This is a genomic window from Allobosea sp. (genome assembly GCF_036675845.1).
Taxonomy (GTDB): Bacteria; Pseudomonadota; Alphaproteobacteria; order Rhizobiales; family Beijerinckiaceae; genus Allobosea.
Genome location: NZ_JAKFED010000086.1, coordinates 1 through 55,466, shown reverse-complemented (window position 1 = coordinate 55,466; position 55,466 = coordinate 1). Strand labels below are relative to the sequence as shown.

At 68.2% G+C, this 55,466-nt stretch carries 54 protein-coding genes (1 of these 54 running past the window's edge); 22 read left to right on the top strand and 32 right to left on the bottom strand.

What is annotated here, in order from left to right:
* Both V6M56_RS09650 and V6M56_RS09645 read left to right on the top strand, forming a co-directional pair.
* A protein-coding gene (locus V6M56_RS09650) for a metal ABC transporter permease (RefSeq protein WP_332683205.1) crosses the window boundary here: on the top strand, positions 1-664 show its 3' portion. It extends 206 nt beyond the left edge of the window; 664 of the gene's 870 nt are visible here — the last part of the coding sequence; the start codon falls outside the window, past its left edge; the stop codon is at positions 662-664.
* Between the two features lie 90 nt (positions 665-754).
* The gene (locus V6M56_RS09645) at positions 755-1,018 is read left to right on the top strand and encodes a hypothetical protein (RefSeq protein ID WP_332683204.1); all 264 of its coding nucleotides are present in this window, start codon (positions 755-757) and stop codon (positions 1,016-1,018) included.
* A gap of 55 nt (positions 1,019-1,073) precedes the next feature.
* Here V6M56_RS09645 and V6M56_RS09640 read toward each other — a convergent pair whose 3' ends face one another.
* From V6M56_RS09640 to V6M56_RS09620, 5 genes are all read right to left on the bottom strand, one after another.
* Positions 1,074-1,883: a transglutaminase-like domain-containing protein gene (locus V6M56_RS09640; RefSeq protein ID WP_332683202.1), complete on the bottom strand. Its 810-nt coding sequence runs from the start codon at positions 1,881-1,883 to the stop codon at positions 1,074-1,076.
* Between the two features lie 197 nt (positions 1,884-2,080).
* Positions 2,081-3,286 carry a CaiB/BaiF CoA transferase family protein gene (locus V6M56_RS09635; protein WP_332683200.1) on the bottom strand — a complete coding sequence of 402 codons (1,206 nt, stop codon included), beginning with the start codon at positions 3,284-3,286 and terminating at the stop codon, positions 2,081-2,083.
* A complete protein-coding gene (locus V6M56_RS09630; RefSeq protein ID WP_332683199.1) occupies positions 3,283-4,113 on the bottom strand; it encodes an IclR family transcriptional regulator in 831 nt (276 codons plus the stop codon). Before V6M56_RS09630 ends, V6M56_RS09635 begins: the two co-directional genes overlap by 4 nt.
* Before the next feature lie 4 nt (positions 4,114-4,117).
* A complete protein-coding gene (locus tag V6M56_RS09625) occupies positions 4,118-4,870 on the bottom strand; it encodes an enoyl-CoA hydratase-related protein (RefSeq protein WP_332683197.1) in 753 nt (250 codons plus the stop codon).
* A gap of 35 nt (positions 4,871-4,905) precedes the next feature.
* Positions 4,906-5,856 (bottom strand): NAD(P)H-dependent flavin oxidoreductase, encoded by a 951-nt coding sequence (locus V6M56_RS09620; RefSeq protein WP_332683195.1) that lies wholly within the window; start codon positions 5,854-5,856, stop codon positions 4,906-4,908.
* 228 nt (positions 5,857-6,084) lie between these two features.
* Here V6M56_RS09620 and V6M56_RS09615 point away from each other — a divergent pair, with 228 nt between their 5' ends.
* The 4 genes from V6M56_RS09615 to V6M56_RS09600 all read left to right on the top strand — a co-directional run bounded on the left by V6M56_RS09615 (position 6,085) and on the right by V6M56_RS09600 (position 12,215).
* On the top strand, positions 6,085-8,163 hold the full coding sequence (locus tag V6M56_RS09615; RefSeq protein ID WP_332683194.1) for a 3-hydroxyacyl-CoA dehydrogenase NAD-binding domain-containing protein: 2,079 nt from the start codon (positions 6,085-6,087) through the stop codon (positions 8,161-8,163).
* Between the two features lie 189 nt (positions 8,164-8,352).
* A complete protein-coding gene (locus V6M56_RS09610) occupies positions 8,353-9,540 on the top strand; it encodes an acetyl-CoA C-acyltransferase (RefSeq protein WP_332683193.1) in 1,188 nt (395 codons plus the stop codon).
* A 161-nt stretch (positions 9,541-9,701) separates the two neighbouring features.
* Positions 9,702-10,898 (top strand): acyl-CoA dehydrogenase family protein, encoded by a 1,197-nt coding sequence (locus tag V6M56_RS09605; RefSeq protein ID WP_332683191.1) that lies wholly within the window; start codon positions 9,702-9,704, stop codon positions 10,896-10,898.
* Between the two features lie 168 nt (positions 10,899-11,066).
* Positions 11,067-12,215, top strand: coding sequence for an acyl-CoA dehydrogenase family protein (locus V6M56_RS09600; protein WP_332683189.1), 1,149 nt, complete (start codon positions 11,067-11,069; stop codon positions 12,213-12,215).
* Between the two features lie 19 nt (positions 12,216-12,234).
* On the opposite strand, the gene V6M56_RS09595 is transcribed toward V6M56_RS09600, so the two are convergent.
* Complete coding sequence (locus tag V6M56_RS09595; RefSeq protein ID WP_332683187.1) at positions 12,235-12,714, bottom strand: Lrp/AsnC family transcriptional regulator; 480 nt, start codon at positions 12,712-12,714, stop codon at positions 12,235-12,237.
* A gap of 185 nt (positions 12,715-12,899) precedes the next feature.
* Here V6M56_RS09595 and V6M56_RS09590 point away from each other — a divergent pair, with 185 nt between their 5' ends.
* Complete coding sequence (locus V6M56_RS09590; protein WP_332683185.1) at positions 12,900-13,421, top strand: cysteine dioxygenase; 522 nt, start codon at positions 12,900-12,902, stop codon at positions 13,419-13,421.
* 356 nt (positions 13,422-13,777) lie between these two features.
* Here the strand turns inward: V6M56_RS09590 and V6M56_RS09585 are convergent, their stop codons facing one another.
* Together V6M56_RS09585 and V6M56_RS09580 are read right to left on the bottom strand one after the other, a co-directional pair.
* Complete coding sequence (locus V6M56_RS09585) at positions 13,778-14,467, bottom strand: nitroreductase (RefSeq protein ID WP_332683184.1); 690 nt, start codon at positions 14,465-14,467, stop codon at positions 13,778-13,780.
* Positions 14,464-16,179 carry a lysine--tRNA ligase gene (locus tag V6M56_RS09580; RefSeq protein ID WP_332683182.1) on the bottom strand — a complete coding sequence of 572 codons (1,716 nt, stop codon included), beginning with the start codon at positions 16,177-16,179 and terminating at the stop codon, positions 14,464-14,466. The genes V6M56_RS09585 and V6M56_RS09580 overlap by 4 nt, the downstream gene beginning before the upstream one ends.
* 164 nt (positions 16,180-16,343) lie before the next feature.
* Here V6M56_RS09580 and V6M56_RS09575 point away from each other — a divergent pair, with 164 nt between their 5' ends.
* The gene (locus V6M56_RS09575) at positions 16,344-17,528 is read left to right on the top strand and encodes an amidohydrolase (RefSeq protein WP_332683180.1); all 1,185 of its coding nucleotides are present in this window, start codon (positions 16,344-16,346) and stop codon (positions 17,526-17,528) included.
* Here the strand turns inward: V6M56_RS09575 and V6M56_RS09570 are convergent.
* The 9 genes from V6M56_RS09570 to uxaC all read right to left on the bottom strand — a co-directional run bounded on the left by V6M56_RS09570 (position 17,522) and on the right by uxaC (position 26,692).
* Positions 17,522-18,382 (bottom strand): transporter substrate-binding domain-containing protein, encoded by an 861-nt coding sequence (locus tag V6M56_RS09570; protein ID WP_332683178.1) that lies wholly within the window; start codon positions 18,380-18,382, stop codon positions 17,522-17,524. The two genes, V6M56_RS09575 and V6M56_RS09570, sit on opposite strands and share 7 nt — an antisense overlap.
* Before the next feature lie 163 nt (positions 18,383-18,545).
* Positions 18,546-20,015: a mannitol dehydrogenase family protein gene (locus tag V6M56_RS09565; RefSeq protein ID WP_332683177.1), complete on the bottom strand. Its 1,470-nt coding sequence runs from the start codon at positions 20,013-20,015 to the stop codon at positions 18,546-18,548.
* The gene (locus tag V6M56_RS09560; RefSeq protein WP_332683176.1) at positions 20,012-21,292 is read right to left on the bottom strand and encodes a TRAP transporter large permease; all 1,281 of its coding nucleotides are present in this window, start codon (positions 21,290-21,292) and stop codon (positions 20,012-20,014) included. The genes V6M56_RS09565 and V6M56_RS09560 overlap by 4 nt, the downstream gene beginning before the upstream one ends.
* A gap of 3 nt (positions 21,293-21,295) precedes the next feature.
* A complete protein-coding gene (locus V6M56_RS09555) occupies positions 21,296-21,829 on the bottom strand; it encodes a TRAP transporter small permease (protein ID WP_332683175.1) in 534 nt (177 codons plus the stop codon).
* A gap of 154 nt (positions 21,830-21,983) precedes the next feature.
* On the bottom strand, positions 21,984-22,967 hold the full coding sequence (locus tag V6M56_RS09550) for a TRAP transporter substrate-binding protein (RefSeq protein WP_442881119.1): 984 nt from the start codon (positions 22,965-22,967) through the stop codon (positions 21,984-21,986).
* A 91-nt stretch (positions 22,968-23,058) separates the two neighbouring features.
* Positions 23,059-23,400, bottom strand: a complete 342-nt coding sequence (locus V6M56_RS09545; RefSeq protein WP_332683173.1) for a cupin domain-containing protein — start codon at positions 23,398-23,400, stop codon at positions 23,059-23,061.
* 121 nt (positions 23,401-23,521) lie between these two features.
* Positions 23,522-24,286: a 2-dehydro-3-deoxy-D-gluconate 5-dehydrogenase KduD gene (gene kduD / locus V6M56_RS09540; RefSeq protein ID WP_332683171.1), complete on the bottom strand. Its 765-nt coding sequence runs from the start codon at positions 24,284-24,286 to the stop codon at positions 23,522-23,524.
* Complete coding sequence (gene kduI / locus V6M56_RS09535; protein ID WP_332683170.1) at positions 24,286-25,125, bottom strand: 5-dehydro-4-deoxy-D-glucuronate isomerase; 840 nt, start codon at positions 25,123-25,125, stop codon at positions 24,286-24,288. The genes kduD and kduI overlap by 1 nt, the downstream gene beginning before the upstream one ends.
* Positions 25,126-25,261: 136 nt before the next feature.
* Positions 25,262-26,692 carry a glucuronate isomerase gene (uxaC, locus tag V6M56_RS09530; RefSeq protein WP_332683168.1) on the bottom strand — a complete coding sequence of 477 codons (1,431 nt, stop codon included), beginning with the start codon at positions 26,690-26,692 and terminating at the stop codon, positions 25,262-25,264.
* Positions 26,693-26,816: 124 nt separating this feature from the next.
* Here uxaC and V6M56_RS09525 point away from each other — a divergent pair, with 124 nt between their 5' ends.
* From V6M56_RS09525 to V6M56_RS09515, 3 genes are all read left to right on the top strand, one after another.
* Positions 26,817-27,596 carry a GntR family transcriptional regulator gene (locus V6M56_RS09525; RefSeq protein ID WP_332683167.1) on the top strand — a complete coding sequence of 260 codons (780 nt, stop codon included), beginning with the start codon at positions 26,817-26,819 and terminating at the stop codon, positions 27,594-27,596.
* 314 nt (positions 27,597-27,910) lie between these two features.
* The gene (locus V6M56_RS09520) at positions 27,911-29,401 is read left to right on the top strand and encodes an ABC transporter substrate-binding protein (RefSeq protein WP_442881118.1); all 1,491 of its coding nucleotides are present in this window, start codon (positions 27,911-27,913) and stop codon (positions 29,399-29,401) included.
* A gap of 282 nt (positions 29,402-29,683) precedes the next feature.
* Positions 29,684-30,631, top strand: a complete 948-nt coding sequence (locus tag V6M56_RS09515) for an ABC transporter permease (protein WP_332683165.1) — start codon at positions 29,684-29,686, stop codon at positions 30,629-30,631.
* A gap of 31 nt (positions 30,632-30,662) precedes the next feature.
* Here the strand turns inward: V6M56_RS09515 and V6M56_RS09510 are convergent, their stop codons facing one another.
* A complete protein-coding gene (locus V6M56_RS09510) occupies positions 30,663-30,974 on the bottom strand; it encodes a type II toxin-antitoxin system HicB family antitoxin (protein ID WP_332683162.1) in 312 nt (103 codons plus the stop codon).
* A 110-nt stretch (positions 30,975-31,084) separates the two neighbouring features.
* On the opposite strand from V6M56_RS09510, the gene V6M56_RS09505 reads away from it, so the two are divergent.
* Together V6M56_RS09505 and V6M56_RS09500 are read left to right on the top strand one after the other, a co-directional pair.
* The gene (locus V6M56_RS09505; RefSeq protein ID WP_332683161.1) at positions 31,085-31,948 is read left to right on the top strand and encodes an ABC transporter permease; all 864 of its coding nucleotides are present in this window, start codon (positions 31,085-31,087) and stop codon (positions 31,946-31,948) included.
* 40 nt (positions 31,949-31,988) lie between these two features.
* On the top strand, positions 31,989-33,380 hold the full coding sequence (locus V6M56_RS09500) for an amidase (RefSeq protein ID WP_332683159.1): 1,392 nt from the start codon (positions 31,989-31,991) through the stop codon (positions 33,378-33,380).
* A gap of 184 nt (positions 33,381-33,564) precedes the next feature.
* On the opposite strand, the gene V6M56_RS09495 is transcribed toward V6M56_RS09500, so the two are convergent.
* The 5 genes from V6M56_RS09495 to V6M56_RS09475 form a co-directional block, all read right to left on the bottom strand.
* The gene (locus tag V6M56_RS09495) at positions 33,565-33,795 is read right to left on the bottom strand and encodes a hypothetical protein (protein WP_332683158.1); all 231 of its coding nucleotides are present in this window, start codon (positions 33,793-33,795) and stop codon (positions 33,565-33,567) included.
* 56 nt (positions 33,796-33,851) lie between these two features.
* Entirely contained in the window at positions 33,852-34,283 is a 432-nt protein-coding gene (locus V6M56_RS09490; RefSeq protein WP_332683156.1) for an SRPBCC family protein, read from the bottom strand.
* Positions 34,280-34,603 (bottom strand): ArsR/SmtB family transcription factor, encoded by a 324-nt coding sequence (locus tag V6M56_RS09485; RefSeq protein ID WP_332683154.1) that lies wholly within the window; start codon positions 34,601-34,603, stop codon positions 34,280-34,282. Before V6M56_RS09485 ends, V6M56_RS09490 begins: the two co-directional genes overlap by 4 nt.
* 207 nt (positions 34,604-34,810) lie before the next feature.
* Entirely contained in the window at positions 34,811-35,398 is a 588-nt protein-coding gene (locus V6M56_RS09480; RefSeq protein ID WP_332683153.1) for a DUF4337 domain-containing protein, read from the bottom strand.
* Between the two features lie 83 nt (positions 35,399-35,481).
* On the bottom strand, positions 35,482-36,405 hold the full coding sequence (locus tag V6M56_RS09475; protein ID WP_332683151.1) for a tyrosine recombinase XerC: 924 nt from the start codon (positions 36,403-36,405) through the stop codon (positions 35,482-35,484).
* A gap of 299 nt (positions 36,406-36,704) precedes the next feature.
* Between V6M56_RS09475 and V6M56_RS09470 the strand changes: the two genes are divergently transcribed.
* From V6M56_RS09470 to V6M56_RS09460, 3 genes are all read left to right on the top strand, one after another.
* Entirely contained in the window at positions 36,705-37,760 is a 1,056-nt protein-coding gene (locus V6M56_RS09470; RefSeq protein WP_332683150.1) for an MBL fold metallo-hydrolase, read from the top strand.
* A gap of 116 nt (positions 37,761-37,876) precedes the next feature.
* A complete protein-coding gene (locus tag V6M56_RS09465; protein WP_332683148.1) occupies positions 37,877-38,863 on the top strand; it encodes a UbiA family prenyltransferase in 987 nt (328 codons plus the stop codon).
* A complete protein-coding gene (locus tag V6M56_RS09460) occupies positions 38,860-40,170 on the top strand; it encodes an FAD-binding oxidoreductase (protein ID WP_332683147.1) in 1,311 nt (436 codons plus the stop codon). Before V6M56_RS09465 ends, V6M56_RS09460 begins: the two co-directional genes overlap by 4 nt.
* Before the next feature lie 3 nt (positions 40,171-40,173).
* On the opposite strand, the gene rnk is transcribed toward V6M56_RS09460, so the two are convergent.
* The 5 genes from rnk to V6M56_RS09435 all read right to left on the bottom strand — a co-directional run bounded on the left by rnk (position 40,174) and on the right by V6M56_RS09435 (position 43,921).
* Entirely contained in the window at positions 40,174-40,596 is a 423-nt protein-coding gene (rnk, locus tag V6M56_RS09455) for a nucleoside diphosphate kinase regulator (protein ID WP_332683143.1), read from the bottom strand.
* 332 nt (positions 40,597-40,928) lie between these two features.
* Complete coding sequence (locus V6M56_RS09450; protein ID WP_332683142.1) at positions 40,929-42,380, bottom strand: aspartate aminotransferase family protein; 1,452 nt, start codon at positions 42,378-42,380, stop codon at positions 40,929-40,931.
* Positions 42,377-43,381, bottom strand: coding sequence for an NAD-dependent epimerase/dehydratase family protein (locus tag V6M56_RS09445; protein WP_332683140.1), 1,005 nt, complete (start codon positions 43,379-43,381; stop codon positions 42,377-42,379). The genes V6M56_RS09450 and V6M56_RS09445 overlap by 4 nt, the downstream gene beginning before the upstream one ends.
* 37 nt (positions 43,382-43,418) lie before the next feature.
* Positions 43,419-43,544, bottom strand: a complete 126-nt coding sequence (locus V6M56_RS09440) for a hypothetical protein (RefSeq protein ID WP_332683139.1) — start codon at positions 43,542-43,544, stop codon at positions 43,419-43,421.
* Positions 43,545-43,552: 8 nt separating this feature from the next.
* Positions 43,553-43,921: an EamA family transporter gene (locus V6M56_RS09435; RefSeq protein WP_332683137.1), complete on the bottom strand. Its 369-nt coding sequence runs from the start codon at positions 43,919-43,921 to the stop codon at positions 43,553-43,555.
* Positions 43,922-44,203: 282 nt separating this feature from the next.
* On the opposite strand from V6M56_RS09435, the gene V6M56_RS09430 reads away from it, so the two are divergent.
* Entirely contained in the window at positions 44,204-45,145 is a 942-nt protein-coding gene (locus V6M56_RS09430; RefSeq protein ID WP_332683136.1) for a pentapeptide repeat-containing protein, read from the top strand.
* Between the two features lie 61 nt (positions 45,146-45,206).
* Here the strand turns inward: V6M56_RS09430 and V6M56_RS09425 are convergent, their stop codons facing one another.
* Both V6M56_RS09425 and V6M56_RS09420 read right to left on the bottom strand, forming a co-directional pair.
* Complete coding sequence (locus V6M56_RS09425; RefSeq protein ID WP_332683135.1) at positions 45,207-45,812, bottom strand: glutathione S-transferase family protein; 606 nt, start codon at positions 45,810-45,812, stop codon at positions 45,207-45,209.
* 232 nt (positions 45,813-46,044) lie between these two features.
* Positions 46,045-47,340, bottom strand: coding sequence for a DUF3422 family protein (locus tag V6M56_RS09420; protein ID WP_332683133.1), 1,296 nt, complete (start codon positions 47,338-47,340; stop codon positions 46,045-46,047).
* A 177-nt stretch (positions 47,341-47,517) separates the two neighbouring features.
* Here V6M56_RS09420 and V6M56_RS09415 point away from each other — a divergent pair, with 177 nt between their 5' ends.
* The 4 genes from V6M56_RS09415 (at position 47,518) to V6M56_RS09400 (ending at position 50,754) form a co-directional block, all read left to right on the top strand.
* Positions 47,518-48,012: a hypothetical protein gene (locus V6M56_RS09415; RefSeq protein WP_332683132.1), complete on the top strand. Its 495-nt coding sequence runs from the start codon at positions 47,518-47,520 to the stop codon at positions 48,010-48,012.
* A 62-nt stretch (positions 48,013-48,074) separates the two neighbouring features.
* On the top strand, positions 48,075-48,701 hold the full coding sequence (locus tag V6M56_RS09410; protein WP_332683130.1) for a hypothetical protein: 627 nt from the start codon (positions 48,075-48,077) through the stop codon (positions 48,699-48,701).
* Positions 48,702-49,054: 353 nt separating this feature from the next.
* A complete protein-coding gene (locus V6M56_RS09405; protein WP_332683129.1) occupies positions 49,055-49,981 on the top strand; it encodes an ABC transporter ATP-binding protein in 927 nt (308 codons plus the stop codon).
* 11 nt (positions 49,982-49,992) lie between these two features.
* Positions 49,993-50,754 (top strand): ABC transporter permease, encoded by a 762-nt coding sequence (locus V6M56_RS09400; RefSeq protein WP_332683257.1) that lies wholly within the window; start codon positions 49,993-49,995, stop codon positions 50,752-50,754.
* Positions 50,755-50,935: 181 nt separating this feature from the next.
* Here V6M56_RS09400 and V6M56_RS09395 read toward each other — a convergent pair whose 3' ends face one another.
* Positions 50,936-52,612 (bottom strand): methyl-accepting chemotaxis protein, encoded by a 1,677-nt coding sequence (locus tag V6M56_RS09395; RefSeq protein WP_332683128.1) that lies wholly within the window; start codon positions 52,610-52,612, stop codon positions 50,936-50,938.
* Positions 52,613-52,784: 172 nt separating this feature from the next.
* On the opposite strand from V6M56_RS09395, the gene V6M56_RS09390 reads away from it, so the two are divergent.
* The gene (locus V6M56_RS09390) at positions 52,785-54,410 is read left to right on the top strand and encodes a peptide chain release factor 3 (RefSeq protein ID WP_332683127.1); all 1,626 of its coding nucleotides are present in this window, start codon (positions 52,785-52,787) and stop codon (positions 54,408-54,410) included.
* A gap of 125 nt (positions 54,411-54,535) precedes the next feature.
* Here the strand turns inward: V6M56_RS09390 and V6M56_RS09385 are convergent.
* On the bottom strand, positions 54,536-55,466 hold a 931-nt coding region (locus V6M56_RS09385; RefSeq protein ID WP_332683126.1), incomplete at its 5' end, for a histidine kinase.

The following is a 55,466-nucleotide window of genomic DNA, read 5'->3' as shown; positions in this document are numbered from 1 at the left end:
GCTCGGCGCCTTTGTCGCGGGCCTGGGCTGCGCGCTCGGCATCGGCTACCTCAAGGAGAACAGCCGGGTGAAGGAGGACACGGTGATGGGCATCGTCTTCTCCGGCATGTTCGCGCTCGGCCTCGTGCTCTTCGTCAAGGTCGACAGCGACCAGCATCTCCTGCACGTCCTGTTCGGCAACATGCTCGGCGTGACTTGGGCCGACATCGCCGAGACGGCGCTGATCGCCCTGCCGGTGAGCGCGATCATGCTGCTGAAGCGGCGCGACTTCCTGCTGCACGCCTTCGACCCGGCGCATGCGCGCGCCATCGGCCTGTCGGTCAGGGCGCTGCATTTCGGCCTGCTCGCCTTGCTGGCGCTGACCATCGTCGCGGCGCTGAAGGCGGTCGGCATCATCCTGGTCGTCGCCATGCTGGTGGCGCCGGGCGCGGTCGGCTACCTGACGACGCGCCGCTTCGACCGCATGCTGCTGGTCGCCATCGCCACCGCGACGCTGTCGAGCGTGTTCGGCACGATCCTGAGCTTCCATCTCGACGCCGCCACCGGCCCCTGCATCGTCGTGGTGCAGGCGCTGATCTTCGCGCTGGCGTTGATGGGCAATCTCTACCGCAGCGGCTTGCGCTCCCGAACAACGCCAGCGGAAGGCGGCCTCACGCTTCCGTGAAGCCGCTTCGGGACCAACCGGCGCCGCCCGGCGTTGAGCCTCGACCGGTGCCCGCCTGCCAGCGCGCATCGGCCTTCGAGGAGATGGCTCATGACCGATCCTGATCTCGCGCGCCGCCGCCTGTTGCGTTCCGGCCTTTTCGGCCTGCCCCTGCTCGTGATGGCCGCGGCCCTGGCGGCCGGCCCGGCTGTCGCGGGCGATGACGACGATGATGACGACTATCGCCGGCGCCGCCGCCGTCGCCGGCGCCGGGATGACGACGACGGCTATTACCGCCGGCGCTGGGACGATGACGACGGCTATCGCCGGTATCGCAGCCGGCGCTGGCGTGACGATGACGACTACGATGATTGATCGTTGCGACTGACGAAACGAGCCCGCGAACCTAGGTGCTTGTCGTCCGGCCGGCTCAGGCCGCCGCTTCGGCTGGCTCGCTGCCTTCGATACGGCTGACCTCGACCCATTGGTTCAGGCACTGGCACAGGCTGGCGCTGGTGAGGAAGGCGATGTCGGCGGCGTCGCGGCCGGCGGCGATGCGGACGATGCCCTCGATCGGGGCGAGCCGCGTCGGATCCACCAGCCACCAGCGCCCGTCGAGGAAGACCTCGAAGATGGCGTGGAAATCGGGCGGGTCCAGTTCGGCGGCATAGGCGCTGACGGCGCGGGCCGGGAGGTTGAGCGCCCGGCAGAGCGCGATGCCGAGATGGGCGAAGTCGCGGCAGACGCCGGCGCGGTCGATGAAGGTCTGCTCGGCCGTAGTCTGGGCGGTGCTGACGCCGTGGACGTAATCGACATGCTCTTGCATCCAGTCGAGCACGGCGAGCACCTTCTCGCCGCCGCCGGCAACCTCGCTGAACTCACGCTGGGCGAAACGCATCAGGTTGTCGGAGGGGCAGAACCGGCTCGGCAGCAGATAGGGCAGGACCTCGGCCGGCAATTCGGCCCAGGCAAGCTGGCGCGCTTCGGCCTGGACTTGCGGGCGCGTGCCATTGTCGATCAACCCCTGATACTGGATCGAGACCTGGCCGGAGAGCGTGGTGCGGAAACGGCGGGCGCCGGTTGCGGGATCCTCGTCGCGGATCAGTTCGGCCGGTTGGTCGATCAGCAGCTGCTCGGAGAGGATGACCTGGTCGGCTGATCTTGCCGGCTCGATCGCGACGATCACCGGGGTTTCCTGGTCGAAACGATAGATCAGCGTGGCGACGATCTTCAGCTTCACTGGTCCTGCTCCCCTCGCGCGCCATCCGCCGGGCGCCGGCCTCAACGTGGCGATGGCAGCGATGTTCCGCGATCGAGGCGACAGGCGTGCGAAAGTGGCGCCGGTGCCGCGTTGGCACAATGCGTTTTCTCGGAAACCAGCCGTCATTCCGGACCTGCGCCGCCTTCGCGGCTTGTCCGGAATGACGATGGTGCGAATCAGGAAATCACGCCGGCCGCCTTCAGCGTGGCGAGCCGCTCCGCATCGAGGCCGAGCTCGGCGGTGAGGACTTCCTGCGTGTCCTGGCCGAGATCGGGCGGCAGGCGCTCGACCGGCGCGCGCTCGCCGTCGAGCCGGTAGGGCGGGGCGAGGACGACGCCGGTGGAACCATCGGCCCGACTGCCCTCAAAAAGCATGCCGGCCTGTTCGGCGCGGGCCGAGCGCAGGGCTTCGTGCAGGCCGAGCACCTCGCCGCAGGGGATGGCGTGGGCGGCCATGCGCGCCAGCAACTGGGCGCGCGGGCGGGCGCGCAACTCGGCCTCGATCACCGCGATCAGCGGATCGCGATGCACCGTGCGCTGCAGATTGGTGCGATAGCGCTCCTCCTCGAGCAGATCGGGGCGCTCGATGACATGGCGGCAGAAGCGCTCGAACTGGGCATTGTTGCCGACGGTGACGACGAGGGCCCCGTCGGCGGCCTCGAACACGCCATAGGGCACGATCGAGGGGTGGCTGTTGCCATAGCGCGGCGGGTCCTGGCCGAGCGCCAGCGCTTCCAGCGCGTAATAGGCGCCGATGGTCGTGCCGGCATCGAACAGGGCGAGCTCGACATGGCGGCCCTTGCCGGTGCGGCCGCGCTGGACGAGCGCGGCGAGCACGGCCTGCGCGGCGTAGTTGCCGGTGAAGAGATCGACGATGGCGATGCCGAATTTCAGCGGCGGCTGCGTCGGCTCGCCATTCAGCGCCATCAGCCCGGCCTCGCCCTGGATGACGAGGTCGTAGCCCGGCCGCGTCGCCTCCAGCCCATCCGAGCCATAGCCGGCGATCGAGCAGTAGATCAGCCCGGGATTCTCGGCGCTGAGCGCGGCATAGCCGAGGCCGAGCCTGTCGGCGCCGCCGGTCTTGAAGTTCTGGATCAGGACATCGGCCTTCGCCGCCAGCGCGCGCACGATGGCGAGGCCTTCGGGGTCGGCGAGATCGACGCCGACCGAGCGCTTGTTGCGGTTGACGCTGTTGAAATAGCAGGTGTTGCGGCCGCTGACGCGGATGCCCCAGTCGCGGGTGTCGTCGCCGCGGCCGGGATGCTCGATCTTGATCACCTCGGCGCCGAGATCGCCGAGCACCTGGCCGCACCAGGGCCCGGCGAGGATGCGCGAGAGATCGAGCACGCGGATGCCGGCGAGCGGCAGGTCGAGGTCGCTCACGAGCCCATCACTCCTTCCAGGCTGGCGGCGAAGGCGATCAGGCGCGGACGCACCTGATCGAGCAGGAAGCCTTCGTCGAGGATCACGGTCGGGGCGCCGCAATTGAGCGACATCGGCGGCAGGCCGCCGCCGGGCCGGAAGCCGACCGCGATGGCGCTCACCGTCGGCTGCCAGTCGCCGAAGGAGCGGACACAGCCGGTCTCGCGATATTCCGCCAGGGCCCGCTCGACGCCCTCGCGCAGGCGCGGCCAAGCGGTCTCGTCGACGGAGCGGACATCTTCGAGGATCGCCTCGCGCTCGGCCTCGTCGCAGATGGCGAGATAGGCCCGGCCCATGGCGCTGCGGCAGAGCGAAAGCCGCGAGCCGACATCGATGTTGAGCGCGATTGCCGCCTCGCCGCGGCAGCACTCGACATAGCGCATGCCGAGCCGGTCGCGGACACCGAGGCCGACCGAGGCGTTGGAGAAGGCGGCGAGCTCGCGCATGCCGGGCCGGGCGATGCGGCGCACATCGAGCCCGGCGAGCGCGGTGGCGCCGAGCGCGATCGTCGCGGTGCCGAGCCGGTAGCTGCCGCTCTCCGGCATGGTCTGGAGATAGCCGAGCCGGGTCAGCGTATAGGTCAGGCGCGAGACGGTGGAGCGGGCGAGGGCGCAGCGCCGTGCGATCTCGGAATTGGCCAGTGCCTCCTCGCCGCGCCGGAAGCAGGAGAGCAATTCCAGCCCGCGCGCCAGCGCCGTGACGAAATGCCGGTCCTCCCCCGTCCCGGCCAGGGCGTCGCGCGCCGGCCGGCCGGGCCGCGGGCGGAGCGGGGGCGCGGCGTGAGGCACCGCCTCAGCGCTTCGTCAGGAAGGCGGCGAAGGCGGCCTGCGCCTCGGCCGAGAGCAGGCGCTCGCCGAAGAGGCGGGCCTCGGTGGCGATGGTCTCGGCGGTCGCCACGGCGCTGCCGCGCTTCAGCAGCATCTTGGTCAGCACGACCGATTCCGGCGGCAGGGCGGCGAGCGCCTTGGCCTTCTCCAGCGCCAGCGCCAGCGCGCTGCCATCCGCGGTGACGGCATTGACGAGCCCGGCCTCCTGCGCGACCTCCGGGCCGAAGGCCTCGCCGAGCATCAGCAATTCGGCGGCGCGCTTCGAGCCGGCGATCAGCGGCAGCAGATAGCTCGAGCCGCCCTCCGGGCAGAGGCCGAGCGCGACGAAGGGCAGGCGGAAGCTGGCGCCGCTGCCGGCGAAGGCGAGGTCGCAATGCAGCAGCATGGTGGTGCCGATGCCGACGGCGAAGCCCTCGACCGCGGCGACGATCGGCTTCCTGGTGGTCGAGATCGCGCCGAGGAAGTCGATGGCGATGCGCGCGCCGACGCCGGTGGCGGTCGCGGCGGCGAAATCCTTGATGTCGTTGCCGCTGGTGAAGCAGCCGCCGGCCCCGGTCAGCACGATGGCGCGCACGCTCGCCTCGGCATCGGCGGCGGCGAGGGCGTCGATCAACCCCTGATAGCTGGCGCGGTCGAGCGCATTGCGCCGGTCGGGCCGGTTCATGGTGATCTGCCGGACGCCGTCGGCCACGGTCTCGCTCAGCACGGTCTCGGTCATCGTCGCGGTCGCTTTCCTGGAGTCGGATTCAGATTTCAGAGCAGGCGCGCTTTGGCCTGTTCATATTCGCTCTTGAGGCGGGCGATCACCTCCGCCGCCGGCGGCGCATCGTCGATCAGGCCGACGCCCTGGCCGGAGCCCCAGATGTCGCGCCAGGCCTTGGCCGAGCCGGAGCCGAAGCTCATCTTGCTCTTGTCGGCATGGGGCAGGTCGTCGGGATCGAGCCCCTGCGTGGCGATGCTCGGCTTCAGGTAGTTGCCGGGAACGCCGGTGAAAAAGGGCGTGTAGACGATATCGGCTGCCGAGGCGCCGACGATCATCTCCTTGTAGCCCTCGGCGGCGTTGGCTTCTTTCGTCGCGATGAAGCGGGTGCCGATATAGGCGAGATCGGCTCCTATCGCCTGCGCCGCCAGGATGGCGCCGCCGCTGGCGATGGCGCCGGAGAGGATGATCGGCCCGTCGAAGAAGCGCCGGACCTCACCGACCAGCGCGAAGGGCGAGAGCGTGCCGGCATGGCCGCCGGCGCCGGCGCAGACCAGGATCAGCCCGTCGACGCCGGCCTCCAGCGCCTTTTCCGCATGGCGGATCGTGGTGACGTCGTGGAAGACGAGGCCGCCATAGGAATGGACCGCCTTGACCACGACATCGGGCGCGCGCAGCGAGGTGATGACGATCGGAACCCGGTGGCGCACGCAGGCTTCCATGTCGTGCTGGAGCCGGTCGTTCGAGGCATGGACGATCTGGTTGACGGCGAAGGGCGCGATCCTGCGGCTGGGGTCGGCTGCCCTGGCGGCGGCGAGCTCGGCCTTGATGCGGGTGAGCCAGAGATCGAGCTGCTCGGCCGGCCGGGCGTTCAGCGCCGGAAAAGAGCCGACGATGCCGTTGAGGCATTGCGCGATCACCAGCTCCGGGCCCGAGACGATGAACATCGGCGAGCCGATCACCGGCAGCGAGAGCGATTGCGCGAGGCCGGGCGGAAGGGACATGCGGCGGCTCTGGGCGGTTGCGGCGGGCGTGCGAGATCGACGATGTTCGAGCGTCGGCGGCCGGTCAAGCGCTTGAGCTGAAATTCTGCAATGCAGTACGGGGTGCGGCTCTCTGCTTGCCCGCTCGGATCGCAACTTGACAAGGGTTGGCGCAGCCTCTTCCTAGCATTGCCATTTGCGAGAGAATATTCCGCTTCGCGGAATATTGGTGCGACCAAGGAGTTGTCGATGCAGACCGTCCAGATCGCCCGCCATGGTGCTGTCGCGGTGGCGACCATCGACAATCCGCCGGTCAATGCGCTCGGTGCGGCGCTGCGGCGGAATCTGGCGGAAGCGGTGAGGCAGGCCATGGCCGATCCGCAAGTCGAGGCGCTGGTCATCGCCGCCGCTGGCCGGGCCTTCATCGCGGGAGCCGATATCAGTGAATTCGGCAAGCCGCTGGCGCAGCCGATCCTGCCGGAGGTGCTCGATCTGATCGAGAACGCGCAAAAGCCGGTGGTCGCGGCGATCCATGGCGTCGCGCTCGGCGGCGGGCTCGAGGTTGCGCTCGCCTGCCATGCCCGGGTCGCCCTGCCGGCCGCGAAGCTCGGCCTGCCGGAGATCAAGCTCGGCATCATCCCCGGCGCCGGCGGTACGCAGCGCCTGCCGCGATTGATCGGTGCGGCGAAGGCTTTTCCGATGATGCTGTCGGGCGAGCCGGTCGCGGCGCAGAAAGGGCTCGATCTCGGCCTGGTCGACCGGGTGGTCGAGGGCGATCTCGTCCAGGCTGCGGTCGCGCTGGCGCAGGAGCTCGCCGCGAAGGGCAAGCCGCAGAAGACCGGCGAGCGTACCGAGAGGCTCACCGAGGCCGACCGCGAGGCTTTCGAGGCGCTGGCCAGGGAGGCGACCGCCAAATCCGGCGACATGCCGAACGCGATGGCGCTGATCGAGGCGGTGCGCGGCACCTTCACCCTGCCCCTGGCCGAGGGGCTGGCGAATGAGCGGGCGCTGTTCAGCAGGCTCGTCGTCGACGAGCGCTCGAAGGCGCTGCGCTATGCCTTCTTCGCCGAGCGCGAGGCGGCAAAGGTCCCGGGCATCGACGACAGCGTCAAGCCACGTCCCGTGGCACGCGCGGCGGTGATCGGCGCCGGCACGATGGGCGGCGGCATCGCCATGTGCTTCGCCAATGCCGGCATCCCGGTGACGCTGATCGAGACCTCGCAGGAGCAGGTCGACAAGGGCCATGCCCGCATCCGCGACACCTATGGCTTCTCGGTGAAGCGCGGCTCGATGAGCGAGGCGACGCGCGAGCAGCGCATGGTGCTGATCACGCCGGCGGTCGGCATCGCGGCTGCCGCCGAGGCGGATATCGTGATCGAGGCCGCCTTCGAGGAGATGGGCGTCAAGCGTGAGATCTTCGGCGCGCTCGACAAGATCGCAAAGCCGGGCGCCGTGCTTGCCAGCAACACCTCCTATCTCGACCTCACCGAGATCGCCGCCGCGACCGGGCGGCCGGCCGATGTCATCGGCATGCATTTCTTCAGCCCGGCCAATGTGATGAAGCTGCTGGAGATCGTGCGCCCCGCAGGCGTCGCCGACGATGTTGTGGCAACCGCGATCGCACTGGGGCGCAAGCTCGGCAAGGTGCCGGTCGTGGTCGGCAACTGCTTCGGCTTCGTCGGCAACCGGATGCTGGAGCAGCGCACCCGCGCCGCCGAGCGGCTGCTGGTCGCTGGCGCCCTGCCGCATGAGGTCGACGCGGCGCTGACCGGCTTCGGCTTCAAGATGGGGCCGTTTGCCATGTCCGACCTCGCCGGCAACGATATCGGCTGGCGCAGCCGCAAATCGCGCGGCAAGACGGCGGCCGTGGCCGACGCGATCTGCGAGCGCGGCTGGTTCGGCCAGAAGACCGGCCGCGGCTATTATCTCTATCCGCAAGGCGCCCGCGCCGGCCAGCGCGACCCGGAGGTCGAGGCGCTGATCGCAGAGGTCTCGGCGCAGAGGGGCGTCGCGCGCCGCAGCTTCACCAGCGAGGAGATCCTGGCGCGCCTGCTCGACCCGATGGTCAACGAGGGCGCGCGCATTCTCGAAGAGGGCATCGCGGCGCGCGCCGGCGACATCGATACCGTCTGGATCAACGGCTATAACTGGCCTTCCTGGCGCGGCGGGCCGATGCACTGGGCCGAGAATGCCGGGCTCGACGTCATCGTCAGGCGGCTGGAGCAGCAGGCGGCGGAAAGCGGCGATGCCTCGCTCGAGCCGGCGCCGCTGCTGCGGCGGCTGGCGGCCGAGGGCAGGGGTTTCTCCGGTGCCAAGGTTGCCGGATGAACCGGTCGGCCCATCGAAGAATGCTCCGTCGTCCCGGGCGAGCGCAGCGAGACCCGGGATCCATGCCTGAGCCTTTCAAGATCAGCCTTCCGGCATGGATCCCGGATCTCCGCTTTGCTCCGTCCGGGATGACTCGCCAAATCAAGCACAGAAACATCAATCCGAGCGGATAGAGGATACCCCAGTCCCATGACCGAAGCCGTCATCGTCTCAACCGCCCGCACGCCGATCGGCAAGGCCTATCGCGGCGCCTTCAACCAGGCCCGCGGCGCCGACATGGCCGCCCATGCGATCCGCCACGCCATGGCGCGCGCCAGGCTCGAGCCGGAAGCGGTCGAGGAGGTGGTGATCGGCTGCGGCTATCCGGAAGCCGCGACCGGGCTCAACGTGGCGCGTCATTCCGCGCTCGTCGCCGGCATCCCGGTACAGTCGGCCGGCGTCACGGTCAGCCGCTTCTGCGCCTCGGGGCTGGAGGCGATCGCCCATGCGGCGCGGCGCGTCGTGATGGACGGCGTGCCGGTCGCGGTCGGCGGCGGCGTCGAGTCGATCAGCCTCGTCCAGCCGGTGACCCGGCGCGAGCTTGCGATGAACGACTGGCTGACCGCCAACAAGCCGACGATCTACACGACGATGATCGAGACGGCCGACAATGTCGCGCAGCGCTACGGCATCTCGCGCGAGGCGCAGGACGCGTTCTCGCTGGAAAGCCAGCGCCGCACCGCCTCGGCCCAGCAGCGCCGGCTCTTCGACGACGAGATCGTGCCGATGAGCGCGGTCATGGCCGTCACCGACAAGGCGACCGGCGAAGTCCGCCAGGAAGAGGTGACCTTGTCGAAGGACGAGGGCAACCGGCCCGACACGACGCTGGAGGGCCTCGCCAAGCTGAAGCCCGTGCGCGGCGAGGATCAGTTCATCACCGCCGGCAATGCCAGCCAGCTCTCGGATGGGGCTGCCGCCAGCGTGGTGATGTCGGCTGAGGAAGCCAGGCGCCGCGGATTGGAACCGCTCGGCATTTTCCGCGGCTTCGCTTCGGCCGGCTGCGAGCCCGACGAGATGGGCATCGGCCCGGTCTTCGCCGTGCCGCGCCTGCTCGAACGCAACGGGCTCAAGGTCTCCGATATCGACCTCTGGGAGTTGAACGAGGCCTTTGCCTCGCAGTCGCTCTATTGCCGCGACACGCTCGGCATCGATCCCGAGAAGGTCAACGTCAATGGCGGCGCGATCGCCATCGGCCACCCCTTCGGCATGAGCGGGGCGCGGCTCGTCGGCCATGCCCTGCTGGAGGGCCGCCGCCGCAAGGTGCGCTATGCGGTGGTGACGATGTGCGTTGCGGGCGGCATGGGCTGCGCCGGGCTGTTCGAGATCAACCAGGAATGAGTTTTTGCAGAACCTCCCGTCATCCTGGGCGACCGAAGGTCGTCCCGGGATCCATCGTAGAGCGCGTCGCCCTTCGATGGATCCCGGAGCTGCGCCGCTTCGCGGCTTGTCCAGGATGACGGTGTGGTTCGGTGCGAAGACACAAGACGAGGCATGACGCCATGGACCTGCGCTTCACGCCCGAGGAACTGGCCTTCCGCGACGAGGTCCGGCAGTTCTTCCGCACGGAAATCCCGGCCGAGATCCGCCGCAAGGTCTCGGAGGGGCGGGGGCTGGCGCGCGAGGATTATGTCACCTCCCAGCGCATCCTCAACGCCAAGGGCTGGGCGGTGCCGCACTGGCCGAAGCAGTGGGGCGGGCAGGACTGGACGCCGATCCAGCGCTACATCTTCACCGAGGAGATGCTGCTCGCCGCCGTGCCGCTGCCGCAGCAGTTCAACTGCTACATGGTCGGCCCGGTGATCGCCGCCTTCGGCTCGCAGGCCCAGAAGCAGCGCCATCTTGCCCGCATCGCCAATCTCGAGGACTGGTGGTGCCAGGGTTTTTCCGAGCCCGGCGCCGGCTCCGACCTCGCCTCGCTGAAGACCAAAGCGGTGCGCGAGGGCGACCACTACATCGTCGACGGCCAGAAGACCTGGACGACGCTCGGCCAATATGCCGACTGGATCTTCTGCCTGGTGCGGACCGACCCTTCGGCAAAGAAGCAGGCCGGCATCTCCTTCCTGCTGATCGACATGAAGACGCCGGGCATCAGCCTGCGGCCGATCATCACGCTGGAGGGCCGGCACGAGGTCAACGAGGTCTTCTTCGACCAGGTCCGGGTGCCGGTCGAGAACCTGGTCGGCGAGGAGAACAAGGGCTGGGATTACGCAAAATTCCTGCTCGCCAATGAGCGCACCGGCATCGCCCGCATCGGCCTTTCCAAGGAGCGCATGGCGCGGATCAGGCGATTGGCCAAGGAGATGCCGGCCGGCGAGGGCACGATGTGGGAGGATCGCGATTTCCGCGCGCGCTTCGCCTCCGTCGAGATCGAGCTGAAGGCGCTGGAGATCACCCAGATGCGCGTCGTCGCGGCCCAGGCGCGCGATCCCGGCAAGCCGGACCCGGCCTCCTCGATCCTGAAGATCAAGGGCTCGCAATTGCAGCAGGCGACGACGGAACTGCTGCTCGAGGTCGCCGGGCCCTTCGCCTTGCCGGCGCCCGAACGCAGCGGTGATCTGATCAATGACTGGCCCTTCGCTCATGACTGGGCCGATGCGGCGGCGGCGAGCTATTTCAACAACCGCAAGGTCTCGATCTATGGCGGCTCGAACGAGATCCAGAAGAACATCATCGCCAAGGCGGTGCTGGGACTGTGAAGTTGGCCTCGACCTCTCGCCACCCGCCACGGTCATCCCGGGCTTGACCCGGGATCCATCCTAGAGCTCCAGCGCCCTACGATGGATCCCGGAGCTACGCGGCTTTGCCGCTTGTCCGGGATGACGTCGCGGGTGGGATGGCTGCACTGCGAACCAATGAGGCGCACCATGGATTTCGACCTCTCCACCGAACAGTCGCAACTCAAGGACGGCATCGAGCGGCTGATTTCGGCGAACTATCCCTCTCTCGAAGTGCGTCAGAAGCTGGCCAAGGAGCCGCTCGGCTTCGGCGAGAAGAGCTGGGCGCAATTCGCCGAGATGGGCCTTATCGGCATCCCGTTCAGCGAGGCGGAGGGCGGCTTCGGCGGCGGGCCGGTCGAGACGCTGGTGGTGATGGAAGCGCTCGGCAAGGGCCTGGCGCTGGAGCCCTATCTCGCGACCGTGGTGCTGGGCGGCGGCGCGGTCCGGCTCGCCGGCTCGGCCGCTCAGAAGCAGCGGATCATTCCGGCGATCGTCGGCGGCTCGCTGCGCCTGGCGCTGGCGCAGACCGAGAAGCAGGCGCGCTACGATCTCAACGACGTCGCCATGACGGCGCGCAAGGCCGACGGCGGCTATGTGCTCGATGGCGCCAAGAGCGTCGCGCTCAATGGCGACAGTGCCCAGCTTCTCGTCGTCAGTGCCCGGACCTCCGGCGCGCGCCGCGATGCCGACGGGATCAGCCTCTTCCTGGTGCCGGCCGATGCGCCGGGCGTGCGGATCACCGGCTATCCGACGCAGGATGGCGGGCGCGCCGCCGAGATCGCGTTCACCGAGGTCAGGGTCGCGGAGGCCGACCTGTTGGGCGAGCCCGGCAAGGGCCTGCTGGTGCTGCAGCGGCTCTCGGAATACGCCATCGCGGCGCTTGCCGCCGAGGCGGTGGGGACGATGGTGGCGCTGCACGCGCTGACCGTCGAATACCTCAAGACCCGCAGCCAGTTCGGCGCGCCGATCGGCAATTTCCAGGTGCTGCAGCACCGCGCCGTCGACATGCTGATCGCGCTCGAGCAGGCGCGCTCGATGGCGTTCTATGCGGCGATGATGGTCGAGGCCGAGGACGCTTCAGAGCGGGCGGCGGCGCTGTCGGCGGTCAAGGTGCAGGTCAACCGGTCGTGCCGGCTGGTCGGCCAGGAGGCGGTGCAGCTCCATGGCGGCATCGGCATGACCATGGAGTATATCGGCGCCCATTATTTCAAGCGCCTGACCATGATCGAGAGCCTGTTCGGCGATACAGCCCATCATCTGCGGCGCGTGGCGGCGGGGGATGGGCTGGCGGCCTGAGCGTTTCTCGAGCCCGCCGCTACCGCCCCTCGGCGGCGAAGCCGAGCGGGATCGCCGTGGTCGATTTGAGCTCCTCCATGGCGAACATCGAGGTGACGTCGCTGAGGTCGATGCGCGAGATCAGCTTCTTGTAGAGCACATCATAGGCGGCGATGTCCGAGACATAGGCCTTGAGCAGATAGTCGATGTCGCCGCTCATCCGGTAGAAATCGACGATCTCGGGCAGGTCGTGCACCGCGGCATGGAAGCGCTCCAGCCATTCCATCGAATGGCGCGACGTCTTCACGGCGATGAAGACGGTGACGCCCGCCTTGAGCTTGTTGCGATCGAGCAGCGCGACCCGCCGCTGGATGTAGCCTTCCGCCTCGAGCTTCTGGATGCGCCGCCAGCAGGGCGTCGACGAAAGCCCCACCGCCTCGGCGAGCTCCGCCAGGGGCGTGCTCGCATCCTCTTGCAGCAGCGCGAGGATGCGCAGATCGAAGGTGTCGAGCTTGACCAAAGCGCCTCACATCGGCTGAGAACGAAACGTCAATTGGGTGCATTTTCCTGAAATTGAATGCTCAATTCAAGATAAATATTGGTATCAGGTTCCAATTTATACCGATATCGGCTCGATATAGCAAATTATTCCCCGCATGCCCGGACTATGATGCCAGGCGTTGGATGCGATAGGGAGATGCGAGCATGCAGGGTTTTCTCAGCGAGGAGCGACGCGGGGCCGTGCTGCGCGATCTGCGAACCCATGAGGGTACCTGCTCGCGCGATTATCTTGCGGCGGCGCGCGGCGTGCTGCGCGAGCTCGTTGCCATCCCCGATCTGATCCAGCGCCTGCCGCTGCTGCGCAAGCCCGGCAGCTATACCCGCAACCTGCTGGCCGGAAACGACGTCGTCAGCGTCTGGGCGATGGTCTGGGGGGAGGGCGCCACGACCTCGATCCACGATCATCACTGCTCGTGCTGCTTCGGCGTCGTCTCGGGCACGGTGTCGGAAACCTGGTATCGGGCCGTCGATGCGAGCCGCGCCGTGCCGACCGAGGAGCAGGATCGCCAGGCGGGCTATGTCGCCTGCATGCTGCCGACGGGCCCGAACATCCACCGCATGCAGAATCGCAGGCCAGGCGAGGCGATCTCGATCCACATCTATGGCTACGATCACGAGGTCCACGGCTCCTCGGTCGAAACCGAATACACGGCGGTTGCGGGCTGAAGCACTGCAGCCGGCGTCGTTCCGAGTGGGGGCTGCCGGAGCTCTGAACGCCGACCTCTCCGTCATGGTCGGCCTGTGCCGGCCATCCACGTCTTCGCCCGTCGCGTGCGGTGTTCAAGACGTGGATGCTCGCCATAAGGCGAGCATGACGGGCTGGTAGCGGCGCGGTCCTGGTTCGATGGACACGTCGCGGCTAGAGCATGCTTTTACTCGGAACCGCCGCCGTCATCCTGGACAAGCCGCGAAGCGGCGCAGCTCCGGGATCCATCGTAGGGCGCCGAGCCTTATGATGGATCCCGGGCCGAGCTTCGCTCGCCCAGGATGACGGCAGTGTTTCCGAGGGAAAACAACAGACTCTAATCCAGCCAGTTCGCGAAATTCTCGACCCGCTCGCGCTCCGGCACCAGCCGGTTCTGCGGGGCGGCGGGGTCAGCTTGGCCGAGCGCGATGCCGCAGACCACGACCTCGCTCTCCGGGATCGCGAGCTCGCGCCGCACCACCGGGTGAAAGCGCGCGAAGATCGCCTGCGGGCAGGAGTCGAGGCCGTGGGCCTGGGCGGCGATCAGGAAGGTCTGCACGAACATGCCGAGATCGAGCCAGGAGCCGATCTCGAGGTCGCGGTCGATCGTCACCATCATCGCCACCGGCGCGCCGAAGAAGCGCAGATTGGCTTCAGTCTGGCGCTTCATCCCGGCATGGTCGCCCCTGACCACGCCGAGCAGGCCGTAAAGGTCCCAGCCGAGCTTGCGGCGGCGCGAGAGATAGGGCTCGCGAAAGGTCTGCGGGTAATAGCGGTATTCCTCCTCGATCGGCAGATCGGGGGAATCGAGCGCCGCGATCAGCCCCTGCTCCAGCCGGGAGCGCGCCTGCGGCCCGAGCACGCGCACGCGCCAGGGCTGCATGTTGGTGCCGCTCGGCGCCTGCGCCGCCAGTTCGAGCAGACGGCGGACGAGGGCGGGATCGACCGGGTCCGGCAGGAAGGCGCGCACGGCGCGGCGCCGCTCGATGGCGCGCTCGACGGCCTCCTCGGCCCCGGCTCCGCTCATGCGCTTGCCTTGCGCGCGGCGACGAAGCCCTCATGCTCGCTGAGCAGCTCGCCGGCGAGCGCCTTGGCGATCAGCTTGCGGGTGTTCTCCAGCCCGTAGATCGCCGCGAAGGAGCCGAAGCGCGGGCCCTGCTCCTCGCCGAACAGCACCTGGTAGATCGCCTTCCACCATTCGCCGGTGACCGCCGGCCGTTCGGGCGTGGCGCTCTTGGCCTGGAAGTTCTGGTAGCGCGGCACGGCGCGGGCGATGTCGAGGGCGGCGTCCTGTACCGTTTCCGCCGAAGCGTCGGCCGGCAGGGCCGCCAGCGCATCGGCGAGGGCGGTGAAGGCCTCGCGCTCGGTTTCGTCCGCGAGGCGGTAATGCTTTGCCGGCTTCACGAAGTCGCGGAAATAGGCGATCGCATAGCCGACAAGCGCATCGAGGCGCGGATGGGTCTGCGCCGAGACATCGGGCGCGTAGCGCTGCAGGAAGGCCCAGAGCACGGCCTTGTCCTCGGAATTGGCGACGGCGACGAGGTTGAGCAGCAGGCCGAAGGTGATCTGCGCCCGGTTCGCGTTCTCGCCTGTGCCGCCCTGAGCGACCAGCTCCGGTGCGGGAGGATTGCCGGCATGGATGTGCCAGGCCGGGTTGCCGAGCCGGTTCTTCCAGTCCTGGCGCTCATAGCCGCCGAGGAACTGCAGGTATTCGTCGACGGCACGCGGGATCACGTCGAAATGCAGCTTCTTGGCCTCGCGCGGCCGCGAATACATGAACAGCGCCAGGCTCTCGGGCGAGCCGTAATCGAGCCATTCCTCGATGGTCAGGCCATTGCCCTTCGACTTCGAGATCTTCTGGCCCTGCTCGTCGAGGAAGAGTTCGTAGTTGAAGCCCTCCGGCGGCGTGCCGTCGAGGGCGCGGGCGATCTGCGAGGAGACCTTGACCGAGTCGATCAGGTCCTTGCCGGCCATCTCGTAGTCGACGCCGAGCGCGACCCAGCGCATCGCCCAGTCCGGCTTCCATTGCAGCTTGGCATGGCCGCCGGTGACCGGCGTGGTGAAGCGCTCGCCCGTATCGGGATCGGACCAGGTGATGGTACCGGCCGCGACGTCGCTGGCCTCGATCGGCACCTGCATGACGATCCGGGTCTTCGGATGGATCGGCAGGAAGGGCGAATAGGTCGCGGCCCGCTCCTCACGCAGCGTCGCCAGCATGATCTTCATCACCTGGTCGAAGCGGGCCAGCGTCTTCAGCAGCGTCGCGTCGAACTCGCCGGCCCGATAGGCGTCGGTCGAGGACTTGAACTCGTAGTCGAAGCCGAACTGGTCGAGGAAGGCGCAGAGCCGCGCATTGTTGTGGCGGCCGAAGGAGTCATGCGTGCCGAAAGGGTCGGGTACCTCGGTCAGCGGCTGGCCGAGATGGCGCGCCAGCAATTCCTTGTTCGGGACGTTGTCCGGCACCTTGCGCAGGCCGTCGAGATCGTCCGAGAAGGCGATCAATCTGGTCGGGATGGCGCCGTCGGTCAGGACCTGAAAGGCGTGGCGGACCATCGAGGTGCGCGCGACCTCGCCGAAGGTGCCGATATGCGGCAGGCCCGAGGGACCGTAGCCGGTCTCGAAGACCGCTTCCTGCTTGCCCGATTTCTGCAGCCGCGCGACGAGCTTCTTCGCCTCCTCGAACGGCCAGGCGGCCGAGACGCGGGCGGCTTCGATCAGCGCGGGTTCGAAAGCGGACATTTGGGCCGAGGTCCTCGCAAGTGCAGCAGGAAAGCGGGCGGTTTCGCAGATATGCGTGGGGGGCGTCAATGCGTGTCGCGCGTCGGTGGCCGTCGCCAGCGCGCCTTGCCGGAGCATGGGACGGGTATAGGCTGCGCTCCGCCTCTGCCTGAAAGGACGCTGCGTTGGACCGCGATCTGCACGACAAACTCACCGCCTGGCGCCGGCATCTGCACGCCCATCCGGAACTGTCGCTGCACGAGCAGGAGACCAGCGCCTTCATCCAGGAAAAGCTCGCGGAACTCGGCGTGCCCTTCGCCGCCAATATCGGCGGCCATGGCGTCGTCGCGACGCTGAGGCGCGGCGCCTCCGACCGCAGCGTCGGCCTGCGTGCCGATATGGACGCCCTGCCGATCCACGAGGCCAATGACCTGCCCTATGCCTCGCAGACCGCCAAGGTGATGCATGCCTGCGGGCATGATGGCCATACCGTGTCGCTGCTCGGCGCGGCGGCGCTGCTGCTGCGCGACGACAGCTGGAGCGGCACCGTGCAGCTGCTGTTCCAGCCCTCGGAGGAGAATGGCGCCGGCGCCAGGGCGATGATCGCCGACGGGCTGTTCGAGCGTTTTCCGATGGAGCGCGTCTTCGGCTTCCACAACTGGCCGGGGCTCGAGGCCGGCACGGTGCAGGTGCATCGCGGGCCGGTGATGTCCGACCCCGGCAAGTTCGAGATCACGCTGCGCGGCAGCGCCGGCCATGCGGCCAAGCCCGACCTGACCCGCGACCCGATCGTCGCGGCCGGCCATCTGATCGTCGCGCTGCAGACCATCGTCGCCCGCAATGTCGAGCCGATCGACAGCGCCGTGGTTACGATCGGTGCCGTCAATGGCGGCACGGTGCACAACCAGATCCCGGACAGCGTCAAGCTGATCGGCACCTTCCGAACCTACCGCCTGCCGGTGCGCGAGCGCGTGATGGCGAGGATCAGGCAGATCAGCGAAGGCATCGCCGAGACCTTCGAGATGCGGGCCGAGGTGCTGCTCACCGCGATGGGCGCGCCGACCGTCAACACCGAGATCGAGGAGGAACTCGCGGTCGCGGCGGCGAAGAGCGCCGGGCTTGCCGTCAGGCGCGACCTGCCGCCGAGCACGGCGTCCGAGGATTTCCCGATGCTGACGCAGGACCGGCCCGGCGCCTATGTCTGGATCGGCAACGGCCCGGTGAAGGACGGCGGCGAGCTGCATAACGAGCGCTATAATTTCAACGACGCGATCCTGCCGGCGACGGCGGGCTGGATGGCGGCGGTGGCGCGCCAGGCGCTGCAGGGCGAGCTGAGCAATGCCTCGGCCACAGTCGGCGCCGATCAGTAAGGGCTCACCGGGAAGAAGCGGATGAACAGCCGCGCATAGGTGCCGTCATCCCAGAGCGCCTGCAGGGCGTAGTCGATGGCGCGTTTCAAGGCGAGTTCGTCCTTGCGCAAGAGGAAGCCGACGCCCTCGCCGAAATACCGCGATTCCAGATAGGGGCCGCCGGCGAAGGCGAGCTCGCCGCCGTCGCGGCCGGCCAGCGCCAAGGCCAGGGAGAAGCCGTCGCCGAAGACGTATTCGGCGTCGCCGCTGCGCAGCAGGGTCAGCGCCGCCAGCATGTCTGCGACCTCGCGGCGCTGGACGAAGGGGGCGAGGCGCTCGAGGAAGGCCTGGTGCGCCGTGCCGGCGACGACGGCGACGCGCTTGCCCTGGAGGCCGAGCAGATCGAGATCCGCCCGTGCATTGCCGCGGGTCGTGACGAAGCGGGCCGGTGAGCGATAATAGGGATGGCTCGCGGCGAAGCGCTCGCGCAATTCGCGCGTCACCGGGATCGCCGCGGCGAGCACGTCGCCGCGCCCTTCCGCGAGCGAGTCGAGCAGGGTGTCGAAGCGGCGCGCCTGCACGGTGCAGGTCAGGCTGAGCTTCTCGCAGACCGCGCGGGCGAGCTCGACCGAGAAGCCGGTGACGCCGCCTTCGGGCGTGGCGAAATGCATCGGCGGGAAATCGTCGTCGGTGAGGAAGCGGATCACCCGCGGCGGCCCGGGATCGGGACGTTCGAGCCGGACGTTCGGATCCCAGAAATTCGGCACGACATAGGCCGAGGCCGGCTGCGCCTGGGCCTTTGCTCCAACCGAGGGCTGGAGCAGCAGGACGGCGAGGGCGCTCGTGGCCAAGGCTTTCGCGAAGCGGGCGATCATGCTGGCATCTGGCGCCAGTGGATGGCGAGGATCAAGGGGGACCACACGCGTCATTCTCGGGCGGAGCGAAGCGCAGACCCGAGAATCTCCTGACGAGAAGGCGCCGATTGGGTCCTTCTCCGGCCTGAGATACTCGGGTCAAGCCCGAGCATGACGGGTGTCCTCACCCCAGCGCCGCAGCCGTCGCCTTCGCGCCCTTCTGGAACAGATTGTCGAGATGGCCGGCCACCAGCCCGGTGAAGCGCTCCTCGCGCGGCAGGTCGTCGCCGAAGACCGCGGCGATGCCGAACAGGGCCGCGCTCAGCGCCACGGCATCGCGGCCAAGGGCCTTGGCACGCAGTGCGAATTCGGCGGCGAGCGGGTCGCGCACGTCGATGGCGCCGCCCTTCTCGTCGAGGCCGGTGACATAGGCCATCCAGGCGGCGATGCCGAGCGCCAGATGGTCGATCGGCGCGCCGGCCTTCAGGCGTTCGCGGATGGTGCCGAGCAGGCGCTGCGGCAGCTTCTGCGAGCCGTCCATGGCGATCTGCCAGGTGCGGTGGCGGATCGCCGGGTTCTGGAAGCGGGCGAGCAGGTCGCGGGTGTAGGCCGAAAGGTCGACGCCCTGCGGCGCCGGGACGGTCGGGATGATCTCGCTCCAGAGCCCGTGCAGGAAGCGGGCGAAGACCGGATCGCCGCTCGCCGCCGCGACCGTCTCATGGCCGGCGAGATAGCCGAGATAGGCCAGGCTGGAATGGGCGCCGTTGAGCAGGCGCAGCTTCATGAACTCGAAAGGCGCCACCTCCGTCACCATCTGCGCGCCGACTTCGTGCCATCTCGGCCGGCCCATGGCGAAGACGTCCTCGACCGCCCATTGCCGGAAAGGCTCGCCGATCACCGGTGCGGCATCCTCATGGCCGAGCAGGCCGGCGACCTCGGCGATATCGGCGTCGGTCGTCGCCGGCACGATGCGGTCGACCATGGTCGAGGGGAAGGCGCCGTTCGCCTCGATCCACTGGCTGAGGCCGTCGTCGCGCAGCGCCGCGAAATCGCGGACCAGGCCGGAAAGGACATGGCCGTTGGAGGGGAGGTTGTCGCAGCACAGTGCCGTGAACGGGGCAAGGCCCGCCGCCCGGCGCGCCGCAAGGCCGGCGACGATGAGGCCGATGGCCGAGCGCGGTGCGTCCGGGTTTTCGAGATCGTGGACGATGTCGGGATGGTCGGCCTTGAGCCGTCCTGTCGCAGGATCGTGGCAATAGCCCTTCTCGGTCACGGTCAGCGAGACGATGCGGGTCTCGGGCGCGGCGAGGCAGCCGACCAGCGCCTGCGGGTTCTCCGGCGCGACGAGCACGTCGAGCACCGACCCGATGACGCGTATTTCGGGGCCCGAAGGGGCGCGCTTCAGGAAGCTGTAGAGCCCGTCCTGCGGTTTCAGCCGGTCGCGCTGGTCGGGCCTTTGCAGACTGGCGCCGATGATGCCCCAGGCGCCGAACTCGCGCTCCAGCGCGTCGTCGGTGAACTCGCAGAGATGGGCGCGGGCGAAGGCGCCTAGCCCGAGATGGACGATGCCGGGGGTGAGCGCCGCCCGGTCATAGCCCGGCTGCCGGATGGTGGCGGGGAGGGAGGCAAGCGTGGCGGAAGACAGGCGCGTCAATGGAACAGCCTCGGCAGCCAGAGGGAGATGCCGGGCACATAGGTCACCAGCAGGAGCACGGCAACCGATGCCCCGTAGAAGGGCCAGATCGTGCGCATCGATTCGCCGATCGAAATGCGGCCGATGGCGCAGGCGACGAACTGCACCGAGCCGACCGGCGGGGTGTTGAGGCCGATGCCGGCGTTGAGGATCAGGATCACGCCGAAATGGATCGGGTCGACGCCGAAGGCCTTGACCACCGGCAGGAAGATCGGCGTGCAGATGATGATCATCGGCGCCATGTCCATGAAGGTGCCGAGCACCAGCAGGATCAGGTTGATCATCAAGAGGATGATCAGCGGGTTGTCCGACACCGCCTTCATCGCCGCGATCGTCGCCTGCGGCACCTGCAGGAAGGCCATCAGCCAGCCGAAGGAGCCGGCGGCGCCGATCACTAGCAGCACCATGGCGGTGGTCCGAACCGCGCCCAATGTCGCCTCGACGAAGGCAGTCCAGGTGAGCTGGCGATAGACCAGGATGGTGACGAGGATGGCATAGACCACCGCGACGCAGGAGGATTCGGTCGCGGTGAAGACACCGGAGCGGACGCCGCCGAAGATGATGCCGATCAGCAGGATGCCGGGCAGCGCCACCACGACATAGCGCCCGACGGCGGCGAAGCCCGGAAAGGCCTCGCGCGGATAGCCGCGCTTCACCGCGACCGCCCAGGCCGCGACCATCAGCGCGCCGCACAGCATCAGGCCGGGGACGATGCCGGCGGTGAAGAGGTCGGCGATCGAGAGGTTTCCGCCGGCCGAGAGCGAGTAGATGATCATGTTGTGCGAGGGCGGGATCAGCAGCGCGATGATCGCCGCGTTCGCGGTGACGTTGACGGCATAGTCGGCGTCGTAGCCGCGCTTCTTCATCTGCGGGATCATCAGCCCGCCGACGGCGGAGGCGTCGGCCACGGCCGAGCCGGAGATGCCGCCGAAGAGCGTGCAGGTGACGACGTTGACCTGCCCCAGCCCGCCGCGGAGATGGCCGACGAGGCTCGCCGCCATCTGGATCAGCCGCTCGGCGATGCCGCCGCGGATCATCAGGTCGCCGGCATAGATGAAGAACGGGATCGCCATCATGGCGAAGGCGTTCATGCCGGAATTCATCTGCTGGAAGACGACGACCGGCGGCAGCCCCATATAGACGACCGTCGCGACCGAGGCGATGCCGAGGCAGAAGGCGACCGGTACGCCGATCAGGAGCAGCAGCGAGAAGCTGCCGAACAGGACCCAGAGTTCCATCGCTCAGACTTCCTGTTCAGAGCCGAAATGGCCGAAGCCGAGCGGGGCCTGTGTCAGGCCGGTGGCGAAGAGCAGCATCTTCTCGAGCGCGAACAGGGCGATCAGCCCGCCGCCGGCGGCGATCGGCACATAGTCCCAGCCGCGCGAGATGCCGATGATCGGCATGCGGTCGCTCCAGGTGCCGATGGCGAGCTGGCTGCCATAGACCAGCATGGCGAGGCCGAAGGCGCAGACCAGCCCTTCCCCGATCAGGGTGAGCGCCGCGCGCAATGGCGGCGGCGACATGATGAGCCCGACCTCGAAGCCGAGATGGTCGCTCTCGCGCACCCCGACGGCGGCGCCGAGCAGGATGAACCAGGACATCAGGAAGAGCGAGCCGGCCTCGACCCAGATCGGCGTGTCGTTGAGGACATAGCGGCCGAAGACCCCCCAGGCGACCATGATCGTCATCAGGACGAGGCCGGTGCCGGCCGTGACCAGCGCATAGAGGCTGAGCTTGGCGCCGAGGCGGGTGAGGGACGCGGTGATGGCGTGCATTGAGGATGTCCGGGACCGAATGAAAGTCGGCAATTCACCGTCATCGCGAGCGTAGCGAAGCAATCCAGGAGCCACAGTGCGCGAGCTTCCGGATTGCTTCGCTACGCTCGCAATGACGGGAAGGGTGCGCCGGCCGAGAGGCCGGCGCGGGAGCTCACTTCACCGCCTGGATCGCGGCGACCATTTCCTTGAGCTTCGGATCGGTGACGAACTTGTCGTAGACCGGCTTCATCGCATCGATGAAGGGCTGCTTCTCGATGCTGTTCACCTGGGCGCCGCCGGCCTTGACCTTGGCTTCCGAAGCCTTCTCGCGGGCGTCCCAGAGCTCGCGCATCTTGGCGACGGATTCCTTGGCCGCCGCCTTGATCAGCGCCTGGTCGGCAGCGTTGAACTTGTCGAAGCTCTTCTTCGACATCACCAGCACTTCCGGCGAGAGCGAGTGCTCGGTCATCGAATAGAACTTCGAGACCTCGAAATGCCGCGTCGATTCATAGGAAGGCCAGTTGTTCTCGGCGCCGTCGATGACGCCGGTCTGCAGCGCCGAATAGACCTCGCCGAAGGGCATCGGCGTGGCGTTGGCGCCGAGCGCCGAGACCAGGGCGACGAACATGTCCGACTGCTGCACGCGGATCTTCATGCCCTTCATGTCGGCGGGCGTGTTGATCGCCTTCTTGGAGTTGTAGAAGGAGCGCGAGCCGGAATCGTAGAAGGCGAGGCCGATCAGGTCGTGCTTCTCGAAGTCCTTCAGCAGATTGTCGCCTACGGCTCCGTCCATCACCTTCCGCATATGGTCGACCGAGCGGAAGATGAAGGGCAGGGACGGTATGTTGGTCGCCGGGATCAGGTTGTTGAACGGCGCCATGTTGATGCGGTTCATGTCGATGACGCCGAAGCGCGTCTGGTCGATCGTGTCCTTCTCCTGGCCGAGCTGGGCCGAGTGGAAGACGTTGATCTTGATCCGGCCCTTGGTGCGCTCGTCGAGTAGCTTGCCCATGTGGCGGACGGCCTCGACCGTCGGGTAGTCGGTCGGATGGATGTCGGTCGAGCGCAGGGTGACGTTCTGCGCCTGCGCCGAAGCGCTCATGCCGGTGATGAAGGCCGCGCCCGCAAGCGCGGCGAAATGCCGTCTCGTGATCATGATGAAAACCCTCCCGTTGAAATTCGCCGGGTTTTTCCGGTCGTTCTTGCCCGTGATGGGCGCCCTGCCGGCACCGGCCGGCGTGGCGGTGTCAGAGAAATTCCTCCCGCATCGGCGTGAAGGAATCGACGAGTTGTCCGGCCTCGACCGCGATGACGCCGTGGACGAGGTTCGCCGGCACGAAGAAGCTGTCCCCGGCCGAGAGCCGTCTGGTCTCGCCGTCGATGGTGACGTCGAAGACGCCGCTCTCGACGAAGCAGGCCTGGCGGTGCGGGTGCTGGTGCGGCTTGCCGACGGCACCTTTCTCGAAGGCGACGCGAACCACCATCAGATCGCGCCCATAGGCCATGATCTTGCGCTTGATGCCGGGGTCGGTCGGCTGCCAGGCGATCTCGGCATCGTGCTGGAAGAAGTAATTGAGACGATCCGTCATCGCGCGGTTTCCTTGGCGAAAAGGATAGGCATGCAGATGAGGCACATATCCCCTTCCCCCCGCTCGCGGTGGGGAGGGGGCAGGTCGCGGCTGGTCGCGAGGTTGGTGCGGACCGGATGCGTCATCGCGCCAGCCAGCCTCCGTCGACGGGCAGGATCGCGCCGTGGATGTAAGCCGCGGCGTCGCTCGCGAGGAACACCGCCGCGCCGCCGATATCCGAGGGCTTGCCCCAGCGCCCGGCCGGGATGCGGCCGAGGATCGCGGCATTGCGCTCGGGATCGGCGCGCAGCGCCTGCGTGTTGTTGCTTTCGACATAGCCGGGGGCGATGGCGTTCACATTGATGCCCTGGTGAGCCCATTCGCAGGCGAGCAGCCGCGTCAGCCCGGCAAGCCCGCTCTTGCTCGCCGTATAGGAGGCGACGCGGATGCCGCCCTGGAAGGAGAGCAGCGAGGCGATGTTGACGATGCGGCCGCCGCGGCCGTTGGCCAGCGCCGCCTTGGCGAAGGCCTGGGCCAGGAAGAAATTGGCCTTGAGGTTGAGGTTCATCACCTCGTCCCAGTCGTCCTCGCCGAACTCCAATGCGTCGGCGCGGCGGATGATGCCGGCATTGTTGACCAGGATGTCGAGCGGGCCGGCGAGCGCGGCCGCCTGCTCGATCACGGAGCCGGCGATGCCGTTCTGCTGGAGGTCGGCCTGGAGCGGCAGGCAGATGCCGCCGGCCTCCGCGATCAGCGCTTCCGTCTCGTCCATGCCGGAGCGGCCCGCCGCCACGACCTTCGCGCCGGCCTCGGCGAGCGCCAGCGCGATGCCCTGGCCGATGCCGGTATTGGCGCCGGTGACCAGCGCCGTGCGGCCTTCCAGCGAGAAGGGCGAGCGCGGGCTCATCAGCGCAGCACCTCCACCGGGGCGGCGTCCATGTCGGTGAATTCGACATTGTCGCCGGCCATGGCCCAGACGAAGGAATAGTTCGAGGTACCGCAACCGCAATGGATCGACCAGTTTGGCGAGATCACCGCCTGCTCGTCGGCGACCAGCAGATGGCGGGTCTGCTGCGGCTCGCCCATGAAGTGGAAGACGCGGTGGGCGGGATCGAGGTTGAAGTAGAGATAGGCCTCCATCCGCCGCGTATGGGTATGGCAGGGCATCGAGTTCCAGACCGAGCCGGGCTCGAGCGCCGTCATGCCCATGACGAGCTGGTTGGTGCCGGTCGTGTTCGGCATGATGTATTGCCGGATGGTGCGCTTGTTCGAGGTCTCGGTGGAGCCGAGATGGATGGTGTTGGCGTCTTCCTTGCGGATGAGCTGATGCTTCGCCTGGCGATGCGCCGGGGCGCTGGTCAAATAGAGCTTCGCCGGGTTGGCGGCATCGGCGCTGGCGAAGGAGACCTCCTTGGCGCCGAGGCCGACATAGAGCGCATCGAGGTTCGGCAGGTCGAAACGCTCGCCATCGACGGTTACCGAGCCTTCGCCGCCGAGATTGATGACGCCGAGCTCGCGGCGGGCCAGGAAGAAGGGCGTGCCGGTCGGCGCGAACGGGTCGAGCGTCAGCGGTTTGGCGGCCGGCGTCGCGCCGCCGACGATCATGCGGTCGTAATGGCTGTAGGTCAGCGTGACCTCGCCGGGCACGAAGATGCGCTCGATCAGGAAATCCTGGCGCAGGGTTTCGGTGTCGTAGCCCTTCACATCGCGCGGATGGGCGGCCTGGCGTTCGTCGGTGGTCTTCATAGGCGATCGGTCCAGTTGGGCTGGGCGTCGCCGCTCGTCATTGCGAGGAGCGAAGCGACGAAGCAATCCAGGGGGAGCAGGCGCGGAGCTGGATTGCTTCGCTGCGCTCGCAATGACGGTTGGGCCGACGAGCGCCTCACAGCTTGTAGGCCTCCTTGGCCAGGCGGTAGGCGAGGTCGTGGGCGACTTCCGCCGCTTCGTCCTCGTCGAGCCGGTGCTCGGCGACGAGCTTGGCGAGATAGGCGCAGTCGCAGCGGCGGGCGACGTCGTGGCGCGCGGGAATCGAGAGATAGGCGCGGGTGTCGTCGTTGAAGCCGACGGTGTTGTAGAAGCCGGCGGTCTCGGTGGTCAGCTCGCGGAAGCGCAGCATCGCTTCCGGCGCATCGAGGAACCACCAGCCCGGCCCGAGCTTCAGCGCCGGATAATGGCCGGCGAGCGGGGCGAGCTCGCGCGAATAGACCGTCTCGTCGAGGGTGAAGGCGATGACGGTGAGGGTCGGCTCGTTGCCGACCGCATCGAGCAGCGGCTTCAGGGCGGAGACGTAGTCCAGGCCGCGCGGGATATCGGAACCCATGTCGCGGCCGAAATGCTCGAACAGATGCGGGTTGTGGTTGCGGTAGGAACCCGGATGGATCTGCAGCACGAGCCCGTCATCGAGGCTCATCTTCGCCATCTCGGTCAGCATCTGGCCGCGGAATAGGTCCGCGTCCTCGACCGAGAACTTGCCCTTCAGGAGCTTGGCGAACAGCTTTTCGCACTCGGCCTGCGAGAGATTGGCGGTCCGGGCCGTGGCGTGGCCGTGGTCGGAGGAGGTCGCGCCGCGCTCGATGAAATAGGCCCGGCGCTTGCGATGGGCCTCGAGATAGCCCGACCAGCTCAGGACATCCTCGCCGGTGAGCGCGCCGAAATCGTTGAGATTGCCGCGGAAGCCCTCGAAATCGGGATCGACGACGCTGTCGGGGCGATAGGCCGTGACGACCTTGCCGCCCCAGCCCGAGTCGCGGATCATGTCGTGCCAGCGCAGGTCGTCGAGTGCGCCCTCGGTGGTCGCGATCGCCTCGATGTTGAAGCGCTCGAACAGCGCGCGGGGGCGGAACGCGTCCTGCTCCAGCTTCTCGGCGATGCGATCGTAGATCTTGTCGGCGTTGTCGGCGTTCAGGCGCTCGTTGATGCCGAAGATCGTGCTGGCGGCGTGCTCGAACCAGAGCCTTGTCGGCGTGCCGCGGAAGAGATGCCAGTGGCTGGCGAAGAGCTTCCAGATCCTGCGCGGATCGGTCTCGACATCGTCGTTCCCTTGGCCGCTTCCTTGGCCGCCATCCTTGCGGGCGATGCCGAGCTGTTCGAGCCGGATGCCCTGCGAATAGAGCATGCGGAAGATGTAGTGGTCGGGCTTGACGAAGAGGGTCGCGGGGTCGGGGAAGGGCTTGTCCTCGGCGAACCAGCGCGGGTCGGTGTGGCCATGCGGCGAGATGATCGGCAGGTCGCGGATGCCGGCATAGAGCCGGCGCGCGATGCCGCGCGTCACCGGTTCGGCAGGCAGGAGGCGGTCATCGTGCAAAAGCAGCATCGGCAGGCATTTCCTCTGATGGCCGCGACCATAGGGTCGGAGGCCGGCGCGGGTCAATATACTAATATACTAGTATGTCAAAACTGACTGTGTTAGGCCGGTATAGGCGGTGGCGCCGCGCGCCATGTCCAATTCGGGAGGCGACAATCATGGCCGGGGCGAGGCGATGTCGGAAGCCGTGACCGGCCGCGATGCCGGCGGGAGCCGGCGCGAGCGGCGGCCGCAGCGCATGGCGGCCGTGCCGGCCGGGCGCGCCACCGCGGCCGCCATGGTGCAGGACGAGCTCAGGCGCGAGATTCTCGACATGGTGCTTTCGCCCGGCGCGCCGCTCTCCGAGAAGGAGCTGACGAGCCGTTTCGGGATGAGCCGCACGCCGGTGCGCGAGGCGCTGATCCGGCTCAAGGAGGAGGGGCTGGTCGAGATCTTCCCGCAGGCCGGCACCTTCGTCGCGCGCATCCCGATGGGCGCGATCCCCGAGGCGGTGTTCATCCGCCAGGCGCTGGAATGCGCCACGGTCGAGGTGCTGGCGCGGACCGCGACGGCGCCCGATATCGCAAGGCTCGACGCGACGACCGCGCGCCTGCGCGAGGCCTTCGAACGCGGCGACCAGGAGAGCTTCCACCTGGCCGACGAGGCCTTCCATGAGGCGCTGGCCGACTGCGCCGGCTATCCCGGGGTCTGGAAGCTCGCCCAGGCGGCCAAGAGCCAGATCGACCGCTGCCGGCGCATGACCCTGCCGGTGCCGGGGCGGATGGCGATGGTGATCCGCGAGCACCGCGCGATCGCGGACGAGATCCGCCGGCACGACGCGCCGGCGGCGGAGGCGGCGATGCGCCAGCATCTCGGCACGCTCCTGCCCGACCTCGTCCATCTGCAAGCGAGCAATCCGGATTATTTCGTCTGAGCTTTTGCTCGGACTTTGCGGTTCGAGGCGCGGGGAACCCCTCTCCTGTAAGGAGAGGGGCAGTGGTGAGGTGTTCGAAGCTCAAACGTTGGCCTAACTCCGACTACGCCGTGGCCGCCCGCGGAACTGGCCCAAGGGCCTACACCTCACCCTGCCCTCTCCTTACAGGAGAGGGTTCCCCGCGCGGCCATCGTCATGGCCGGACAACCAGGCGAGGATGAATCTGCGCCCGAGCATGACGCACTCGGTCAGCCGCTCTTGCCTCCCCATCGCCTCCCGCGCCATCTTGCGCCGCGACAGCACGGAGGCGGACGATGACGACGCGACGCGATCTTCTGGCCGGAGCCGGCCTTGCCGCGCTGGCCGCGCATCTGCCTCTCGCGGCGCTCGCCCAGGCGAAGGACAGCGTCACCATCGGCATGACCCTGGAGCCGCCGACGCTGGATCCGACCTCGGGCGCCGCCCAGGCGATCCGCGAGGTAACGCTGCAGAACATCTTCGAAGGCCTGGTGGCGATGGACCGCACCGGCAAGCTCGTGCCGGCGCTGGCCGAGAGCTGGACGATCTCGGCGGACGGCCTGACCTACAGCTTCAAGCTGCGCCCCAACGCCCGCTTCCATGACGGGACGCCGTTTTCCTCGCGCGATGTGAAGTTTTCCTTCGAGCGCGCGGTCGCGCCGGATTCGACCAATGCCCAGCGCTGGATCTTCACGCCGATCGCCGGGATCGAGACGCCCGATCCGGTGACGGTCGTCATCAAGCTGAAGCAGCCGACGGCGAATTTCGTCTACGGCCTCGCCTGGGGCGACGCGGTCATCGTCTCGTCGGCGACGGCGGCGAACAACAAGACCAGTCCGGTCGGCACCGGCCCGTTCAAATTCGCACGCTGGAACCGCGGCGACCGGCTCGAATTCGAGCGCAATGGCGAATATTGGGGGGCGAAGCCGGCACTGGCCAAGGCGATCTTCCGCTTCATCGGCGATCCGCAGGCGCAGGTCGCGGCGCTGCGGGCCGGCGACATCGACGCCCACACCAATCTCTCGGCGCCGGAGGCGATCCCGCAGCTCAAGGCCGATCCCAAGCTCAAGGTCACCACGGGCAAGACCGAGGGCGAGACCATCCTCGCGATCAACAACGGCAAGGCGCCGTTCAACGATCTGCGCGTGCGCCAGGCGATCGCGCATGTGCTCGACCGCAAGACCATCGCGCTCGGCGTCTACGGCTTCGATCTCGACCTGATCGGCAGCCATTTCTCGCCGCTGCACCCGGCCTATGTCGACCTCACCGGCACCTATCCGGTCGACATCGCCAAGGCCAAGAGCCTGCTCGCGGCGGCGGGTTTCCCGAACGGCTTCTCCTGCACCTTGCGGCTGCCACCGCCGGCCTATGCGCGGCGCGGCGGCGAGATCATCGCGGCCTTGCTGGCGCAGGTCGGCATCAAGGCTTCGATCGAGCCGCTGGAGTTCCCGCAATGGCTGGAGCGGGTCTTCCGCGGCAAGGATTTCGACCTCACCGTCATCGCCCATACCGAGCCGCTCGACATCGGCAACTATGCCCGCGACGACTATTACTTCCAGTACAAGAATCCCGAGTTCAAGGCGCTGATGGCGAAGATCGACGGCACGCTCGACGAGAGCGAGCGCAACAAGCTCTATGGCGAGGCGCAGCGCATGCTGGCGCGCGACGCGGTCAACGGCTTCCTGTTCATCCTGCCGAAGCTGACGGTGACGCGGGCCGATCTCGAAGGCATGTGGACCGACTGGCCGCTGCCGCTGACGCCGCTGGCGGAGGTGCGCTGGCGCTGAGACGTTGCCAGTGGCGCAGATGGTACCCTCGTCGTCATTCCGGGGCAGGCCGCAAGGCCTGAGCCCGGAACCCATGAACACGACGCTTGCCGTCATTGCGAGGAGCAAAGCGACGAAGCAATCCAGGAGCCGTCGAGCGAGCCCTTCTGGATTGCTTTACTGTGCTCGCAATGACGGATTTGGCGCTGGCAAGCGTCTTGTTCATGGGTTCCGGGCTCGCTGCTGCGCAGCGCCCCGGAATGACGGCCAGCATCTCCGGAACCATTTCGGGGAGGCGGCGCGGTGACCGCTTACATCCTGCGTCGGCTCTTCGTGCTCGCCGCGACGCTTCTCGGCGCCGCCCTCGTCATCTTCCTGGTGCTCGAAATCCTGCCGGGCGATCCGGCCGCGGTGACGCTCGGCCTCAATGCCGCGCCGGAGGCACTTGCCGCCTTGCGGGCCGAGATGGGGCTCGACCGGCCGGCGCCGATCCGCTTCCTGTCCTGGATCGGCGGCCTGCTCACCGGCGATCTCGGCCTGTCCTACACCTATCGCGTGCCGGTGGCGCAACTGATCGGCGAGCGCATGGTGGTGACGCTGCCGCTGGCGTCGATGGCGATCCTGCTCGCGACCGGAATCGGCATCCCGCTCGGCGCCGTCGCCGCGGCCCATCACAACCGGCCGGGCGATGCCGCGGTGATGGTCTTCGCCCAGGCCGGGCTCGCCATCCCGAATTTCTGGTTCGGCCTGCTGCTGGTGCTCGTCTTCGCGGTCGGCGCCGGCTGGCTCCCGGCCGGCGGCTTCCCGGGCTGGGATGCCGGGCTGCTGCCGGCCTTCAAGGCGCTCCTCCTGCCGGCGGTCGCGCTCGCCTTGCCGCAGGCGGCGATCCTCGCCCGCGTCACCCGCGCGGCGATGCTGGAGACGCTGCAGGAGGATTTCGTCCGCACCGCCCGCGCCAAGGGAGTGAGCCGGCGCCGGACCATGCGGCGCCATGTGCTGCGCAATGCGCTGATCCCGGTCGTCACCGTCCTCGGCCTGCAGTTCTCGGTGCTGATCGCCGGCGCGATCATCATCGAGAACGTCTTCGCCCTGCCGGGACTCGGGCGCCTGGTCTTCCAGTCGATAGCCCAGCACGACCTGATCGTCGTCAAGGACCTGGTGATGCTGTTTTGCGCGCTGGTGGTGCTGGTCAATTTCCTGGTCGAGCTGCTCTATGGCGTGATCGACCCGCGCCTGCGGCAGGCGGGCTGAAGCGGTGGCGTGCGCTGCAATGCCAATGGAGTCAGGCACTTGCCGCTTCGGCGGAGCGGGGTTGGCACTGCTCGCCGCCGGCAAGCGTCACCGGCACCGTCGCGACCGCCTCGGCGAAATCCTCCGTGAGGCCGGGGTCCGCCCGCAGCGCCGCCAGCGAGCGCGGCGGCGGGATGGCAAGGCCGTCCTCGACCATGCTGGCGACGTGCAGGCGAAGCGCCTGCGTGCCGCGCTGCACGGCCTCGTCGAGAGAATCGGCGGTGCTGATGCAGCCAGGGAAATCGGGAAAGGCGATGCCGAACATGCCGGCCGCCTCGTGAACGAGCGCGATGACCTGAACCATAGCCTGAACCTCCTGTCGAAAGGACGAACGCTCAGCCCAGCACGGCCTATGACTACCGCCTCGCCGCGATGCCGGGAAGCGCGCTGGGGCCGCTGCGGGAGCCCTGCGACATGAGGTCGCCGCCCCCTGCATTGCCCGGGCGCCTGCCGCGCTGGTGGGCCGGACCATCCTTTATCGCCGGGCTGCTACTGGCCGGGATCATCGTCGCGGCGGCGCTGGTTTCCTATGTCTGGACGCCCTATGAGCCGACGCAGATGGCGATCCTGAAGCGGCTGCGGCCGCCTTCGGCCGAGCACTGGTTCGGGACCGACCAGTTCGGCCGCGACGTCTTCTCGATGATCATGGTCGGCGCCCGCAACTCGCTGGCGGTTGGCCTCGGTGCCGTCGGGCTCGGCCTCACCGTCGGCAGCGCGCTCGGCCTGCTGGCGGCGATGCGGCGCGACGGCCTCATCGACAACCTGATCATGCGCATGGCCGATTTCAGCCATGCCTTCCCGGCGGTGCTGTCGGCGATCATGATCAGCGCCGTGTTCGGGCCGGGCATGGCCAATGCGGTGATCGCCATCGCGATCTACAGCCTGCCCTATTTCGCTCGTCTGGCACGAGGCGCGGCGCTGCAATGCTGGGCGCTCGACTATGTGCTGGCGGCGCGCGCCGCCGGGCTGAAGGAGATCACCATCACCCGGGTGCACATCCTCCCCAACATCGCCGGGGTGCTCGTGGTGCAGGCGACGATCCAGTTCGCACTCGCTATCCTGGCCGAGGCCGGCCTGTCCTATCTCGGGCTCGGCACGCAGCCGCCGAACCCGTCCTGGGGCCGCATGCTCAACGAGGCGCAGACCTTCATGGCGGTACAGCCCTGGCTCGCCGTCTTCCCCGGCGCGGCGATCGCGCTCTGCGTGCTCGCCTTCAACCTGCTGGGCGACGGCCTGCGCGACGCGGTCGACCCGCGCACGCGCCGGACGCGGGGATGACCCGGCCTCTACGCCATCGAGCTTCTAGTGGAGTCTTCCGATGATCGAGTTCGCCGATCTCAGCGCCGTCGACATGCTCGAGGCCTTCCGCTCGCGCGAGCTCTCGCCGGTCGAGGTCACCGAGGCGGTGATCGAACGGATCGGGACCTGGGAACCGTCGCTGAATGCGCTCTACGCCTATGACCCGGCCGCTGCGCGCGCTGCGGCGCAGGCGAGCGAGGCGCGCTGGCGCAAGGGCGAGGCGCTGCCGCTCGACGGCGTACCCTGCACGATCAAGGAGAATGTCGCGACCAAGGGCACGCCCGTGCCGCTCGGCACGGCGGCGATGCCGCTCGCTCCGGCGCTCGGCGATGCGCCGCCGGCGCAGCGCCTGCGCGAGGCCGGCTGCGTCATCCTCGCCAAGACGACGATGCCGGATTACGGCATGCTCTCGTCGGGCCTGTCGAGCTTCCACAAGCTGACGCGCAACCCGTTCGACCTCACCAAGAACCCCGGCGGCTCCTCGGCCGGAGCGGCTGCCGCGGCGGCGGCCGGCTACGGCCCCTTGCATCTCGGCACCGATATCGGCGGCTCGATCCGGCTGCCGGCGGGCTGGTGCGGGCTCGTCGGCTTGAAGCCGAGCTTCGGCCGCGTGCCGATCGACCCGACCTATTATGGCCGCGTCGCCGGGCCGATGACGCGAACCGTCGCGGACGCCGCGCTGATGATGCGCGAACTGGCGAAGCCGGACGGGCGCGACCCGATGAGCTTGCCGCCGCAGGAGATCGACTGGCTGTCCCTCGACAGCGAGCCGCGCGGCCTGCAGATCGGGCTGCAGCTCGAGGCCGGCATCGGCCTGCCGGTCGATCCGGAGGTGCGTGCCGCCATCCTCGGCGCAGCGCAGCTGTTTCGGCGGGCCGGCGCCGAGGTCGAGACGATGGCGCCCTTCCTGACCCGCGACATGCTCGACGGGCTCGACGATTTCTGGCGCCAGCGCGCCTGGGCCGAGATCGGTGCGCTGCCGAAGGAGCGGCAGGACAAGGTGCTGCCCTATATCCTCGCCTGGGCGCAGCGCGGCCGCGGGCTTACCGGGGCGCAGGTCTATCGCGGCATGAGCCAGATGCTGACGATCCGCGAGGCGGCGCTGAAGGCAGCTGCGCCCTTCGACTTCGTGCTGTCGCCGGTCTCGCCGGTGCCGAGCTTCGCAGCCGAGCGCGCTTCGCCGCTTAACGATCCCGAACAGCCCTTCGAGCACATCGTCTTCACGGTTGCCGCCAACATGTCGGACCAGCCGGCGATCTCGGTGCATGCCGGCATGACGGCGTCCGGCCTGCCGATCGGCCTGCAGATCAGCGGCCGCCGCTTCGACGATCTCGGCGTGCTGAGGTTGGGCCGCGCCTATGAGCGCCTGCGCGGCGACGGGCCGCAATGGCCGCAGCCGCCGGTGAGATAGGCCGTTGCCGCTTTAGCTGCTCGTCATTGCGAGGAGCGTGAGCTCCGAAGCAATCCAGGGGCGGCAGAGCGAGACCCTGGATTGCTTCGCTTACGCTCGCAATGACGGTGAGAGCGCCGTCGGCGCGGCTTCGCCGCTGGTCCGGGATGACGGGGAGACTCTCGGATATCCTACCGCGATAGATTCACTCCGATGCGCCGGCGCGTCGCCCGCTGCGCCAGGTGGCGGCATAGGGCAGTACGAACATGTAGAGGCCCGTGAGCACGAGCACGGCGAGCGGGAACAGCGGCAGGAAGTACACCCAGGAAGCGGGTTCCTTGCCTGCTCCGAAGGTGACGAAGATGGCGATGACGATCATCGTGAAGATCATCGACAGCCAGCGGTGGACCTGCCGGATCCATAGGTTCCAGTTCAATGTGGGCTCCTTGTGTAGATGCGTCGAAGCGGATCGGACGATAGTGCCGGTGGACGTCAGTCCATCCGCGCCAGGACCTGCTCCAGCTTCTCGAAGAACTGCTGCCAGCCGGCCTTGGCGCCGCCATAGGCCTGCTTCTGCTCCGGCCGGAAGCCCGATTGCTCCATGCGCAGATGGGTGCCGGTGCTCGTCGGGGTGAGCGTGAAGGTCACCACGCTCGCCAGATTGTAGGCCGCATCGTCATGCGCGAAATTCCATGTGTAGGACAGCGTCCGGTTCGGCTCGATGGCGAGGACCTCGCAATCCAGCACGCCGCCCCATTCGCCGCGAAGATTGAAGCGGTGACCGACGGTCGGCGCGAAATCGTTCTTCATCAGCCACTCCTCGATCAGATGCGGCTGGGTGAGCGCGCGCCAGAGCTTTTCCGGCGGGTGAGGGATCTCGCGCTCGACGATGGCGGAGCGTATTTGCGTCGCAGTGGTGTTCATTGGTCCATCCTCTTGAGCAGGTCCTCGAGATCGTCGAAGCGGCTTTCCCAGAACCCGGTCATCTGGCTCGTCCAGTCGATCAGCGGGGCCAAAGCGCCGAGCTCTGCGCTGTAATGCGTCTGGCGACCTGCGTGGCGGTCGCGCACCAGCCCGGCCTGCTTCAGGACCCCGAGATGCTTCGAGACGGCCGGCTGCGAGACGCCGGCCCGAGCCGTCAGGGCCCCGACCGTCTGCTCTCCGTCGCGGCATAATCGCTCGAAGATGGCCCGCCGGGTCGGATCGGCGAGCGTTCTGAAGATCGCATCGTGAGTGTTCGGCATGGGAGATCTATAATCCGGTGGCTATGGATTAACGTATAACCATCGGGCTATAAGTTAGTCAAGCGCGGTCGCGCCCGCGAATATGGGCGGCTCGATCGCTCTCGGCGGGCGTTGCCGTTTCAGCTGCGCGTCGCTGCAGGGAGCGTGAGCTTCGCAGCAATCCCGGGGCGGCAGAGCAAGACCCCGGGGTTGCTGCGCAATGACGCTCTAGAACAGCGCCGTCGGCGCCAGTTCCGCAACCACCATCAGGGCCAGCCCGAACAGTCCGAGACCGGCCCCGGTCCAGGCCAGCAGGGTGATGCCGGTGATGATCGCAGCCGAGGAGATCACGATCGCGATCTGCAGCAGACCGGAGACGATGTCGTATTTGTCGTCGCGGGCGCTGGAGATGTCGCGCCTGGCTTCCGCCGCCTTGGCGCGGGCGATCAGCTCCTTGCGACCTTCCTGGGTTTCGGGCTCGGATTCGTAGCGCGCGACGGTCGCCTTCCAGCCTTCGATGCGCTTGCCCAGCCGCTCACGCGCCGCCGGCTCGATGGCACCGGCGAGTTCGACCTCCATCGCCTCGGCGGCGGTGCGCAAGGTGGTGCCGCGAATGGTCTTGGCCTGGAAGAAGGCCCAGAGATTGGAGGCTTCGATGTTCCTGGCCAGTGCGTCCTGTTCGGCGTTCTTGCCGCCGATCTCGGCGAAGGCGAGCATCAAGGCGAGGATGGCGATGAGCAGGGCGATGCGCTTGTTGATCCTGCTGCCGGTCGCTCCCTCCTCTGTGACGTCCGATGTGGCTGTGGCTGTGGTCATGAACTGATCCCCCGGAATGGCGCAGCGCACATCATCCGGTCGCGGCGCAAAATCAAGCGGGATTTCCGCTGGGGCAGCGCTTGTCAGCGGGCGCGGGGATGGGCGGCGTCATAGGCCGCCAGCAGCCGGCTTGAATCGATGCGGGTGTAGATCTGCGTGGTCGAGAGCGAGGCGTGGCCGAGCAGTTCCTGGATGGCGCGCAGGTCGCCGCCGCGGCCGAGCAGATGGGTGGCGAAGGAATGGCGCAGCGCATGCGGCGTGGCGCTTCCCGGCAGACCGAGCGAACCGCGCAGGCCCTCGACGGCGAGCTGGATGATGCGCGGCGAGAGCGGCCCGCCCTTGACGCCGACGAAGAGCGGGCCGTCGGCTGCCAGCCGCCAGGGGCATTGCGCCAGATAGCCGGCGATCGCCTCGACCACGATGGGCAGGACCGGCACCATCCTTGTCTTGCCGCCCTTGCCGAGCACGGTCAGCGCATCGCCCGCGCCGGTAGGCGCCTGGGCGCGCTTCAGCCCGAGTGCCTCGGAGATGCGCAGGCCGCTGCCATAGAGCAAGGCGAGCACGGCCGCGTCGCGGGCCAGCACCCAGTCGGGCCTGTCCTCGCCGGCGCGGCTGTCGGCCTTGGTCACGGCGGCGGCGGCCCTGGCGTCGAGCGGGCGCGGCAGGCCCTTGGGCAGGCGCGGGCCGCGCGTCGCGGCGAAGGCGGCCGCGGTGAGCCGGCCGTCACGCTCGCCGAAGCGGGCGAGCGAGCGCAGCGCCGCGAGCTGGCGCATCAGCGTGCGGTTGCCGGCGCCGTCGCGCCGCCGCTGGCCCAGGAAGGCGCGCAGATCGGCGGGCTTGAGCGCCGCGACCGCCTTCAGGTTCGGAGCGGTGCCGAGATGTTCGGCCAAGAAGGTGCAGAACTGCCGGAGATCGCGGCCATAGGCCTCGAGCGTCTTCGGCGAGAGCCGGCGCTCATGCCCGAGATGGGCGAGCCAGTCGCGCTGCAGGATTTCGAAATCGCTCATGCCGTCCCTTGCAACGCGATTGGTCGTCCCGGGCGGAGCGAAGCGCAGACCCGGGACCCATGCCTGAAGCGCTCCGGCATGGATCCAGGATCGGCGCCGCTATCGCGGCTTGTCCGGGATGACCGATCTGCCAACGCGATTCCAATGATGCCGGTGGAGCCTTAACAACCGCTATGCGCCGGCCTCGCCGGGCGCTCCAAGGCCGGCGTCATAAGCGCGAGCGATGGCCGCCATCGTCTTTGCCGGCATTCCCGACCGTTCCGACGGCTGCTATGAGCCAGGGCGAAGATTGTTCAGGGATGACCATTTTGAACGCCATCGACAGCCACGCACTGACCTTTCCCTTCCCGGAGCCGCCGGCGCCGGGGCAAGTGATCGAGGTCGCGCCCGGCGTGCTCTGGGCCCGCATCGCGCTGCCGTTCCGGCTCGACCACGTCAACATCTACCTGATCGAGGATGGCGAGGGCTGGGCGGTGATCGACACCGGCATCGGCGACGAGGCGACCAAGGCCGCCTGGCTCGCCCTGACCTCCGGTGCGCTCGCCGGCCGGCGCCTGACGCGACTCTTCGTGACGCATTACCATCCCGATCATATCGGCCTCGCCGGCTGGCTGGGCGAGCGCTTCGGCACGCCGCTTCTGACCAGCCAGACGAGCTATCTCGGCTGCCTCAACATCTCGCTCAGCCCGGGCACGTCGGAGGCGCCGGTCTACAAGGATTTCTATCTGCGCCATGGTCTCGCCGCCGAGGTCACCGAAGTCGTGTCGACCCTCGGCCATGGCTATCTCAAGCAGGTCACGCCGCTGCCGCCGACCTTCACCCGCGTCGTCGCCGGCGATGTGCTGCGCATCGGCGGGCGCGAATTCTCGGTGCTGTCGGGCGACGGCCACGCGCCGGAGCAGCTGATGTTCCATTGCGCCGAAGCGAACATCTTCCTCGCCGCCGACCAGGTGCTGGCCAAGATCACGCCCAATATCAGCGTCTGGGCGGTCGATCCCGAGGGCGATCCGCTCGGGCTCTATCTGCGCTCGCTGAAGGCGCTGTCGCTCACGATCCCTCCGGATACGCTGGTGCTGCCGGGCCATCAGCTGCCGTTCCGCGGCCTGCAGGCGCGCTGCGCCGAACTCGCCGCGCATCATGCGGATCGCTGCCGGCTGATCGCCGAGGCCGTGGCGCGCGGGCCGCATTCGGTTGCCGAGCTGGTGCCGGTGATGTTCACCCGGCCGCTCGATCCGCACCAGCTCAGCTTCGCCTTCAGCGAGGTCTTCGCCCATGTCAACGCGATGTTGCGCCAAGGCGAGCTGCAATGGGCGGCGCCGCAGGCCGGCATCATGCGGGTCGAGCCCGGGCGCTGAAGCGAGCGCGGCGCGGCCGCCATCTGCCGAAATGTTAAGCATGATGGCCGAAGCCCGGCCGGATTCCAGCCTGGCCGGGCCCGATTCTACTCGGAATTAGGATTCGCACGGCATCGATGCACGTCATGGAGGCGTCACCGCGGTCGGGTTCGACTGCGCAAGGCGCTCGAACAGGCGGGCAGGCCGCCGTAACGACGGGTAGAGACGAGACCATGGCGATACCGGCGATGCTTCGGGCGATGCGACCGCATCATTGGCTCAAGAACGGTCTCGTCTTCGTGCCGATCCTCCTCAACCATGACGTCTTCGACGCCAGCGCGATCGGCCACGGCTTCCTGGCCTTCATCTCGTTCTCGCTGCTCGCCTCCTCGATCTACCTGCTCAACGACATCGTCGACGTCGAGGCCGACCGGCGCCATCCGACCAAATGCAAGCGCCCGCTGGCCGCCGGCGAGATCACCAAGGGCCAGGCCTATGCCGCCGTGCCCGGCCTGATGATCGTCGCCTTCGGGCTCGCCTGGTTCGCGCCGCGGCCCGATCTCTATCTGCTGGCGCTCGGCGCCTATCTCGCGCTGGCGCTCGCCTATCTGTTCTTCCTGAAGCGCAAGCTGCTCGTCGACGTGCTGGGCCTGGCGGCGCTGCATACGCTGCGCATCCTCGCCGGCAATGCGGCGGCGGCGATCCCGATCTCGTCCTGGCTGCTGGCCTTCTCGATGTTCCTCTTCCTCAGCCTCGCCCTGGTGAAGCGCTATGCCGAGCTGCGCATCACCCAGGACCAGACCGGCCTGAAGAAGGCCGGGCGCGGCTATCAGGCCGAGGACATCGAGGCCTTGTCGCAGCTCGGCATGGCCTCGGGCTGCACCTGCGCGCTGATCATGGCGCTCTATGTCGACAGCGCCGCGGTGAAGGAGCTTTATCGCTATCCGCAGCTGATCTGGCTGGTCTGCCCGATCATCCTCTACCAGATGGCGCGGATCTGGTTCCTGGCGCGCCGCGGCCAGATGCCGGACGATCCGCTGGTGTTCATGATCCGCGACTGGCGCAGCCAGCTGATGGGGGCGCTCGTCGTCGTCATCATGGTCGCCGCCTCGGTCATCCCGTGAGCGGGCGGCCTGCCGATCTGCGCTCCTGGGGCGGGCTGAGATCGCGCGATACGGTGCTGCTCGAGCCGGCCGACTGGCTTGCCGCGCCCGGCCGCAACCAGCCGGTGCTGGCCTATGGCAATGGCCGCTCCTATGGCGACAGCTGCCTGAACGATGGCGGCGGGCTGATCGCCGCACGCCGGCTCGGCCGCATCCTCTCCTTCGATGCAGCAAGCGGCGTCATGGTCTGCGAGGCCGGCGTCCTGCTCGACGAGGTGCTGAAGCTCGCCGTGCCGGCCGGCTGGTTCCCGCCGGTGACGCCGGGCACCTGCTTCGTCACCGTCGGCGGGGCGCTCGCCAACGACGTCCATGGCAAGAACCATCACCGCGCCGGCACTTTCGGCCGCCATGTGCTCTCCTTCGAGCTCGCCCGCTCCAACGGGGCGCGCCTGAGCTGCTCGCCTTCCGAGAACGCCGAGCTCTTCGCCGCGACCATCGGCGGCATGGGACTGACCGGGCTCGTCACGCAAGTGACGCTGCAGCTGATGCAGGTCGAATCCGGCGAGATGCTGCAGGAGGCGATCCGCTTCGAGGGGCTCGACCGCTTCTTCGAGATCGCGCAGGAATCCGACGCGACGCATGACTACACCGTCGCCTGGATCGATTCGCTCGCCAAAGGGAGGCATTTCGGGCGCGGCGTGTTCTTCCGGGCCAATCATGCGCCGGCTTCGCCCGCGCCGCCGGCGAAATCGGCAAGAACGCTGCCCTTCCCGCTGACGCCGCCGGTCTCGCTGATCAACGGCCTGACGCTCACCGCCTTCAACGCGCTTTATCGCGCCGCCCAGCCCCGCACGCCGGAGCCGCGCCGCATCCCCTACCGGCCGTTCTTCTACCCGCTCGACCGGGTCGACAACTGGAACCGGGCCTATGGGCCGAAGGGGCTGCGCCAGTTCCAGTGCGCCGTGCCGATGGCCCAGGCCCGCGCGGCGGTCGAGGAGATGCTGCGCCGGACGCTTTTTGCCGGCGAGAGCTCGTTCCTGACGGTGCTGAAGCTGTTCGGCGACGTGCCTTCGCCGGGGATGATGTCGTTCCCGATCCCCGGCGCGACGCTGACGCTCGACTTCCCGCATCGCGGCGAGCGCACCCTGAGGCTGCTCGACGAGCTCGACCGCATCGCGATTTCGGCCGGCGGCCGCGTCAATCCCTACAAGGATGCGCGCATGTCGCCGGCGACCTTCGAGGCTTCCTTCCCGCATTGGCGGGATTTCGCCCGCCATGCCGATCCGGCCTTCTCCTCCGGCTTCTGGCGCCGCGTCAGGGGCGGCTGAGCCTCAGGCGGGGGTCTTCTCCGGCGTGGCGGCCGGCTGCTCGACGGTCAGCACGGTCAGGGTGTGCTTGCGGCCGTCACGGGCCGTCCAGGCGATGGACTGGCCGGCGGTGAGGCCGATCAGCGCCGTCCCGATCGGGGTCATCACCGAGATCCGGCCCTGCTCGATATCGGCCTCGCCCGGGAAGACGAGCTGGACGCGGCGGTGCTGGGCGCTGTCGGAATCGAACTGGACGATCGAGCCCATGCGCACGACCTCGGCCGGCATCTGCTTGAGGCTGACGACCTTGGCGCGGTCCATCTCGGCCAGCAGCTCCTCGGCGACCTCGGGAATGCGCTCCAGCGCGGCGGTGGCGAGCCCGGTCAGGCGCTCATGGTCGCTTTCGGCGACGACGATCTTCGGCTTGCGGGGGAGCTTCTGGGTCATGATGACGCGGGTATCCTGTGGTGGCGCATGCAGGCGCGCGGCGCTGCTCTTGGAAGCGGGAGATCGGGAGTTGCGCCTGTAGGACCGTGCTGCGGACAGCGGCGACGGCACCCCTGAACTCGGGGCGCGTTAGGCCGAGTCCGGGGCTAGAATTCCGCGATCGGGTGGATCCGGAGAACGGTGCGGCGCGACGTGGTCATGCCTATAGATTTGGTTTGCGAAAGCGCGCTGTCAAGCCTCGGGTGTGCCGCAGAGGCGATTGGCCGGCGGATAAGGCAAAGGGGCCGGCTTGCGCCGGCCCCTTGTCGTCTCGTGGCGGGCGATCCGGCGCTTCAGCCCTTCGCGACCGCGACCTTGCGCAGATAGTCGGTGACGATCCGGGTGATGCCGCGCGAGAGCAGGTCGTCGAGCGCCGCGATGAACTCGTCGCACTGCTCGCGGGTGACGATCAGCGGCGGCTCGAGCCGGATGACGTTGCGGTTGTATTCGGTGAAGGCGACGAGCACGTCGTAATCCTTCAGCAGGAGCGCCCCGATGAAGCCGCAGAGCGAGCCCTTCAGCTTGTCGTCGAGCAGCGCCACCATGTGCTTCAGCCCGAAGGGCATGGTCTCGCTGATGTCCTGGAACTCGACGCCGATCATCAGGCCGCGGCCGCGGATTTCCTTGAGCAGGCTCGGATGCTTGAGGCGCAGCTCGTTCAGCCGCTCGATCAGGTAGTCGCCCTGGCGCTTCGCGTTGCCCATGAGGTCTTCCTCATAGAGCACGTTGAGCCCCTCGATGGCGCTGATGCAGGCCTCGCCCATGCCGCCGAAGGTGGCCTGGGCATGGATCAGCGCCGCCTTCGGCTTGCCATAGGCCTTCATGTAGATCTCGCGCCGGGCGATCATCGCGCCGACCGCCGCCTTCGAGCCGCCGAGCGCCTTGGCGAGCGCGGTCACGTCCGGCACGACGCCGTCGCGCTCGAAGGCGAAGAACTGGCCGGTGCGGCCGAGCCCGCACTGGACCTCGTCGGCGACCCAGAGCACGCCATGCTTGTCGCAGAGCGCGCGTAAGTTCCGCCAGAAACCTTCCGGCGCTTCGACGATGCCGCCGCCGCCCTGGATCGTCTCCATCACGACGATGCCGATGGCAGGGTCGGCCTCGAGCTCGCGGCGCACCGCCTCGATGTCGCCGAAGGGCACCTTGACCCGGTTCTCGACCAGCTTGAACTGCGACTGGTAGAGCGTCGAATCGGTGACCGAGAGCACGCCCTTGGTCTTGCCGTGGAAGGAGTTGGCGGCGTGCAGGATCTTCGACTTGGCCGGGCCCTGGGCCTGTTCGGCGACCTTCAACGCCGCTTCCATCGCCTCCGAGCCGGTCGAGCCGAGGAAGACCATGTCGAGGTCGCCGGGCGCGATCTGGGCGAGGTTGTGGGCCAGCGCCGACGCGTATTGCGACATGAACGCCATGCAGATCTCATGGCGGTTCTCGTCCTGGAATTTCTTCCGCGCCGCGACGATGCGCGGATGGTTGTGGCCGAAGGCGACCGAGCAGAAGCCGCCGAAGAAATCGAGAATCTTGCGGCCGTCCCTGGTGATGTAGTGCATGCCCTCGGCGCGATCGACGATGATCCTGTCGAAGCCGAGCAGCTTGAGGAAATGCACCTGGCCGGGGTTGATATGGCTGGTGAAGAGCTCCTTCACCTGGGCGGCGTCGAGCTGCTTGGCGGCCTCGACGCTGATCAGTTGCGGGCGGGCGGGGGCAGCCGGCGCCGCATCCTCGTTCCTGAAAGCGGGCATGCTCATGCTGCGAGGCTCCTCTCGGCCTGGTTCCCTGCGGATTTGCTCTTGCGGTATTCGGTGTAGGCGGCGAGCAGCATATCCTCGTCGCGATGCTTTGGCGTCCAGCCGAGCTCACGCTTGGCCTTGCCGGTGTCGAGGATGCAGATCTCGTCGGCGATCATGTACTGCTCCGGGTCCATGATCGGCAGGTTGATCGCATCGAGGCCGTTCAGCGTCAGCTTGACCAGCGCAGCCGGCGTCGGCAGCAGGATCGACTTCGAGCCGGCATGCCTGATCAGATCGCCGAGCAGCTTTTTCACCGGCGGCGGATCGTCGGAGCCGAGATTATAGGCGCTGTTGGGGAAATCCGCCTTCCAGGCGGCAACGCAGGCGCTGGCGCAGTCGAACACCGAGATGAACTGGTAGGGGTTCTTGCCCGAACCGATCATCGGCACCGGCAGGTTCATGTCGATCAGCTTGAACAGCTTGACCAGAATGCCCAGCCGCCCCGGCCCGATGATCAGGCGCGGCCGGAAGATCGGGATCTGGAAGCCCTTGTCGCGATAGCTCTGGGCCAAGGTCTCGGTGGCGAGCTTGCTCTCGCCATATTCGCCGAGCGGCCTGGCCGGATGGCTCTCGTCCTGCGGCACGGTCACCGAATGGCCGTAGATCATGTCGGTGGTGAAGTGGACCAGCTTGCGGGCGCCGTTTTTCTCCATCCATTTCAGGATGTTCTCGGTGCCGTGATAATTCACCGGCCAGAAGAAGTCGTGGCGTTCCTTGCGCGTCACGATCGGCGACAGCATCTTGGCCGAGAGATTGTAGACGAGGTCGTCGGCCCTCAGCGCGATGCCCTCGACGCTTGCCGCATCGGTGACGTCGATGCGCTGGAACGGCACCGTGGCGTAATGGGCGTGCTCGCTCTTCTGGATGTCGCAGACGAGGACTTCCTCGCCCATGGCTGCGAGGTCCGCCGCCAGATGCGAACCGACGAAACCGTCGCCGCCGATGATGATGTGCTTCATGTCTGGTGAGCCGCTGGTTTGAAGGTCGGGGGCTGCATCAACGCGGCGCGTCGGGCAGGCGAGGGCGGGTGCGCGCCGGAACCGGCACGGGCTCGAGCGCAGGCTCGGCCGGCGGGACGAAGAGGGCGCCGAGACGGAGAATGAAGCGGGCGATCAGGTCCATGGTTTGCCTCAGCTCTGTGCGATGAAGACGGTGCCCAGGACGATGAGGCCGATGCCGGCGATGCGGGCCGGGCTCAGATCCTCCTGGAAGACGAAGTAGGCGTAGACCGCGACCACGACGTAGGCGAGGCTCAGGAACGGGTAGGCGTAGCTGATCTGCACCTTCGACAGCACGATCAGATGCGAGGCCATGCTGACCACGAAGGTGGACAAGCCCGCGAAGACGAAGGGGTTGAAGACGACGCGGAACACCGTCGCGATCAGGCCGTCGCCGCCGACATCGAGATGGCCGATGCCGGTCATGCCGCGCTTCAGCATCAGTTGGGCTGCGGCGTTGGTCAGCACCGTGAACAGGATCAAAGGCAGGTAGGCATTCATCGGCGCTGGATTTTCCGCGTGGCTGATGCGGCCTTGAATGGCGCGGAAAATACTTCAAATGCCTTACGCAGCGGGACCTTATCGGCCCGTAACCTTAAGAGTGTACTGCCCCGATCGAAGAAAGACGATGCTTCCGCTTGGCCACCCTGCCCGCCGGCCGGGGCCGTTTCGATCCGGCTGCAAGGCGGGCCTGGAAAGCACTGCGCCAAAGCGTGCCCGATTGATCCGGCGCCGGCGCTGAACTATGCCTAACGAAAGCTTAACCTGGGATTTCCGCCTGCCATGGCCGACCTGTTCCGGCTCGTGCCCCGTGCCCGTTCCGATCTGCTGCAGGCCAACCCCTGGGCGCGGCCGCATGAGGCGGCCCTGGTGGCGGCGAAAGGAGTGCTGCGGCCCGGTTTCACCGAGGGCGGCGCGGCCTTCTTCGCAGCGCGGCGCGAGGCGACCTTGCAGCGCCTGCGCGGCGGGATCGCCGCCTGGAACGCCTGGGCCGAGGATATGGCGGGCCTGCGCGCCGCGGTCGAGGCCGACCCGGCGCTTGCCGCCCTCTGGCGTCTGCTCGCCGGCGTCGAGCTGATCGACGAGAGCTTTGACAATGAGTTCGATGTCGCCGGGTTCAGCTTCCCGGCGGCGGCACGCTTTGCCGGCTCGGCCTTCGGTGGCGATGCCTGGTTCTCCGATACCCGCTTCGCGGGGCCTGTCGATTTCCGCGATGCGACCTTCGGAGGCGACGCCTTCTTCGAGCGGGCACAGTTTTCGGCCGGGGCGGATTTCGGGGCGGTCGATTTCCGGCGCGGCGCGGAGTTTCGCGAGATCGCCTGTGGCGGCACCCTCGGCTTCGTCGAGGCCGAGTTCGCCGGCAGCGCCTGGTTCCGCGGCTCCTGCTTCGGGGGGCCGGTGCGCTTCCGCGGCGCGCGCTTCGGCTGGGAGGCGGGGCTGGGCGATTGCCGCTATCGCGCCCCGGCCGATTTCGCCGAGGTCGATTTCGGCGACAATGCCGGCTTCGAGGGCTCGGTCTTCGAGCAAAGCGCGACTTTCGCGCAGGCGCGCTTCTGCCGGGCGGCCTGGTTCAGCGGTGCCCAGTTCCGCGGCGAGGCGGTGTTCGACCGCGCCCGCTTCCTCGGCCGGCGGCATTTCGACGGGATCGCCGTCGCCGCGCCGCGCTCGCCGGTGGCGACGCAGCGCGCGGTGCTGGAGCGGCTGCACGCCGCCTTCCCGGGCTGACGGCCGCGAGGTTTCGCAGCCTCGCCTCCGTCAGGGCACCGGCGCCGGCGCCGGCCGCCTGTCACATCGGTAGGGTGCCGTCCCTGGCGATGGTCCGCTGCAAAGCGGGCCTGGCCAGCATCCGTTCCATATAGGCCTCGAAGACCGGCAGGCGCGGCAGGGCGCCGATGATGTTCATGCCGAAATGGATGCCGCTGCCGAGCTGCGTATCGGCCGCGGTGAAGCGCTCGCCGGCGGCGTAGGGGTGCGCTCCGAGCCGTTTTTCGAGGTTGGCGACGGTGTCGGCATGCGAGCCGAAGGAGAAGCCGCGCGCCTCATAGTCGAAATTGTGGACCTTGGTGGCGATGATCGGGTCGAGCACGGCGTCGGTATAGACCAAAGCGGTCAGGAAGGGCGCGCGGTCGGGATCGCCGACGGCAGGAGCCAGGCCGGCCTCGGGATAGGTCTCGCAGAGATAGAGGCAGATCGCGGCGCGCTCGGTGACGACGGTGCCGTCATGGACGATCGCCGGCACCTTCTTGTGCGGCTGGATGGCGCGATAGCTTTCGGGCGGGCCGTCCTTGCCGCGGATGTCGACCAGCTCCATCGTATAGGGCTGGCCAAGCTCCTCCAGCATCCAGAGCACGGAGAAGGAGCGCGATTGCGGCGCGTGATAGAAGGTCAGCATGACGGGTCTCCATCGGGGTTCCGCAAGAGCAGGATGCGAAAAAGTGGGAACCGGTTTTTCGCATGAATCCTGCTCCAAGCTTTTGATAAGAGACGGATTCAGATTTCAGATGGAAGCGCTTCGCGATTCCATCTGAAATCATCCGGCTCCAGGAACGGGTGAGACCGCAATAGGATCCAGATTTGTCAGGAGATGTCAGGAGTGAATTGGCCGGTCGAAAGCGTTTCCCGCCTCAATCGCCGCCATGGCCGCGCCGGATGCGCCGGACCATGCTCCAGACCCCGAGCAGCGCCACGGGCACGAACAATGCGGTTGCGATGCCGACATCGACCGGCAGGAAGCCTGCATCCTTGGCGCCCTTGGCGAGATAGCCGAACAGGCTGACGACGTAATAGCCGATGGCGGCGACCGAGAGCCCCTCGACGGTCTGCTGCAGGCGCAGTTGCAGGCGGGTGCGTTCGTTCATCGCCGCCAGCAGGTCGCGGTTCTGCTGCTCGAGCGCGACATCGACGCGGGTGCGCAGCAGGTTGGCGGCGCGGGCGAGCCGGCGCGACAGGTCGGCCTGGCGCTCCTGCAGCATCTGGCAGGTGCGCATCGCCGGGGCCATCCGCCGCGACAGGAAGGCCGCGATGGTCGGCCAGCCGCCATGAGCGGTCTCCTCGATCGCCGCGAGGCGCTGCTGGACGATGTTGTCATAGGCGCGGCTGGCGCCGAAGCGGTAGTTCGAGGAGGCGGCCTCCGATTCCATCGTCGCGGCCAGCGCGGTCATCTCGTCGAGCAGGGCATTGTCGGCGGCGAGCCCGTCGGTCTGCATCATCGTGCCGGCGATCCGGACCAGCGCCTCCTCGGTCGCCCGCACCGAGGGGGCGAGGCGCTGCGCCTCGGGCAGGCCGAGCAGGGCGAGCACCCGGTAGGTCTCGATCTCGAGCAGCCGCTGCAGCAGCGCGCCGGCGCGCGAGGGCGTCAGCGCCCGGTCGAGCACCAGGACGTGGACGAAGCCGTCGGGGTCGGGCTGGAAATCCGTCGCGGCGAGTGCCGCCTCGCCGTCGACCAGGGCGGCGGCGAGGCTGGCGGCGTCGAAGACCGTGTCGAGCGGCGGCGCCACCGCCTCCGGCAGGAGATGCAGGTCGACGGCGACGAGAAGCGGCCCCGGCTGCGGCAGTTCCGCCATGGCGTGCGGCAGCAGCCGGCCCGCCGGCGCGAAGGGCTCGTGGCCGGCGCCGGGCAGTTCCCAGCTATAGGTGGTGAACTCGCTGTGCTGCTCCCAGCGCAGGCCGGCCTCGCCGAGCCGGGCGCGGTGGTGCCTGGCGCCCTCGGCCGGGCCCGCCACGCCGCGCTTCGCGCAGAAGCGGGCGAGCGCCTCGCGGTCGGCATTCGCCTGGCCCTGGTCGGTCATGAAGGCGAAATGCAGCAGCCGGCGCGGCGTCTCGACGGCAGCGAAAGGCCGGGCATGGATCTCGGCCAGGATCGCGTCGCGCGAAGGATGGGCGTCGAGCGGCAGGGGCTGGCCTTCGTCGGTGCGATCCATGCGCTTGGCCCTGCCGCGGCGGCCCTCCGGCCGAGTTCCGCACCTGCCATCGAGCTTGCCGCAAAGCGCCGGTGACGGCCAGACCGGCATGGCGTCGCAGCGGTACAGTGCTGGCATCGGGAGCGAGGCCCGCTATACCAGCACTGTACCGTCACGCTGCCAGCACGGAACCCCGCCATGATCTCGACGCTCCGGCCGCCGGCCAGGTTCCCGCGCCAGGCGCGTGTGCTTCGGCCTGTCCTGGCGGCGGCGCTGCTCGGCCTCGGCCTGCCCGGCGCGGCCTTGGCGGGCATCGCCGAGGGCCCGGCCAAGCGCGACATCGAGCGCCATCTCGGCCGCGGCAAGACCGCCAAGGTCATCGAGGCGCCGGTGTTCTATGGCGATTTCAATGGCGATGGCCGGCGCGATGCAGTCACTTTCATCTATGCGGAAACGGGCGGCAACGCCGCGAGCCTGGACGTGCTGCTGTTCACCGGCGAGGCGGAGGGCTTCCGCTTCTTCCGCAAGGCCGCGGGCGTGTTCGGCGAGAATCCGCGCAATGTCGCGTTCCGGCCCGGCGCCATCGACGTGACCATGACGACGCTCGGCCCCAATGACGCACGCTGCTGCCCGAGCCAGGAAAAGAACCTGACGATCGAGATTTCCGGCGTCAGGCGGGGCCCGCGACGGTGATCGGCAGGCGCGCGCTCATGCCACTGACAGGATCGCGGTGCCGGCTGCGGTAACGCTGCGCCATGCCCCTGCCCAACCGCATCCGCCCCGATGGTTCGCTGTTCGCCGATCCGGCGCGCGGCACCCTGTTCGGCAATCGCGGCGGGCGCTTCCACGATCCGGCGACGCGGGCGCTGCCGAAGCGGCTCTATGCGACGAAGCAGTGGATCTGCTGCGTGCTCGCCTTCAAGGGCCGGCAGCGCGATGTCTGGGGCCGCTACTATACCGAGCTGTTCTTCTGCGACGAGGTCACGGCGCTGGCGGCCGGGCACCGGCCCTGCATGGAATGCCGGCGCAAGGATGCGCTCGCCTACCGCGAGGCGCTGGTCGCGGGCCGCGGCCTGAAGCGGCTGCCGCTCTTTCCCGAGATCGACGAGCGGCTCGATCGCGAGCGGCGTGACGGCCGGGCCAAGCGCCTGCACCGGCTGCCGGCGGAGGGCCTGCCGGACGGGGCGATGATCGCCGCGCCGGAGGGGGAGTTCCTCGCCTTGCGCGGCGACCGGGCGCTGCTCTGGTCGCCCGCCGGCTATGTCGCGACGCGGCCGCGGCCGGCGGGTCTGGTCGAGGTCGCGACGCCGCCGTCGTCGCTGTCCGCGCTTGTGAACGGCTATCGGCCGCTCTGGCATCCGAGCGCCACGGCGGCGGGGTGAGCCGGCGCCGTTTCGCCGGCCGATGCCGGCATGCTGTGCCGGGCGCGCGGGCGGCTCCGAGGATCGCGCAACGGAACCTTCGGCGGCCCTGCGACGTTGTTCCGCCATCATTACTGGTGGCAATCACGGGGGTAACGTCCATGCGCTCGATCGCACTCTGGCTGCTCGGGATCCCGATCCCGATCATCATCCTGATCGCGCTTTTTGTCCGCTGACAGGAATTGACGGAACAAATTGCTATGGCCGGGCGCGCCCCGGCCATATTCTTTTGGACGGCTGAGTCGCGCAGGCCGGGCGGAGCTGCGCGACCTCGCCTTCACCAGATTGCCATGCCTCTCCAATAGCGTTCCGCCATGCAACCGATCATCCAGATATCCGACCTGTCGAAGACCTATGCCTCCGGCTTCCAGGCGCTGAAGAGCGTCACGCTGGAGATCCGGCGCGGCGAGATCTTCGCCCTGCTCGGCCCCAACGGCGCCGGCAAGACGACGCTGATCAGCATCGTCTGCGGCATCGTCAATCCGAGCACCGGCAGGGTTCTCGCCGACGGCCACGACATCATCGCCGACTACCGCGCCGCGCGCAGCCGGATCGGCCTCGTGCCGCAGGAACTGACCACCGACGCCTTCGAGACGGTGTGGGCGACGGTCAGCTTCAGCCGCGGCCTGTTCGGCAAGCCGAAGAACCCGGCCCATGTCGAGCAGGTGCTGCGCGACCTCTCGCTCTGGGACAAGCGCGACAACAAGATCATGACCCTGTCGGGCGGGATGAAGCGGCGCGTGCTGATCGCCAAGGCCTTGGCGCATGAGCCGCAGATCCTGTTCCTCGACGAGCCGACGGCCGGCGTCGATGTCGAGCTGCGCCAGGACATGTGGAAGCTGGTGCGGCGCCTGCGCGACAGCGGCGTCACCATCATCCTGACCACGCATTACATCGAGGAGGCCGAGGAGATGGCCGACCGGATCGGCGTGATCAGCAAGGGCGAGATCATCCTGGTCGAGGACAAGGCCGAGTTGATGCGCAAGCTCGGCCAGAAGCAGCTCACCTTGCACCTGCAGGCCCCGCTGGCGGCCGTGCCCGAAGCGCTCGCCGCCCATGGCCTCGCGCTCCAGGCCGAGGGCGAGGAGCTGGTCTACACCTACGACACCAAGGCCGAGCGCACCGGCATCACCGCGCTGCTCAAGGATCTCGGCGAAGCCGGCATCCGCTTCAGCGACCTGCGCACCAGCCAGTCCTCGCTCGAGGACATCTTCGTCGGCCTGCTGAGGGCAAACGCATGAGCGCCGCGACCATGAACTTCCCTGCGATCAAGGCGATCTATCTGTTCGAGATGGCGCGGACCTGGCGCACGCCGCTGCAGAGCATCCTCTCGCCGGTGATCTCCACCTCGCTTTATTTCGTCGTCTTCGGTGCCGCGATCGGCTCGCGCATGCAGGCGATCGACGGCGTGTCCTATGGCGCCTTCATCGTGCCGGGGCTGATCATGCTCTCGCTGCTGACGCAGAGCATCGCCAACGCCTCCTTCGCGATCTATTTCCCGAAATTCACCGGCACGATCTTCGAACTGCTCTCGGCCCCGGTCGCCTGGTGGGAGGCGGTCTTCGCCTATGTCGCGGCGGCGGCGACGAAATCGGTGATGCTCGGGCTGATCATCCTCGCCACCGCCTTCCTGTTCGTGCCGCTGAAGATCGAGCATCCGTTCTGGATGCTGCTCTTCCTGGTGCTGACGGCGACGACCTTCAGCCTGTTCGGCTTCATCATCGGCGTCTGGGCCGACGGCTTCGAGAAGCTGCAGGTGGTGCCGCTCTTGATCGTGACGCCGCTCGCCTTCCTCGGGGGCTCGTTCTACTCGATCGACATGCTGCCGCCGTTCTGGCGGACGGTGACGCTGTTCAATCCGGTGGTCTACCTGATCAGCGGCTTCCGCTGGAGCTTCTTCGGCTTCGCCGATGTCGGCATCGTCGTCAGCCTCGGCATGACGCTGGTCTTCCTCGCCGCCTGCATCGCGGTGATCGCCTGGATCTTCAAGACCGGCTACCGGCTGAAGAACTGAGCGCGCCGCGCTCTCCTGGAAACCAGCCGTCATTCCGGACAAGCGGCGAAGCCGCGCCGCTCCGGAATCCATCGTAGGGCGCCTGCGCTCCATCGCTTGCGCTCTATGATGGATTCCGGCGCTCCGCTTCGCTACGGCCGGAATGACGGCAGGGGGTGCGCAAAGGCGAGCCGCCTCGCGCTCAGGCCGCCTTGATCTGCCTGAAGAAGGTGTCGACCTCGCCGCGCAGCGTCGCCGCCTCGCAGGCCAGGTTCTCGGCGGTGCGCAGCACCTCGGCCGCCGAGCGCAGCGCCTCGTCGGAAGCGGCGGTGACGCTGGCGAGCCGCTGCGCCACCGTCGCCGCGCCATGCGCGGTGGCCTGGGCGTTGCGGGCGATCTCGGAGGTCGTCGCGCGCTGTTCCTCGGTCGCGTCGGCGATGGCGGCGGTCTGCTGCGAGACGTCGCTCATCGTGCGGGTGATGGTGCCGATGGCCTTGACGGCGCCCTCGGCCTCGCCATGGAAGGCCTCGATCTGGCTGGCGATGCCGTCGGTCGCCTCGGCGGTGCGGCTGGCGAGCGTCTTGACCTCGGCCGCGACCACGGCGAAGCCGCGCCCGGCCTCGCCGGCGCGTGCGGCCTCGATGGTGGCGTTGAGGGCGAGCAGGTTGGTCTGCTCGGCGATGTCGCGGATCAGGTCGATGACGGTGACGATCTGCTCGGAGGCGCGGGCGAGATTGCCGACATGGCGGCTGGCGCCGAGCGCGTCCTCGCTGGCGCCGCCGACCATGGCGTTGGCGCGTGCCACCCTTGCCGAGATCTCGGTGATCGAATCGGTCAGGTTCTCGGCGGCGTTCGCGACCTGCTGGACATTGCCCGAAGCCTCCTGCGAGGCGAACTGGGCCCGGCCGATCTCCGAGGTCGCGGCGACCGCGAGGCCGTTCAGCAGGCGCGCCGCCGTCTCGAGCGTCTCGACCCCGCCGCCGACCGTCTGGAGCGCACCGGCGAGCCTGGCGTCGAAGGCGGCGACGATCTCGTCGATACGCTGCTGGCGCGCGATCCGCGCCGCCTCGTCCCCGGCTGCCGCCGTTTCCAGCGCGGCGCGGGCGCGGGCATTGTCGCGGAAGATCGCGACGGAGCGGGCCATGTCGCCGATCTCGTCGCCGCGGTCGACCAGCGGGATCTCGTCGACCTGCTCGGCAGCGGCCAGCCGCCGCATCGTCGCCGCCAGCCGGAGCAGCGGGCCGGCGATCCGGCGCTGGACGATGAACAGCGCCAGCGCCAGGCCGGCGGCGATGGCGAAGGCGCCGATGCCGACCAGCAGGCGGGCGCTGCTCTGCTGCATGCGCCGCAGATCGGTGTCGATCGCGGCGCTGTGGGCGTCATGGCTGCCGGCGATCCGCTTGAGGGCCTCGTTCAGCGCCTTGCGGCTGTTGCGGTTGGCCTCGTCATTGCCGAGCGCGCGGGCCGCGACGTTCGAGCCCTCGCGGCCGAGGCGGGCGATCTCGCGGCGGAAGCCGATGAACTTCTCGACCCGCGCCGCCACGGTCGCGAAGCTGTCGCGGTCGTCGGCGCCGATCAGCGGCCGCCATTCCTGCATCAGCACCTCGATCTCGCGCAGCCCTTGCAGCAGGAGCGGGATGAAGCGTTCGGCGCCGACGGCGTCGGTGCTCATATAGACGCCGCGCGATTCCATCACCACGCCGTTGACCAGGCCGTTGATGCGCTCGGCGATGGCGGAGCGCTGCGAGGCCGACTGCATTTCGCGGGTCATCGTCGCATAGCGCTCGAGCGTATGGACGCCGACGGCGATCGCCAGGGTCGCCGCCAGGGCGAGCAGCAGCACGGCCGCGAGAATCTGGCTCGATATGGTGCGCAGCATGGCCATGGGATCTTCAGCGCGCGTGCCGCGACTTTCCCCCTGGCGCGCGGCATGAACCGCCGGACAGCTAAGCCGGTCTTGGTTAATTTTGTGTTCGGCCGCCCGGAAAACGCCGGATCCGGCAGGCGCGAGGCGATTGACTCAGGAGCCGCCATCCTGTCTCAACCACGCCATGACCGATCTTCAGACCATCGACGGCCCCGTGGCCGCCGCGGCGCCGCATGCGCGCCGCCGCACCTTCGCGATCATCTCGCATCCGGACGCCGGCAAGACCACGCTGACCGAGAAGCTGCTGTATTTCGGCGGCGCGATCCAGCTCGCCGGCGAGGTCAGGGCCAAGGCCGGGCGGCGCCAGACCTCCTCCGACTGGATGAAGATCGAGCGCCAGCGCGGCATCTCGGTCGTCACCTCGGTGATGACCTTCGAGTATGGCGGGCACGTCTTCAACCTGCTCGACACGCCGGGCCACGAGGACTTCTCGGAGGATACCTACCGGACGCTGACGGCGGTCGATTCCGCCGTGATGGTGATCGATGCCGCCAAGGGCATCGAGGCGCGCACCAAGAAGCTGTTCGAGGTCTGCCGCCTGCGCGACATCCCGATCGTCACCTTCATCAACAAGGTCGACCGCGAGACCCGCGACCCGTTCGACCTGATCAACGAGATCGAGACGACGCTCGCCCTCGACGTCGCGCCGATGACCTGGCCGGTCGGGCGCGGGCGCGAGTTTGCCGGCACGCTCGACTTCGCCTCCAACACCTTCCGCCGCAACCAGAAGGGCGACGAGAGCGATGCCGGAACGCCGGTCGCCGGCGAGGACGACAAGCTCTTCGACGAACTCCTGCCGAACGGCGCCGTCGAGAGCTGGCGCGAGGAGGTCTTCCTGGCGCGCGAGGGGCTGAAGCCGTTCGACCTCGCGGCCTTCCGCGAGGGGCATCTGACGCCGCTCTATTTCGGCGCGGCGCTGCGCGACTATGGCGTGCGCGACCTGATCGACGCGCTCGGCCGCTATGCGCCGAGCCCGCGCGCCCAGATCGCCGACAAGCGCCCGGTCGAGGCCGGCGAGCCGAAGATGACCGGCTTCGTCTTCAAGATCCAGGCGAACATGGACCCGAACCATCGCGACCGCATCGCCTTCATGCGCGTCTGCTCGGGCAAGCTCTCGCGCGGCATGAAGGCGAAGCTGGTGCGCACCGGCAAGCCGCTGCCGCTGAACGCGCCGCAGTTCTTCTTCGCCCGCGACCGCTCGATCGCCGAGGAGGCCTATGCCGGCGACATCGTCGGCCTGCCCAACCACGGCACGCTGCGCATCGGCGACACGCTGACCGAGGGCGAGGAGATCATCTTCAAGGGCGTGCCGTCCTTCGCGCCGGAGATCCTGCGCCGCGTCAAGCTCAAGGACGCGATGAAGGCCAAGAAGCTGCGCGAGGCGCTGCAGCAGATGGCGGAGGAGGGCGTCGTCCAGCTCTTCCTGCCGCATGACGGCGCGCCCGCCATCGTCGGCGTCGTCGGCGCGCTGCAGCTCGACGTGCTGAAGGAGCGGATGGAGGTCGAGTATTCGCTGCCGGTCGATTTCGAGCCCTGCCAGTTCGCCATCGCCCGCTGGGTCTCGAGCGGGGACAAGGCGGCGCTGGCGAAATTCGTCGCGCTGAAGCCGTCCTCGATGGCGGACGATCTCGACGGCGACCCGGTGTTCATGGCCTCGTCGCAGTTCACGCTGAAATACGACGCCGAGCGGGCGCCGGAGATCAGCTTCTCGGATGTGAAGGACTATCAGAAGGTGGCGGGAGGCAACTGACAGGCGTCATGCTCGGGTCCGCCCCGAGCATCTCTGGCGGAGCAGGGCTCCGGCTGGTGCCTTCTCGTGATGAGATTCTCGGGTCTGCGCTTCGCTCCGCCCGAGAATGACGCCGACGACCGGACTCAGCTCCGCCAGCGTTCCAGCGCGTCGGCGATGGTCTGGTTGCCGGAGACGCCCTTCTCGAAGGTGATGATGCCGCGCCGGCCCGAGGCGAAGCGCACCGGCAGGTCGATCCAGGGCCTTGTCTGCAGCAGATCGAGATTGCGCTCCGATTCGATCCGGACATTCGACAGCGCCGCCACGAACAGGTTCTCGCCGAGCGCCGAGGCGATCGCCGAGAGCGGCGCGCCGCGCTCGCTCTCATCGGTCTTGAACTGCGGCACGCCGACTTCGCGGATGCCGTCGCTGGCCGCTTCCCCGGTGGTGATGAAGCGCATGCCGATGATGTGCGAGGCCGGGAAGGCGGGGTCGGTGTTGCGCCTTATGGTGAAGTCGAGCGTGAGCCCGGCATCCGGGATCTCGACGGTCGCGCGCACGATGGTCTCGACCGGCTGGCCCTGGCCGACCGTGTCGCTGTCGAGCCGCCAGAAGACGCGGCCCTGCACGGTGCGCGGCTGCTGCGGCGCCTCCGGAACCTCGATATAGAGCACGGCGCGCTGGGCGACGGCGATGTCGCTGGTCGCTCCAGGCGCGGCCGTGTTGCCGCCGCGCGGAGTGCCGGGAGGCGTCGCCGGGGTTTCGGCGCCGGCGCGCTCGTTGATCTTGCCGCCAAGCTCGGGCTGGGCCGGCTGGGCCGGGGCCTCGGTGCGGGGGCGCACCGTCGGTTCCGGCGGGTTGATCTTGTTCACATAATAGGCGGCGCCGGCGATCACCGCGACGGCGAGCGCGACGCCGACGCCGACGATGGCGGTGCGGACATGGCCGGGATTGACGCGGCGTGCGCGCGGCGGCGCGACGCGCGGCCGGATGCCCGGCGCCTCTTCGCGGAGCGCCGGGCGCTCGTCGAAGGGGTCGTCATCGGCCATCTCGGTTGTGGTCGGCTGCGGCGCCGGC

Coding starts and splice junctions, on each gene's coding strand:
- V6M56_RS09645 (WP_332683204.1), top strand. CDS start 755: ATGACCGATCCTGATCTCGCGCGCCGCCGCCTGTTGCGTTCCGGCCTT.
- V6M56_RS09625 (WP_332683197.1), bottom strand. CDS start 4,870: ATGACCGAGACCGTGCTGAGCGAGACCGTGGCCGACGGCGTCCGGCAG.
- V6M56_RS09620 (WP_332683195.1), bottom strand. CDS start 5,856: ATGTCCCTTCCGCCCGGCCTCGCGCAATCGCTCTCGCTGCCGGTGATC.
- V6M56_RS09615 (WP_332683194.1), top strand. CDS start 6,085: ATGCAGACCGTCCAGATCGCCCGCCATGGTGCTGTCGCGGTGGCGACC.
- V6M56_RS09610 (WP_332683193.1), top strand. CDS start 8,353: ATGACCGAAGCCGTCATCGTCTCAACCGCCCGCACGCCGATCGGCAAG.
- V6M56_RS09605 (WP_332683191.1), top strand. CDS start 9,702: ATGGACCTGCGCTTCACGCCCGAGGAACTGGCCTTCCGCGACGAGGTC.
- V6M56_RS09600 (WP_332683189.1), top strand. CDS start 11,067: ATGGATTTCGACCTCTCCACCGAACAGTCGCAACTCAAGGACGGCATC.
- V6M56_RS09590 (WP_332683185.1), top strand. CDS start 12,900: ATGCAGGGTTTTCTCAGCGAGGAGCGACGCGGGGCCGTGCTGCGCGAT.
- V6M56_RS09585 (WP_332683184.1), bottom strand. CDS start 14,467: ATGAGCGGAGCCGGGGCCGAGGAGGCCGTCGAGCGCGCCATCGAGCGG.
- V6M56_RS09580 (WP_332683182.1), bottom strand. CDS start 16,179: ATGTCCGCTTTCGAACCCGCGCTGATCGAAGCCGCCCGCGTCTCGGCC.
- V6M56_RS09570 (WP_332683178.1), bottom strand. CDS start 18,382: ATGATCGCCCGCTTCGCGAAAGCCTTGGCCACGAGCGCCCTCGCCGTC.
- V6M56_RS09560 (WP_332683176.1), bottom strand. CDS start 21,292: ATGGAACTCTGGGTCCTGTTCGGCAGCTTCTCGCTGCTGCTCCTGATC.
- V6M56_RS09555 (WP_332683175.1), bottom strand. CDS start 21,829: ATGCACGCCATCACCGCGTCCCTCACCCGCCTCGGCGCCAAGCTCAGC.
- V6M56_RS09550 (WP_442881119.1), bottom strand. CDS start 22,967: ATGATCACGAGACGGCATTTCGCCGCGCTTGCGGGCGCGGCCTTCATC.
- V6M56_RS09545 (WP_332683173.1), bottom strand. CDS start 23,400: ATGACGGATCGTCTCAATTACTTCTTCCAGCACGATGCCGAGATCGCC.
- kduD (WP_332683171.1), bottom strand. CDS start 24,286: ATGAGCCCGCGCTCGCCCTTCTCGCTGGAAGGCCGCACGGCGCTGGTC.
- kduI (WP_332683170.1), bottom strand. CDS start 25,125: ATGAAGACCACCGACGAACGCCAGGCCGCCCATCCGCGCGATGTGAAG.
- uxaC (WP_332683168.1), bottom strand. CDS start 26,692: ATGCTGCTTTTGCACGATGACCGCCTCCTGCCTGCCGAACCGGTGACG.
- V6M56_RS09525 (WP_332683167.1), top strand. CDS start 26,817: ATGTCCAATTCGGGAGGCGACAATCATGGCCGGGGCGAGGCGATGTCG.
- V6M56_RS09520 (WP_442881118.1), top strand. CDS start 27,911: ATGACGACGCGACGCGATCTTCTGGCCGGAGCCGGCCTTGCCGCGCTG.
- V6M56_RS09510 (WP_332683162.1), bottom strand. CDS start 30,974: ATGGTTCAGGTCATCGCGCTCGTTCACGAGGCGGCCGGCATGTTCGGC.
- V6M56_RS09505 (WP_332683161.1), top strand. CDS start 31,085: ATGAGGTCGCCGCCCCCTGCATTGCCCGGGCGCCTGCCGCGCTGGTGG.
- V6M56_RS09500 (WP_332683159.1), top strand. CDS start 31,989: ATGATCGAGTTCGCCGATCTCAGCGCCGTCGACATGCTCGAGGCCTTC.
- V6M56_RS09490 (WP_332683156.1), bottom strand. CDS start 34,283: ATGAACACCACTGCGACGCAAATACGCTCCGCCATCGTCGAGCGCGAG.
- V6M56_RS09485 (WP_332683154.1), bottom strand. CDS start 34,603: ATGCCGAACACTCACGATGCGATCTTCAGAACGCTCGCCGATCCGACC.
- V6M56_RS09480 (WP_332683153.1), bottom strand. CDS start 35,398: ATGACCACAGCCACAGCCACATCGGACGTCACAGAGGAGGGAGCGACC.
- V6M56_RS09475 (WP_332683151.1), bottom strand. CDS start 36,405: ATGAGCGATTTCGAAATCCTGCAGCGCGACTGGCTCGCCCATCTCGGG.
- V6M56_RS09470 (WP_332683150.1), top strand. CDS start 36,705: ATGACCATTTTGAACGCCATCGACAGCCACGCACTGACCTTTCCCTTC.
- V6M56_RS09465 (WP_332683148.1), top strand. CDS start 37,877: ATGCACGTCATGGAGGCGTCACCGCGGTCGGGTTCGACTGCGCAAGGC.
- rnk (WP_332683143.1), bottom strand. CDS start 40,596: ATGACCCAGAAGCTCCCCCGCAAGCCGAAGATCGTCGTCGCCGAAAGC.
- V6M56_RS09450 (WP_332683142.1), bottom strand. CDS start 42,380: ATGAGCATGCCCGCTTTCAGGAACGAGGATGCGGCGCCGGCTGCCCCC.
- V6M56_RS09445 (WP_332683140.1), bottom strand. CDS start 43,381: ATGAAGCACATCATCATCGGCGGCGACGGTTTCGTCGGTTCGCATCTG.
- V6M56_RS09440 (WP_332683139.1), bottom strand. CDS start 43,544: ATGGACCTGATCGCCCGCTTCATTCTCCGTCTCGGCGCCCTCTTCGTC.
- V6M56_RS09435 (WP_332683137.1), bottom strand. CDS start 43,921: ATGAATGCCTACCTGCCTTTGATCCTGTTCACGGTGCTGACCAACGCC.
- V6M56_RS09430 (WP_332683136.1), top strand. CDS start 44,204: ATGGCCGACCTGTTCCGGCTCGTGCCCCGTGCCCGTTCCGATCTGCTG.
- V6M56_RS09425 (WP_332683135.1), bottom strand. CDS start 45,812: ATGCTGACCTTCTATCACGCGCCGCAATCGCGCTCCTTCTCCGTGCTC.
- V6M56_RS09420 (WP_332683133.1), bottom strand. CDS start 47,340: ATGGATCGCACCGACGAAGGCCAGCCCCTGCCGCTCGACGCCCATCCT.
- V6M56_RS09415 (WP_332683132.1), top strand. CDS start 47,518: ATGATCTCGACGCTCCGGCCGCCGGCCAGGTTCCCGCGCCAGGCGCGT.
- V6M56_RS09410 (WP_332683130.1), top strand. CDS start 48,075: ATGCCCCTGCCCAACCGCATCCGCCCCGATGGTTCGCTGTTCGCCGAT.
- V6M56_RS09405 (WP_332683129.1), top strand. CDS start 49,055: ATGCAACCGATCATCCAGATATCCGACCTGTCGAAGACCTATGCCTCC.
- V6M56_RS09400 (WP_332683257.1), top strand. CDS start 49,993: ATGAACTTCCCTGCGATCAAGGCGATCTATCTGTTCGAGATGGCGCGG.
- V6M56_RS09395 (WP_332683128.1), bottom strand. CDS start 52,612: ATGCTGCGCACCATATCGAGCCAGATTCTCGCGGCCGTGCTGCTGCTC.
- V6M56_RS09390 (WP_332683127.1), top strand. CDS start 52,785: ATGACCGATCTTCAGACCATCGACGGCCCCGTGGCCGCCGCGGCGCCG.